The organism is Cyanobium sp. LEGE 06113 (assembly GCF_015207615.1).
This window is the reverse complement of the sequence record NZ_JADEWM010000006.1, coordinates 109,485-160,529: the sequence shown is the minus strand read 5'-3', so window position 1 is coordinate 160,529 and position 51,045 is coordinate 109,485. Positions and strand designations below refer to the sequence as shown.

Sequence of the window (51,045 nt, the reverse complement as noted above, 5' to 3'; positions counted from 1 at the left end):
TCCAGGTTCTGCTACCTCCACTCCCGTTTCCAGAAGCTCTCGGTGGCTGTCGCCTCGCAGCGACCTAAGAAACCTACAGCACCGAAGGGCCGCTCTCGCAGGCGCTCTTCCATCTCTGTAAGCCTGCTCCTCTCTGGTTCCAGCCTCGCGGCCTTCCCCTCTCAGAGCAGTCCAAAACTATAGCACCTGCTCAGCCCTCCTCTGCCGGTGCTTCAGGCTTGAGCGTCACCAGAGCGTCCGCCCACGGCATGAAGCGCTCCAGCGTTGTGCCGCGATCGGCCGCCAGCACTGGATAGTCGGCCAGGGTCTGATCGCTGCCGGGCTGGAGTTGCTCAGGCGAACGCAGCAGCCAGCGCAGCGGACAACTGAGTTCATCGAGCACCAGCCAGGCCGCCGCCAGGTCCCAGATTTTGGGCGTGGCCTCCAGGGCCGCGACGGTCTGGCCCATGGCCACACTCACCAGGTTCAGGCTCGCCACCCCGAGCAGGCGGATCTTGCCGGGGAAGCGGCGGTTGGGAAGCTTCTGCAGCACCCCGATCGAACGGCTGCAGAGGGAGGCACAGCCGGCGGGATGGGCCTGCAGCGAGGGGGGATGCAGGGGCTTGCCATTGCGCCAGGCCCCCTGGCCCCGCACCGCCACGATGCGCTGGCGCAGCGGCGGCACATCCAGCACGGCCAGCACCGGCCGCCCTGCCTCGAAACGGGCCAGCGAGATGGCCCAGTAGGGGATGCCCGCCGCGAAATTGGTCGTGCCGTCCAGGGGGTCAACCACCCAGAAGGCCTCGCTCCGGGGGACATGCTTGTCGCCCTCCTCGCTCAGCACTCCCTCCCTGGGGAAGAGCTCACCCAGCCCCTGCACCAGGGTGGCGTCGCTCCAGCGATCACAGGCCGTGATCAGGCTGCCGTCGGCCTTCAGATCCGACACGGCATGACCGAAATCCGCGCGCTGCCGCTCGGCCACCCGATCGAGCAGGGCTGCAAGCCTTGGATCCAGAGCAGGGCGGGTGGGTGTTGTGGTCATCCAATCTCGAGGGCCAGGACCTTGCTGAGACTTCTGCCCGTATCCTCCCTGAACTGGCGCAGGTTGACGCGGCTCAGCGCCACCAGGGCCGCCAGCGCCACCAGGGCCTCGACGCCAAGCACCAGGGCGAAGGGGGGCAAAGGACCTGGGGACAGTCCGCTGATCTCCTGAAGCCAACGCCCCAGGTCGAGCAGGCCGCCGCCGATCACCTTGCCCAGGGCCCTGGACATGGCCTGGGCCAGACCCCAGACCCCGACGAAAGTGCCGGCCGCCTGGGGAAGGGTGAGATCCAGCATGAGCACCAGGGCGCTGTTGGTGCCGATGCCGGCCGACAGCCCGAACAGCACCATCACAACCTGTAACACCGGAATCTGACCCAGGGCGCCCGCCGCCATCAACAACAGCAGACTCGCCAGGATCAGCTGGCAGCCGAGCCGGGCCGTGGCCAGCTTGCCGGCCTTGGGCACGATCCAGAGGCCGGCAAGCAGCAGGCCCAGCAGGGTGCCGATTCCCCACAGGGCATTCAGCGAGGCCGTGGCCGCGATCGGCATCCCGAACACCTCAGCCCCGTAGCTCTCGAGAATCGGATCCTGCAGGAACAGGGCCAGGGTGAACAGCACCAGGAACAGGAAGAACACCAGCACCTGGCGGCTCGAAGTGATCAGGGCCCACGACTGCTTCAGGGTGATCGAATCCTGGCGGGCGCCGCCGTGCTGAGCTGCTGACCCGTCTGGGGACGTTCCATGCCCGCGGTGGCCACCAGGGTGATCAGCAGCACCACCAGCACCACCTTCACCATGAAGGCGAACAGCACCGGCTCCAGCACGGCGGGGTCCTCCACCCCATCGAGGCCGCGCAGGCCGATGGCGATGCTGATGGCGCCCGCCACGATGCCCACCGTGAGCAGGCACCAGATGATGCCCACCGCCCGGGGGCGCTCCTGCTCGTTGGTGCGGTCGATCACCAGGGCCAGGTAGGGCGTGGAGGCGGTGGAAATAGCCAGCCCGTAGGCGGCGAACAGGCCGCAGAGGGCTAGCACCCCCGCCGTGATGGTGTGGGCCTCACCGGCCTGCAGCAGGCGGGCCACGTGGAAGATCAGGGGAATCGAGAGCACGGCCAGAGCGCAGAAGGCCGCCGTGCCCATCCAGATGTAGGGGAGCCGGTGACGACCGCCCAGGGGATGGGCATCGGACACCTGACCCACCAGCACCCGGGCCGGCGAGACGAACTGCTCAAAGGCCAGGGCCACCCCCACCAGCAGGGCAGGGATGTTGAGCTCGCTGATCATCACCCGGTTGAGCAGGCCCGCGAAGATCACCGCCAGGCAGCCGAGGCAGCCCTGGAAGAGGCCGAGGCGCAGGGTGCGCGCCAGGCCAAGGCCCGGGGCCTGGGTCTGCATCGGAGCCTCGGCCGTGGCCACCGATCAGGCCGGCCCCGGCACAGCGGCCTGGCAGGCCGGCAGCAGAGGGGTGGGCTCAACGGGAATGTCGGCGGCTGGCTCAGGCTTGATCGGCGAGAGGCTGCGGGCCGGACAGGTGGTGATCTGATCGAGACCGGTGCGGCGCCGCAGCTCGGCCAGGTTCACGTTGTATTCGGTGATGGCTTCGGCGTAGCGCACCTCGGCCTGGGTGAGGTCCCGCTGAGTGTCCACCACCTCCCGCTGGGTGGTGACGCCGGCCTGGAAGCGCAACCGCGCCAGCCGCAGGGATTCCCGGGCGGAGATCACCTCGCGGGCCGTGGTGGTGATGTTGCGGTTGTTTTTATCGAGGTTGTAGAAGCTCTCCTCCACCTCCTCGCGAATCGAGTCGCGGCGGTCGGCGAACTCAAAGCGGTTCTGCTGGGCCCGCTGGCGGCCCTGGCGAGCCCGGGCCGCCGACGCCCCGCCATCAAACAGGCTCCAACTGAAATTGAGCCCCACGCGGGTGTCGAAGCTTCTGGAGGAATCAACAGTGATGTCACCCAAGTCCTGACCGCCGTTGACGAAATCGGAGCCGAGTTCCGCGAAGACGTTCAGGAAGGGCTGGCTGGCGGCCTGGGCGGCGTTGGCGTTGCTGTTGGAGATGGAGATGTCCAGCAGGATCTGGTCGAGCTCCTCGCGGAAGGCGTAGGCCGCCACGATGCTCTCCTGGATCGAGGGCTGCCACACTCCCAGCACCCGGGATGGATCGGCCGCCGTGGCGGTGACGTTCTGGGGCAGGTCGAGCAGGGCGGCCAGGCGGCGGCGGGAAATCGACTGCTCCGCCAGGGCCGTGGTGAGCAGCTGCTGGTCGCGGGCCAGCTGGGTTTCGGCCTCAAGCACCTCCAGCTTGGTGGCCACGCCGGCCTGGAAGCGAGCCCGGGAATCCCTGAGGCTCACCAGGGAGGCGCGCACCGACTGCTGACCGATTCTCACCTGATCGTCGCGCTGCTGCAGCGTGAAATAGAGCTGGGCGGCCTGCAGACGCAGATCCCGCAGGGCGATCACGTACTGGTATTTAGCCCTCTCGAACTCATCGCGGGCCGCCGCGATCGAGGGCGTGCGCTGCGGGTTGATCAGGGCCCACTGGGCGGTGATCGCCAGACCCGCTGCCCAGCGGTCCTGGGTACGCGTTTCCCTGTCGCCGGTGCTGAGGCTGTTGCGCTGCCTTGAGTAGCTGAAGGAAGGCAGCGCGTTGGCATTCAGGTCGATGCTGGGGTACCAGAGGGCGATCTCAGCCCGCAGGGCGCTCTGGGCCTGATCCACCTGGGAGGCGATCGCCTTGAGGCTGGGATTGTTGACCTCAGCGAGGTTCTCCACCTGGATCAGGGTCAGAGGCCGCAGTTCCTCGATCACCACCTGCTCCGGTCGTGTGGGCAGAGCCAGGGAATCAGGGGCGGGCAGGTCTTCCAGACCAGGCTGCAGTTGGGTGGCGGCCGGGGTCACAAGCGCAGGATTCAGCCGCGGTCGCTCGCCCTTGATGTCCGGGGCCAGTGGAAGGGCCTCGGTGGCCGCAGTGGCCTCGGGCGGTTCGGCCTCGCCGGCTTCCGGCAGACCGGACTCAGGAGACTCCTCCTGGGCCAGGGCCGCTGCAGGCCCCAGCAGCACAGTAGTCAGGGGCAGGCCCAGGACGCCCAGCAAGGCCAGGCGGGATGCGAGTCGGGACACGCCGGAGTCCTTACGGTTCTGCCGGAGTTTAAGGATCCAGCCCGTCACTGCCGATACAGCAGGCCACAAGATCGGCCGCACTCCCCACCAGCAGCACGGGAACGGGCAGGGCCGAACGCAGTTGCTCCAGGGTCATGTCGTCGAGGAACACCGGCTCCCCCTGGCGGAGCATCACGCTCGGCAGCAGCAGCGCATCGCCGAGGTCGGCGTCCCGCAAGCCCTCCAGCAGGTCGGAGCCGGTGAGCAGCCCGGTCACCACCTGCTGCTGCCCCCAGTAGGGACTCTCCAGCCCGTGCAGCACCAGCTCCAGGCCCTCCACGGCATTGAGGCGATCCACCACGGGCTGCAGGGCCTCGGCCACCAGCCGGCCCACCACCCAGCTGCGGCGGCGGGGGCGATCCAGGCGGCGGGGCAGGGCGGCGGTGGCCGCATCGAGGGCCTCGAGGAAGGCGCGGATGCTGCCCACACCGTTCTCCTGCTGCGGCAGGTCCTCGTAGGCGCGCCGCGGGGGCAGCAGCAGGCCGGCGAGCAGATACCACTCGTCGGAGAGCCAGGCGAAGCGGCTGCCCAGGGCCGGCTCGAACTCGGCCTGGAGCGCCTCCACCTGGGCCACCACCTGGCGGGCACAGGCCCGGTCCACCGGCCGCAGGGCATCGTCCTTGGGGCGGAAGCGGGTCAGCCCCACTGGCACCACGGCCGCCGAGAGCACCGCCGGCCAGTCGCCGCCGCCGAAACCGGCCAGATCCCGCAGGGTGCGCTCCAGGGCAGGGCCATCGTTGAGGCCGGGGCACACCACCACCTGAGCATGGATCTGCAGATCGCGGGCCGCGAACCAGCGCAGCTGCTCCAGCAGCAGCCCGGCCCGCGGGTTCACCAGCAGGCGGCTGCGCAGCTCCGGATCGGTGGCATGCACAGACACGAACAGGGGCGAGAGGCGCTGCTGCTCGATCCGCTGCCAGTCGGCTGGGGTGAGGTTGGTGAGGGTGAGGTAGGAGCCGTAGAGGAAGCTCAGCCGGTAGTCGTCGTCCTTGAGGTAAAGGCTGCGGCGGCGCCCGGGGGGCTGCTGGTCGATGAAGCAGAAGGCACAGGCGTTGTTGCACTGCCGCAGGCCATCGAACAGGGCCTCGGTGAACACCAGCCCCAGGCCCACGTCGAGATCCTTCTCCAGCTCCACGGTGTGGAGCGTGCCGCCTGGATCCTGGATCTCCAGCACGAGCTCCTCCTCCCCCACCAGCATCTGCAGGTCGATCAGATCACGGGGACGGCGGCCATTGATGCTGAGCAGGCGGTCGCCGGGCTCAACGCCCAGCTCGGCCCCGATCGACTCGGGCTCCACGCTGGCCACCACCGCCGGCTGGGGCAGGCTGAGGGGCTCGCCGGACGGCCCGGCCAGAGCGATCCCGGCGGAAGGTTCATTCCACATGGTCGCTGCTGTTCAGAAGTCCGCGTTCACGGCCCCACTGTGGCGCGCAGGCCCAGCAGGATGACCAGGCCGAACAGCAGGCGATAGCCCACGAACAGCCAGGTGCTGTGGCGTTGCAGATAGCGCAGCAGCCAGGCGATGGCCGCCCAGGACACCACCGCCGCCGAGGCGATGCCCACCAGCATCGGAATCACGCCGCCTGCAGCCGGAGCCTCGAGGGCGTCCTTGAGCTGCACCAACCCGGCCAGAGTGATCGCCGGGATGCCCAGCAGAAAGGAGAAGCGGGCGGCATCGGCCCGCTGCCAGCCATCGAACAGGGCCGCGGTGAGCGTGCTGCCGGAGCGCGACACGCCGGGCACCAGAGCGAGCATCTGGGCCAGGCCCACCAGAATCCCGTCCCAGGGCCGCACAGCCACCAGCTGGCGGCGGCGGCGACCCAGGGCCTCGGCCAGGGCCAGCAGCAGCGCCATCACGATCGACACCACCGCAATGGCCGTGAGGCTGCGCAGCGGCGAATTGTCGAAGTCCGGCACCCAGAGCTTGATGGCCAGGCCCGCCAGCACGATCGGCACACTGCCCAGGCCGATCGCCACCCCCAGCCGGGCCGAGGGGTCGCTCCACTGGCCGTGGCGGCAAGCTCGCCCCATGGCCCCCAGCACCTCGCGCAGGTCACGGCGGAAGTAGGCCACCACGGCCGCGATGCTGCCGAGCTGGATCACGGCGGTCACGGCCACGCCCGGATCCCCCCAGCCGAGCATCACCGGCACCACCTTCAGGTGGGCCGTGCTGCTGATCGGCAGAAACTCGGTGAGCCCCTGAACCACTCCCAGCACCAGGGCTCGCCAACAGGCCTCCAGCAGGCCGGGCTGCAGCCCGGCCTCAGCGATCGATCCAGCTGCCTGCATCCCGGTGGGAGCGCATCGATGGCCGACCCTATGGCCAGGCGGGTGCTGCAGACCCCTTAAGGTTGCACAACTTTCTTCACAACACGGTGATCGGGGCTCCCACCAGCACACTGCCTCGACCGACCGTCTCTGACGCTCTGACCCCTCGCCTGGTGGGAGCCGGCCCGGCCAGACCCCAGGCCTCATCGACTGAGACGCTGCTGCAGCCCCGCCTCGGCCTGGTGGTCATCAGCGTGGTGCTGGTGGCCCTGCCGGTGTTCCTGCAGGCCCCCTGGGTGCGGTTCGCCCCCGCCAGCTCAGTGCTGTTCACCGCTGTTCTGTTGGCGATCGGCCTGGGTCTGGAGCGCCGCAGCGAGCCCCGGCTACGCCATCTCGGACTGCTGCTGGTGGGCTTCTCCGGCAGCTGGCTGGCCGGTTCGCTGTTCTGGGGCTGGGCCCGTCTGCATCCCCTCTGGCACCTGCCGATCGAAGCCTTTGCCCTGCCCCTGGCCCTGGCGGGCCTGGGCAGCCGCTGGCGCCTGGCCTGCGGCTTCTACCTGGGTTCCCTGATCGGCACGGCCAGCACCGACGCGGCCATCGCCGCCACCGGCCTGATGCCCCTCTGGCCCGAGGCCCTCGCCGCCCCAGGCGGCGAGGCGATGCTGGTGCTGCACGCCGCAGGGCTGCAGGTGCTGCAGCCGGCCTGCCTGGCCCTGGTGGCCGGCTTTGCCGCCCTGCTGCTCGCGGCCAGCCGATGGCTGTGGCAGCGAGGCGAGCTGGGTCAGGTGGTGGGCGCCACCCTGATCACCACCCTGGCCGTGGACGGCCTGTTTCTGCTGCTGGCTCTGCTGGCTCCGGGCCTCACCGGCCTGATCTGAAGATCTGCAAATGCCTGAAGGGCTGGGGGGATTTCAGACGATTCTCTTCTGTACGGTTAGCGGTCGGTGGTCCGGCCACCGCCTGTTCCTGTCCTTCTCCGGAGAGTTCTCGTGATGAAAAGGCTGGCTGCCTGGCTGATGAGTGGTCTTGTGCTGGCCGGATTGCTGGTCACCCTGGTGCTGCCTCCGGCAGCGGTGGCGGCTGAGCGTCGCAACACCGCCGACGACAAGATCGCTGAACGCGGCGGCAAGGTGGACCTCAACAACAGTTCCGTGCGCCGCTTCCAGGACTACCCCGGCATGTACCCCACCCTGGCCGGCAAGATCGTGCTGGGCGGCCCCTACGACAGCGTCGATGACGTGCTGAACCTCGACCTCACCGAGCGCCAGAAGGAGCTGTTCAACAAGTACAAGGACAACTTCACCGTGACCCCGGCGTCCATTGCCCTGAACGAGGGCTTCGATCGCATCAACGACGGGCAGTACCGCTGAAGCCAGCCCCTAGGCTTCCTGCACCGTTGAACGCCGTCGGGGCTTTCCGGCGGCTTTTTTCATGCCGGCGGCAGCCCCGAGCCCGCAGCACCCATGGCGCAGTGTGACTGGGATGTGGTGGTGGTGGGAGGCGGCGCCGCCGGGCTGATGAGCTGCCTGGAGCTGCCCGCCGGTCTGCGGGTGCTGCTGCTGAGCAAGGAGCGCAAACCCCGCTCCGCCAGCCGCTGGGCCCAGGGCGGCATTGCTGCCGTGACCAGCGCCACCGACAGCTTTGCCAGCCACCGCGACGACACCCTCAAAGCCGGCGCCGGCCTCTGCGACCTCGAGGCCGTGGAACTGCTGGTGCATGAGGCCCCCGGCTGCGTGCAACGCCTGCTGGAGCTCGGCATGGCCTTCGACCGCCACGGCACCGCCCTCAGCACCACCCTGGAGGCCGCCCACAGCCACCGGCGCGTGCTGCACGCCCAGGACCGCACCGGCGGCGCCCTCGTGGATGCCCTGGAGCGGGAGGTGCGTCGCCGCCCCGGCCTGGAGCAGCGCCAGGGGGTGGTGGCCCTGCAGCTGCTGGTGGAGGCGGGGCGCTGCTGCGGGCTGCAGCTTCTGGAGGGAGATCAGATCCACTGGCTGCGGGCCCGGGCCGTGGTGCTGGCCACCGGCGGCGGCGGCCATCTGTTCGCCCATACCACCAACCCGACCCATTCCAGTGGCGATGGCCTGGCGATGGCCTGGCAGGCCGGCGCCGAGGTGCGCGACCTGGAGTTCGTGCAGTTCCACCCCACGGCCCTGATGCTGCCCGGGGCCCCCCATTTCCTGATCTCCGAGGCGGTGCGCGGCGAAGGGGCCCGGTTGCTGGACGGGAGCGGAGCCAGCCCGGTGGCGGAGCTGGAGGGGGGGGATCTGGCCCCGAGGGACCAGGTGAGCCGGGCCCTGGCACGGCGGATGCGGCAGCAGGGTGTAGACCATCTCTGGCTCGACCTCAGGCCGATTGGCCAGGAGCACCTGAGCCGCCAGTTCCCCACCATCCTGGGGCGCTGCCGGGAGCTGGGACTGGAGCCCACAGCAGAGCCGTTGCCTGTGGCACCAGCGGCCCACTACTGGATGGGCGGTGTCCGCACCGACCTGGCCGCTGCCACCACCCTGCCTGGCTCTACGCCGTGGGAGAACTGGCCTGCAGCGGCGTGCACGGGGCCAACCGACTGGCCAGCAACTCCCTGATGGAGTGCCTGGTGTTCGCCCGGCAGCTGCGCCAGATCGCGCTCGGGCCCTCAGCCGCCCCAGAGGGGCTCGCCGAGGTGGCCGGGGTGCTCGCCGCACCGAGGCTGGGGTCGTCAGCGCTGAAGGACCAGATCCAGGAGCTCAGACAGCTGTGTTGGCAGGTGGCGGGGGTGGAACGCCAGGGCCAGGCCCTGGCGAAGAGTCTGACCACGATTCGACGCCAACGCCGCAGCCTGGAACACGACCCCAGCTGGCAAAGGGTTCAAGAGCTGAGCGTGAGTCAGCGGCTCCAGCTGGCGCCGGCGTCTCGGCAGAGCTGGCCCTTGCACCAGGAGCTGCACCAGCGTCTGGTGCTGGCGGAGCTGCTGATGGAGGCCGCCCTGTTCCGCCAGGAGAGCCGCGGTGGCCACTTCCGCACCGACACGCCCAGCAGCCAGCCCTTCTGGCGGGTGCACAGCTGCCAGGGCCGCGGCAGGCCGATCAGCACGGCCGCCGTGAAGCAGGGGCCCACTGGCCATCGGCACAGCGAGGCCTGAAGCCGGTCAGTTTTGGGGCTGGAAACCACTCACCTGGGCCAGGCGCTCCAGGGGCTTGACACCGGAATCGAGCTGGCCATTGATCTCCCAGGTGGGGAAGCCCTGCACGCCCTTGCTGTCACAGAGGGCCTTCTGGCTGCCCACACCATCCTCGGCACACTCGATCACCTTGAGCTTCTTGCTGGCCTCCTGGCCGAACATCTCCTTCTGATCCTGGCAGTGGGGGCACCAGTAGGCGGAGTACATCACGGCTCCAGTCTCAGTGAGGTGTTCGGCCAGGGCCAGGGTCAGGGGGGTGCTCTCGCTCTCCACCACTGGCGGAGTCCCAGGCAGCGTCTCGACCACGGGGCGGTCCACGGCCGTGGCCCAACCGAGGCCGATCAGCCCCACCGCCAGGGCCACCAGCACGCCGCGAAACAGCAGCTGGCCGCGATCGTCCCAGCTGCCGCCCAGCAGGGTGAACACCAGCAGCGACACGCTGACCACAGCCGAGAGCACGCAGAAGAAGCAGAAGGCCTGGATCTTCAGCACCATCACGCCCATCAGCAGCAGGCTGAACACCGCCATGCCGATGCTGGTGAGCAACATGCCCCACCAGCTCAGGGAGCCCAGGCGATCGCGCAGGTCGCCCTTGAGCACCAGAGGCACCACCGCCATCAGCAGCATGGCCAGGTAGGCCAGGAAGCCGAACAGGGACAGGGGCTGGCCCAGCACGCTGCCCCAGGCGCTGTTCAACACCTTGTCGCAGCCCTCAGCGCCACCCGGACAGGCCAGCTGGCCGAACAGGCCCCAGCGCTGCAGGGTGATCGTGCCCGTGTCGATCACGCCCACCGTGGCCAGAACGGACAACACCACCCGCACCCAGCGCCTGCCGGGATCGCCCCGGCGGCGGGAATTGTTGAGGCGATCGCTGAGTCGGCTGGAGGTCATCGACAGCAGGAGGTGGGCAGTCCGCGGATTCTCGCAGCCGCCTCAACGGCATGGTCGCCGCAGCAGGACACTCGGGCCAGCGCAATCCCCTCCCCCATAGGGTGGTGGATCGGCCAACCCCTGCCCATGAGTTCCGCGCGCCCCAACGGCTCCTCCCCGGCCACCATCGCCTTCGCCCACCTGGGCTGCGAGAAGAACCGGGTGGACACCGAGCACATGCTCGGGCTGCTGGCTGAGGCGGGCTACGGCGTGAGCGCCGATGAGAGCGAGGCCAGCGTGGTGGTGGTGAACACCTGCAGCTTCATCCAGGACGCCCGCGAGGAATCGGTGCGCACCCTGGTGGAGCTGGCTGAACAGGGCAAGGAGCTGATCATCGCCGGCTGCCTGGCCCAGCACTTTCAGGAGGAGTTGCTCGAAAGCCTGCCGGAGGCCAGGGCGATCGTGGGCACCGGCGACTATCAGCACATCGTGAGCGTGCTGGAGCGGGTGGAGGCCGGCGAGCGGGTCAACCAGGTGAGCGCCACCCCCACCTTCGTGGCCGACGAGCACCTGCCCCGCTACCGCACCACCTCCGAGGCCGTGGCCTACCTCAAGGTGGCTGAGGGCTGCGACTACCGCTGCGCCTTCTGCATCATCCCCAAGCTGCGCGGCGACCAGCGCTCCCGGCCGATCGAATCGATCGTGGCCGAAGCCCACAGCCTGGCGGCCCAGGGGGTGAAGGAACTGGTGTTGATCAGCCAGATCAGCACCAACTACGGCCTCGACCTCTACGGCAGGCCCCACCTGGCCGAGCTGCTGCGGGCCCTCGGAGAGGTGGACATCCCCTGGATCCGCGTGCACTACGCCTATCCCACCGGGCTCACGGCCGAGGTGCTGGCGGCCTACCGGGACGTGGCCAATGTGCTGCCCTACCTGGATCTGCCGCTGCAGCACAGCCATCCGGACGTGCTGCGGGCCATGAACCGCCCCTGGCAGGCCAACGTGCGCGGCGACCTGCTGCAGCGGATCCGCGAGCAGCTTCCCGATGCCGTGCTGCGCACCACCTTCATTGTGGGCTTCCCGGGTGAAACCGAGGAGCACTTCCAGCACCTGCTGAACTTCGTGGCCGAGCAGCGCTTCGACCACGTGGGCGTGTTCACGTTCTCACCCGAGGACGGCACCGCGGCCGTGGACCTGCCGAACCCCGTGCCGGCGGCCGTGGCCCAGCAGCGCAGGGATCGGCTGATGGCCCTGCAGCAACCGATCGCCGCCGAGCGGAACGCCGCCTGGGTGGGCAGGATCGTGGACGTGCTGGTTGAGCAGGAGAACCCTTCCAGCGGCGAGATGCTGGGCCGCTGTGCCCGTTTCGCGCCGGATGTGGACGGGGATGTGAGGGTGCTGCCGGGCGTCGGCGGCCTCTGTGCGGCGCCGGGAACGATGGTGCCGGTGCGGATCACCGCAGCGGACACCTACGACCTCGTGGGCGAGGTGGTGGGCGCCGCAGCCATGGTGGGCGATGCCGTGGCCGCCAGCCGGCTCAGATCAGCTTGATCCTGCGCAACAGCACTGAGCCCAGGAACGCGGCGACCAGGCCGCCCCCGACCAGACCCAGGTAGATCGCTACACCCATCGTGGCCTCTGCTGCAAAGTCGTGTGCCCATTACAGCAGAGGCCCGGCTCGCCAGGCACCGGCCCGGCCTTCTGCCTAAGGTGCGCCCACAATTGGTCCGGAGGCCCACCCAGGCGGCCCAACCGGCCAAGCCGCTCTCCTGAAGCCGATCGAACCGCCGCTTCAGACCCTTTCCGTCAGCTCCCTTCACCTCAGCACCCCTCAGCTCAGCAACGTTCCGACGGCCACCTGTGTTGGCCCCGTTGTTCCGGCCACGTCGAGACCCCCCATGCGCACCCTGCTGATCTATCCGGAATTTCCCAAGACGTTCTGGAGCTACGAAAAGATCCTGGAGCTGGTGAACCGCAAGGTGCTCCTGCCTCCGCTGGGCATGGTCACCGTGGCGGCACTGCTGCCCCAGGAGTGGCCCATGAAGCTCGTGGACCGCAACGTGCGCGAGGTGACCGAGGCGGAGTGGGACTGGGCCGAGCTGGTGGTGATCTCCGGCATGATCGTGCAGAAGGGCGACATGGCGGCCCAGATCGCCAGGGCCAAGCAGCGGGGTTTGCCCGTGGCCGTGGGCGGACCCTTCGCCAGCTCCACCCCTGATGCTCCAGAGCTCGATCTGGCCGACTTCAAGGTGCTCGATGAGGGTGAAATCACCCTGCCGATGTTCATCGAGGCCCTGGAGCGTGGTGATCAGCAGGGGCGCTTCAATTCCGGCGGTGAAAAGCCCGATGTCACCGGCACCCCGATCCCCCGGTTCGACCTCCTGGAAATGGAGGCCTACTCGGAAATGTCGGTGCAGTTCTCCAGGGGCTGCCCGTTCCAGTGCGAGTTCTGCGACATCATCGTGCTGTATGGGCGCAAGCCTCGTACCAAAGAACCGGAGCAGCTGGTTGCCGAACTGCAGCGGCTCTACGACCTCGGTTGGCGCCGCTCGGTCTTTTTGGTGGATGACAATTTCATCGGCAACAAGCGCAATGTGAAGCGCCTGCTACCGGTGTTGAAACAGTGGCAGATCGATCATCGCTATCCGTTCAGCTTCGCCACCGAGGCCTCGGTGGATCTGGCGGCCGACGATGAGTTGATGCAGATGATGGTGGAGTGTCGCTTCGAGAGCCTCTTCCTCGGCATCGAGACTCCGGATGAAGCCAGTCTGGAGGTGGCGGGCAAGCTCCAGAACACCCGTAGTTCCCTGGACGATTCCGTCAACAAGATCACATCCTATGGGATGCGGGTGATGGCGGGCTTCATCATCGGCTTCGACGGTGAAAAGCAGGGAGCTGGCGATCGCATCGTCGACTTTGTGACCCGCACCGGCATCCCCCACGCGATGATGGGCATGCTCCAGGCGCTTCCCAACACGGCCCTCTGGCATCGTCTCGAGCGGGAAGGGCGTCTGATTCAGGATTCGTCCGCCGCGAAGGGCGTGAACCAGACCAACCTGCTCAATTTTGTACCCACTAGGCCGCTTCGTGACATCGCCAATGAATATGTGGATGCCTTCTCCAAGCTCTATGAGCCCCACGCCTACATTGATCGCGTCTACAACTACTTTCTGAAGCTGCCCCCCCAGAAATACAAAGAGTTCCTCACTCCAGAGCCCGAAGGCACCCCGAAGAAGCCCGTGAGCTGGATTGATCTTCGCGCTCTGGCGATCATCATCTGGCGTCAGGGAATCCGCCGCAGCACCCGCTTCCGCTTCTGGAAGGCCCTCTACGGCATGGCCCGCCATAACCCGAAGCGCTTCAAGGGCTTCATCGCCATCCTGGCCCACAACGAGCACTTCCTCGAATACAGGGCGATTGTGCGCAACGAAATCGAAGCCCAGCTGGCCCAGATTCCACCGGAGCCTCCCGAGCCCACTGCCGCACCAGTGCCGGAGCTGATTTCGGCCTGATCGCTTGGTTCAGTCCTGGATGTAGGTGACACCCTGCTCCAGGCACCACTCGGCCTTCTGGAGTTCCCTGCCCAGGTACAAGGCGTGGTCGAGGCGGCTGAGCGGCGAGGGGCCCTCTCCCTCAGTGAGCACCACCCCCAGCTGTTTGGCCGTGCGTCCGCGGTAGATCGCCAGCGGCTGCCTCGGGCCTGCGCCGCGGCAGCTCAGCACTTCGCCGGTGTCGGGATCAGTGGCAAGACCTCGCTCATCGATGCCGTTGCCGTAGTGCTCCACCACCAGTTCACCCGCCTCAGGATCAACGCTGATCAGGAAATAGCCGGCCGGGTCGAGGGCGATGAACCGCCGCGACAGCTCGTCATCCAGCTGCCGGCTGGTCTGGGCAGGCTGGCGGGTTGTGAGGGGGGGGGAGGGTGCCTGGGACATGGGGTGGATCGTAGTCAGCCGTGAACGGCAGCTCGGCGTTGATGGCAGCGATCTCCCGCAGCATCTCCGCATTGGCCCCCGGCAGCCAGTCCCGCAGGATCGCGTCGAAGCGTGGATCGCTCCAGCGGTGCAGGCTCACCCGGGGCTGGGCCACAAAGCCCCGCCGCCGCTTGTGGCTGCCGCCCGCCCCCGGATCGAAATGGCGGATGCCGGCCTCAATTGCCCAGGCGATCGGCGCGTAGTAGCAGACCTCGAAGTGGAGGCAGTCGATTGCCACCTCACTGCCCCAGTAGCGCCCCCAGAGGTGATCACCACCGCGCACACACAGCGACATCGCCACGGGGTCACCTGGATCTCCCCGGTGGGCACTGAACAGCACCAGAGCCCGGCGCAGGGCGGGATCGGCACCCACGGCCGCGAAAAATGGCTCAGTGAGGTATTTGCTGCCCCAGGGCCCCCACCGCTCGCAATGCTGGGCGTAGAAGTCATGCATCCGCTCCACCATGGCGGGCGGAATCGCCTCGCCCACCAGGGGGGTCACCTGCAGCCCGGCGGCGCCCACCGCCTTGCGCTCGCGCTTGATGTTGCGGCGTTGGTTGGCATTGAAGCTGGCCAGGTAGTCATCGAAGTGACGGTGGCCGGGGTTGCTCCACTGGCTCTGCTGGTTCACCCAGGCGGCGCAGCCGGCGGCCTCGGCCAGGGGCTGCCACTGGGGATCCACGTAGAGAAAATTGCAGCTCAGCAGGCCCTGGTCGCGGCAGAATCGATCGATCAGCTCCAGCATCAAGGCCGTGAGGCCGGCGGCATCTTCCCCGGGGGCGATCAGGAAGCGGTAGCCCTGCACCGGGCTCACCGGGCTCATGCCCACGAGCTTGGGGTAATAGCGCAGCCCCAGCTGGCCGGCAAGCTGGGCAAAGCTCTGGTCGAAGATAAATTCGGCGTAGCTGTGGCCCTTGAGGTAAAGCGGTGCCACCGCCAGCAGGGTGTCGCCGCGCCACAGGCCCAGGTGGCAGCCCTGCCAGCCCTGGCGCGGCACGACGCTGCCGCTGGTCTCCAGCTGCCGCAGCCAGCGCCAGCGGTAGAAGGGTAGGTCGTCGGCCAGCAGCCCATCCCAGGCCGGCTCTGGAATCTCCGCCAGCGATTGGTGCCAGCGGGCGCGCAGCTCAGCCACGGCAAGGGGGCTCCGGGGCCGGCAAGCTAACCGGAAGCATCGGCCGGGGCGAGGGCATCGGGGCCGATCAGGCGGCCGTAGCGCAGCAGGCACTCGCCCCCTGGCAGCCGGCGGCAGTCCTGCAACTGCCAGGCCCCCTGCTGCAGGGCAGGGGACAGAGCAGGCAGGCCTGCATCGGCCGGCAGCCACAGATGGGCGCCCCCCAGCAGCCGGGGGCAGAAGGTGAGCTGCAGCTCATCGACGAGATCAGCCGCCAGCAGGGAGGCCGCCAGGGAGGCGCCACCAAGCAGCACCAGCCGCTGCAGGCCCTGCTGAGCCAGCTCCGCCAGCAGCTGCGGCCAGGGGGCCAACGGCAGATGGCGCTGGAAGCCAGGGGCCACGGCCGAGGCCTGGGGGGCCAGCAGCCAGCGCTGCAGCGGCTGCGACCAGAAGGGGAGGCTGGCCGGCAGCTGGGCCGTGCGGCTCACCACCAAGGCCACCGGTTGGGGCGCAAGGCCCCTGACGCGGCGGCGGGCCAGCAGATCGGCGTCTCGGATCAGGCAGGTGCTGCCGTGCAACCTCAGGGTGCGCGCTCCGATCAGGCCACCATCCGCCCAGGTGAGGGCCTCCTCCAGCACGCGGCGATCCCCCGGGCCGCCGAGCTGGGCCGCGCCCCCCTGGGGCGGCGCCAGACGGCCGTCGAGGCTCACCGCCAGCACCAGGCGCAGTCTGGGGCGCTCCGGGGTGGGCACCCAGGTGGGCTCAGCGGGCCACCAGGGCCTCGAGGGCGGCAGGCACCATCTCGAGCTGGGGGGTTTCGGCGAACACCTCGGCGGCGTTGTTGGGGCTCTCCTGCAGGCGCACCTTGTGCAGCCTGGCGCCGGTGGCCGCGATCGGGCTGGCCAGCAGGTCGGCGATGTGGAGGGCGATGTTCTCGGCGGTGGGCACGCAGCTGGCGAAGTGCTCCACGTCCTTGTTCAGGAAGGTGTGGTCAAAGGGCTCCACCACCAGGTCTTCCACCAGCTGCTGCAGGGCGGAGAGGTCGCACACCATGCCGGTGCGCGGATCGATGCCGCCGCGCACGGTGACATCGAGCAGGTAGTTGTGGCCGTGACCGTGGGGGCGGGCACACTTGCCGTAGATGGACTCGTTCTCGGCCTGGCTGAGCTCCGGACGGGCCAGGCGGTGGGCCGCGGCGAAGTGGGTGCGGATCGAGAGGAAGGCTTCCATGGGGAGCGGGGCGGCGGAGGGGTCGGCGCAGTCAGGAGCGGAGTCGGTGGGGCTGTCAGTGGCGGCAGCTGCGGCGGCGGGGAGCAGGTCGACCCACAGATCAGGCTGTTCGTAGAGCCGCAGACCGGCCAGGGGCAGCAGCGGCCCCAGCCGGGCCCAGATGGCGCGGCAGAGGGCTTCGGTGGTGGGCAGGCAGCCCTCAGGCCGGGAGAGGTCGAACTCCGGCCACACGTCGTTGAGGAAGCGGAAGTCGAGCTGAGCGGTCACGGCGGAGCGAATGGCGTGCTTCACCTCGGAGAGGTTGAGCACCATGCCGTCGCCGTCGAGGGGCCCGGCCATGGCCACGATCAGCTCGTAGTTGTGGCCATGGCCGGGGGCCAGGCTGCAGCGACCAAAGCGTTCGGCATTCTCCTGCTCCGAGCATTCGGGCAGCCAGTAACGGTGACTGGCGCAGAAGGTGGCCCGGCGGGTGATCAGGCAGGGCCGTCCGCGGCCATGGCCGGAGGCGGCGCCAGGGGGGCAGGGGGCTGCGATCCCTGGGGCGGGCCTGAGACTGGCGCTGGCCGTCATAGGGCTCGTTCGGTGGGCTTCATCCTAGAAACAGGCTCTGTTGAAGCGGGGAGATGGCCGCAGCTGCGCACCTGGCCCTGGCCAAGCGCCTCCAGGGGGTGAACCTCTACCTGGTGGGAATGATGGGGGCGGGCAAGAGCGCGGTGGCCGCTCCGCTGGCGGCAGCCCTCGGCTACCGCGTTGTCGATGCCGATGCCGTGCTGGAGGCCTCCGCGGGCCGCGGCATCGCCGAGATCTTTGCCAGCGATGGGGAACAGGCCTTCCGGGACCTGGAAACAGCCGTGCTTGCCCAGATCGCTGGCTGGCATTCCCTGGTGGTGGCCACCGGCGGGGGGGTGGTCAGCCGTCACCAGAACTGGGGCCACCTGCACCAGGGGCTGGTGGTGTGGCTCGATGCTCCGGAGGCCCTGCTGCTGGAGCGGCTGCGGCAGGACCCCACCCCCCGGCCCCTGCTGGCGGACCCGGACCCCGCCGCCCGGCTCAGGGCCCTGCTGGAGGCCCGTCGCCCCCTCTACAGCCAGGCGGATCTCCGCATCAGCCAGGACGGCGAGCCCCCCGAGGTCGTGGCGCAGCGGCTGCTCGAGGCCCTGCCCAGCGTGCTGCGGGAGCCCTTGAGCCCCCCCGAACAGCCAGCGCTGCTGCGCCATCAGGACGGCGGCCTCAGCCCGTCCCTGGATGGGCTCCCGGCGGATCGATCCTGACGGCGAACCACTGGATGGCGCGGCCGGGCTCCAGCTCCAGCTCGCAGGCGGTTTCGAGCAGCCGTTCAGCCCTGTCCCGGCCGCCGGCGAGATCGGCGAGATCGTGGGGCACCTGGGCCAGGGCGGCGAGGTGGGCCTCCAGCCAGGCCACGGTTTCGGCCGCCGTGAGGATCTGATCAGCCCCGCCCGGCTCCAGCACCACGTAATGATCGAGCTCCCGCAACAGGGGGTCGGACATGGGCAACACGCTGATGGCAGCCATCCTGGCGCTGTGGTTCGCTGTCTGGCCTGCTGCCGGCAGCCCCGGCCCATCGCCCCTGGAGGCGCGGATCGCCCAGTGGCCCGCCTGGAGCTTGCCGGCCCCGCTGACGCGCCCCGGCCGCCGCGACCTGGCCTACCCGGCCTGGTTCGAAGGGGCCTGGCTGGCCAGTGACGACGATGGCAGCCAGTACCAGGTGCGCTTCCTCCGCGACGGCAAAGGGGCGGTGGTGGGGGACCGGGCCTTCAACGCCGGCGCCATCGGCAACGCCCTGCTGGGGGACGCCCTGCTGGGCGTGGAGAACGATCCGGCCGACCCGAACCGGCAGATCGCCAGGCTGCGGGGGCCAGAGGGCACCCCCTTCCAGCTCGAATCCAGTGTGATCGGTCGCCGCAGCGACCAGCCGGCCACCGGCGCGTTCCTGGCCGATGAGCTGGCCCTGCAGGTGCTGCATGGCCCGGGCCAACCCCGGTTGAGCCGGGTGGAAACGCTCAGCCGCTTCCAGCTGCGCAGCGACGGCAGCATCGAGGCCCGGCAGTGGCAGGCCACCTACCCGTCACCCACTGCCGGCCTGGCGGCCCAGGCGAGCAGCAGCCGGGGCATCAGTCTGAAGCTGGTGCCGCTCCGACCCGACCCAGCTGGGCCAGGATCCCATCGCGCCAGCTGAACAGCGGCTGCAGCAGCGGATGGTCAGCCAGGCCGCTGATGCCGTGCCCGGCCAGGGGTGCCCCGGCGCTGGCCGGGAACAGCAGCAGCGAGAGCTGGGCCACCACGGCCAGATCCGCCAGGGAGAGCTGGTCGCCCACCAGATAGGCGCGGCCGCCCGTGAGGGTGGCGAGCTGCTCCAGGTTGGTCTGCAGCTGGCGGCGCTCCTGGGTGCCGATCAGGCCGGTCACCGCATCGCCCATGCCGTGCATCACGGCGCCGGGCAGGCTGGAGAGCAGCTGGCGCACGGGCCCGGGGGTGGCCTCCGGCAGCAGGCCGGCCCTGAGCACGGGGTCACCGGCCAGGGCCTGCAGCAGGGCGGCTCGCACTCCGGCCGCCAGGGCGGTGTCGGCCCAGTCCTCCAGCAGCAGCACCCGAGCCCGTTGCTCAGGCTCTGCCGGCAACAGCGCCGGCAGGGGATGGAGCGCCTCCAGGTACTGGGCGATGGCGGTGGAGTCGGCGATCACCTCCGAACCATCCACCAGCACCGGAACCTGGCGTTGGCCCGAGAGCCGGAACAGCTCCAGCTGCCCCACCCCAGGCGTCACTTCCACCACGCTGTAGTCGAGCGCCTTGGCAGCGAGCACAAGCCGCACCTTCTCGCAGAAGGCGGAGTGGCGGAACTGGTGCAGCTGCATGCGTCAAGCCCGAAGCCAAGGCGGCAGAGTAGCCAGCAGGCACCGCTATGAGTGTTTCCGGGGGCAATGAAGGACTTCCTGCTGAACGTGACGCGCTATCCGCGTTACCTGATCGCCTTCGGGCTGGGGGTGGCCAACTCCGTCCTGGAGCCCCTGGCGGCCCGGGGCCGCAATCCCGTCACCGCGGTGGCCCTGATCGGCGCTGCCGTCAGCGGCCTGCTCAGCCTCGGGCTGATCCTGCAGGCGATGCTGAACGCCACTCCGGTGGCTTAGCCATGGCACAGGGGCGACGGGTGGAGCGGGTGGCCTCCCTGATCCGGCGGGAGCTGAGCGAGCTTCTGGTGGCCGGCATCAAGGATGAGCGGGTCAGCCAGGGCATGGTGAGCGTGACCCATGTGGAGGTGGCCGGCGACCTCCAGCACTGCAAGATCTTCGTGAGCGTCTACGGCAGCGACGCCGAGCGCGATGAGGCCATCGCCGGTCTGCGCTCGGCCGCGCCCTACGTGAAGGGTGAACTGGGCCGGCGGCTGAAGATGCGGCGCACGCCGGAAGTGGTGTTCCTGCTGGATCGGGGCCTGGAGCGCGGCACCACGGTGCTGGGGCTGCTCAACCGGCTGGAGGAGGAACGGCTCGAGAAAGGGGACCCTGGCGACCCGGACGCCAGCGCTGAGCCCGCTGCCAACGAGACCGACAACGCCCTTGGCTAGGCCACTGGAACCGGAGCTGCAGCGGCTGGCCGCCGAACTGCTGGTGGTGAGGGCCAGCGGCCATCTGGCCGATCACCAGCGCCGCTACCCCCGCTGGGAGCTGGCCAATGCGGAGCTGCAGGCGCTGCTGGAGCTGGGCGTGGGCGGCGTGATCCTGCTGGGGGCGGGGGCGGCCGAGCTGGCCCTGCGCTGCCGCCAGCTACGGGACTGGGCTGGGCAGCCCCTGTTGCTCTGCGCCGATGTGGAGGAGGGCGTGGGCCAGCGTTTCGAGGGCGCCAGCTGGCTGGTGCCGCCCCTGGGGCTGGGCCGACTGCACGGCCGCGATCCCCAGCTGGCCCTGGATCTGGCCGAAAGCTACGGGCGCTGCACGGGCCGGGATGCCGCCCGAGCCGGACTGAACTGGGTGCTGGCACCGGTGTGTGATGTCAACAACAACCCCGCCAACCCGGTGATCAACGTGCGCGCCTGGGGGGAAGAGCCTGCGGTGGTGGCGGAGTTGACGGCCGCCTTCTGCCGGGGCCTGCAGGGTGCGGGCGTGCTGGGCTGCGCCAAGCACTTTCCCGGCCATGGCGACACCAGCAGCGACTCCCACCTGGAGCTGCCGGTGCTGCCCCACCGCCGCGAGCGGCTGGAAGCGATCGAGCTGCCCCCCTTTCGCGCCGCCATCGCGGCCGGGGTGGCCGCCGTGATGACGGCCCATCTGCTGCTGCCCGTCCTCGATCCCGAGCGCCCGGCCACCCTCTCAAGCGCCGTGCTCAGCCAGCTGCTGCGGCGCGATCTGGGCTTCCGGGGGCTGGTGGTGACTGATGCCCTGGTGATGGAGGCGATCAGCCGCCACCACGGCGCCGGCGAAGCGACGGTGCTGGCCCTGGAGGCCGGCGCCGATCTGGTGCTGATGCCCGCCGATGCACACCAGGCCATCGAGGCGATTGTCGCCGCCCTTGCCAGTGGGCGGCTGTCACGGCAACAGCTGGAGGCCAGTGCTGAGCGGCGGCGCGCCGCTCTGGAGCAGGTGCGGACCGGCCGTGGTGATCCAGGCCTCAAAGGCGATCCCCTCACGGCCGCCCAACCCGATCGGCCCCTGGAGCAGGAGCTGGTGGAGCGCACCCTGGAGCAACGGGGCGGCAGCTGGGCCAGCGCCAAAGCCAGCGCAGACCCTGCCATCCTGGGCCCCGGGGTGAACCTGCTGCGCCTCGACTCCGCCCTGCAGGCGCCCTTCCTGCCCCCCACCGCGCCGGCCCTCACACTGCCCGCCGCGGCGGGCCTGCGCCCCTGCCTGCTCGACAACCTGCACCCCAGCCTCTGGCGCCCCGATCCCCAGGCCCCCCTGAACCTGGATCAGCTCGGCGAGGGCCCCGTGCTGCTGCAGCTGTTCCTGCGCGGCAACCCCTTCCGGGGCAGCGCCGGCGGCGATGAGCCCTGGCCCGCGGCCGTCGCCCAACTGCTGCGGCATGGCCGGCTGGCAGGCCTGGCGATCTACGGCAGCCCCTACCTGTGGGAGGCCCTGCAGCCCCTGCTGCCGGAGCCGTTGCCGGCGGCCTACAGCCCCGGCCAGATGCCCCGGGCTCAGGCCTGGCTGCTGGGCCGCCTGGGGCTCGCCGACCGCAGCGCCGGCCAGGCCTTCACCGACTGAACCGCCCGAGACCCCATGCCGAAGCTGAGCCTGTCGATGGTGGTGCGCAACGAAGCGGAACGGCTGGAGGGCTGCCTGGCCTCGGTGGCCGGCTTCGTGGATGAGATGGTGCTGCTCGACACCGGCTCCAGCGATGGCACCGTGGCCCTGGCCGAGCGGCTTGGTGCCGTGGTGCATGCCCTGCCCTGGCCTGGCGACTTCGCGCCGGCCCGCAACGAGGCCCTGCGCCACGTGTCCGGCGACTGGGTGCTCGTGCTCGACGCCGACGAGCAGCTGCTGGAGCCGGCCAGGGCGCCCCTGCGCCACCTGCTGGAGCAGCCCGACCTGCTGCTGGTCAACCTGCTGCGCCAGGAGCGCGGTGCCAGGCAGTCGCCCTACTCCAGCGTCAGCCGTCTGTTTCGACGCCACCCCGCCCTCCACTGGAGCGGCGCCTATCACGCCCAGGTGGATGACAGCGTGCTGGCCCTGCAGCGGCAGCAGCCGCACTGGCGCATCGCCGACTGCGATACCCCCGCCCTGGTGCACGACGGCTACGCCCCCGCCCTGCTGGAGCGGGGCAACAAGGCCGGGCGGCTGCGCCAGGCGATGGAACAGGAGCTGCGGCTCCAGCCCCACGATCCCTACGCCTGCGCCAAGCTCGGGAGCCTGGAGGTGAGCGAAGGCCGCCTGCGGCAGGGCATCCGCCTGCTGCGGCGCGGGCTGCGGCACTGCCCCCCCGAGGCGGTTCCGGAGCGCTACGAACTGCTGCTGCATCTGGCCATCGCCCTGGCGAGTGAGGACAAGGCCGCCGCCGCCGACCTCTACCGCCAGGCCCTGGAGCTGCCCCTGCCGGGCCGGGTGAGCCTGGGCGCCCGGCTCAACCTGGCCGCCCTGCTGTGCGAGCAGGGGGCCCTGGCCGAGGCGGCCGAGCTCTGCGGCCAGGCCTGTGCCATCGCCCCTGAGGTGGGGCTTGCCTGGTACAACCAGGGCCTGATCGAACGCCGGCGCGGCCACCTGCCCCAGGCGATCACGGCCTACCGCCGCGCCCTGGAACTGGACCCGCAGCACGCCGAAGCGCAGCAGAACCTCGGGGCGGCCCTGCTGCTCAGCGGCGACATCGCCGCAGCCCGGGGCGCCTTTCGCCAGGCCCTGGAGCTGCTGCGGAGTCAGAACCGCCAGGGCGAGGCCGAGGCGCTGCGGCAACGGGCCTCTGCCCTGGTCAAGCTGGAGGACTGAACCCTTGTCTGAAGCCTCCATGTCTGAGCCCTGCCTGGCCGGCAGAACCATCGCCGTGACCAGGGCCGAAACCCAGATCGGCGCCGCCCGGCGGCTGTTCGAGGCGGCCGGGGCCCAGGTGGTGGACCTGCCCGCCCTGGTGGTGACGCCGCCGGAGTCCTGGGGTCCCCTCGATGACGCCCTCGATGAGCTCGAGGACTTCCACTGGCTGGTGTTCTCCAGCGGCAATGGCGTGGAGGCTGTGGAGAAGCGGCTGGGGTTGCGGGGTCGCAGCCTGGCCCACCGGCCCCGCAGCCTCAGGATCGCCGCCGTGGGCCGCAAGACCGCCGCCCAGCTGGAGGCGATCGGCGCCCCCGCCGACTTCGTGCCGCCCAGCTTCGTGGCGGACAGCCTGCTGGAGCACTTTCCGGCTTCGGGCTGGGGTCTGCGGCTGCTGCTGCCGCGGGTGGAGAGCGGCGGCCGCACCGTGCTGGCCGAGGCCTTCGCCGCAGGCGGGGCCAGAGTTGTGGAGGTGGCCGCCTACGAGACCCGCTGCCCGGCCGGCCTGCCCTCCGCCGCCGTGGCAGCCCTGGAGCGGGGGGCACTCGACGCCATCACCTTCAGCAGCGCCAAGACAGTGAGCCACACCGTTCAGCTGCTGCAGGCGGGCTTCGGCGAGGCCTGGCCCCACTGTCTGCGGGATGTGGCGGTGGTGTCGATCGGCCCCCAGACCAGCCAGCGCTGTGAGCGGGAGCTCGGCCGGGTGGACGCCGAGGCCGATCCCCACGACCTCGAGGGCCTGGTGCAGGCCTGCGTGGAAGCGCTCAGAGCTCAGCCGACACGGTCTGACGCCCCTGACGCAGGGTGAGCAGACCACGGTCGGCGTTGATCGCGGCCACCGTCCAGCCCGGCGGCAACAGGTCGGTGCTGCTGCCGCCCCGGTCACCCACACTCAGGGCCCCACTGGTGGCGCCATAGTCCACGATCGCCTTGGATCTTCCGGCAGAGCTGATCACGCCGGTGAAGCGGAACGACGGCGGCAGGCTGAGCCGCACCGGGGCTGGCTGGCTGCCAGGCGTGGCTGAAACGCTCGGCGCCATGGGGGCAAAGGGATCGTCGCGGCCCGATGGGATCGATGCCAACACCTGGTTGGGTGTAGGCAGGGGGGTGAGGCCCGTGAGCACCGGCGGCTGGGCGGCTGCCGCAGGGCTGGCCGGGGCAGGGCCGGGTGGGGGCTGGCTGGCCTCGGGAGCCGTCCCTTCGCCGCCACAGCCCGTGAGCAACAGGGCCAGCAGGGCAGCGGGGAGGCAGCGCTCAGCTCGCGATGGTCTCGATCGAACGTTCTTCGACCAGATCTCGAAAACGGTCAAGGTTGGCCTGAAGTTCCTTTGTGACGATGCCACCCAGAATGGTGGGTTCCATCAACGGTGCCAAGATCCCAGGAAGTTCGTAGCTCACGCTGAGCTTCACGGCGGTGCTGCCGTCGGGCTGGGGATAGAAGCGAACGCCCCCTTTGGTGGGTAGCCCTCCCACCGATTCCCAGTGCAGCTGCTGGGCCTCCACCCGCTGCGTGATCCGGGCCTTCCAGTGGAAGCGGAATCCCTGGGCGGCCAGGGTCCAGTCGGTGAGGTCTGGGTTGCCAGGCTCAGTGACCACCGACTCAATCCAGCGCATCCAGCGGGGCATGGCCTCCAGGTCGCTCCAGACCTCCCAGACGCGCTCCACGGGCGCGGCGATCTCTGTGGTGACGCTGTGCTCGAGCCAACGGCCCATCGGGTTACTCGTGAGTGGGGCGGTGAGGGCGGCGACCGGGTTCGGCGCCAGGTCGGTCATCGCCGGGGGGAGGCGGTGAGGGGCTGGAGGGGGCCGGAGCCCTGGGCAGCCAGTTGGACGGGGCGATCCAGGATCGCCGCCGCCGCAAGACGGCCGCTCATCGTGGCACCTTCCATCGAATCGATGTAGTCCTGACGGGTGTAGCTTCCCGCCAGGAAGAAATTGGCCACGGGCGTGCGCTGGCTGGGCCGATAGGGCTCCATGCCCGGCGCCTCGCGGTAGAGCGACTGGGCCAGTTTCACCACATTGCTCCACACCAGATTCAAGGACTGGGCTGAGGGGAAGAGGCGGCGCACCTGGCGTCGGTGGCGGCCACGATGTCGTCGCTCTTGCGGGGGATCCAGGGATCGCCGGGGGTGAGCACGCACTGCAGCAGCGAGCCGAGCCCCTCCTTGCGGTAGTCCTCGGGGCTGGCGAGGGCCAGATCGGCGAAACAACTGAAATCCGCATCCGCCGTGTAGAGGAGATTGTCGAGGCCCGCCGGATGGTCGAGGTCAGCGCGGGCGTCGTTGTTCGCCGGGCTGTCCCCGAGCTCGGTGATCCAGCCGTCGTAGCGGAGTTGCACCGTGGCCACTGGCACCGCCTCCAGCTTGTAGATGTTGTCGAACTGGGAAAAGCGGCGCCAGGGCTGCGGCAGCATGCGCTGAATGCCCGGCACATCACAGGCGGCCAGGTAGGCGTCAGCCTGCACCCGCCGCTCGCCCTCCGGTGTCCCAAGGGTGATGCCGCTCACCCGGATCACTGGCGACCCGCTGGAGCCAGGTGCGTCTGGGTCGGGGGACTCCTCGTAGTGCAGCTCGGTGACGCGGTGTCGGAGGTGCAGGCGTCCTCCGCGACTGGTGATGTAGTCGAGGATCGGGCCGGTGAGCCAGCGGTGGGGCGAGCCCTTCAGCAGGTTGAGCTTGGAGGCCTCCGTCTTGGAGGCAAACATCATGAAGATGGTGAGCATGCAGCGCGCCGAGATCGCCTCGCAGTCGATGAACCCGAGGGCATAGGCAATCGGGTTCCACATGCGCTCGATGCTGCGGCGGCTGCCGCCATGGCCCAGAAACCACTGCTCGAAGCTGATGCGATCCAGATCGCGGATCACCCCCATCGCCCCGTCGTAGTCCACGAGGCCTCGCACGATCGGACTGGTGCCCAGGGCCAGGGCATTGCGCAGTTTGTCGATCCAGTCGAGCTGGGGCGTGGTGAAGAAGGCCTTGAGGCCGTTGAAGGGGGCGCCCAGGGCAAAGCGGAAATCCAGCTCGCGCAGATCGCCGCCGGCATTCACGAACAGGTGGGTGTGCTGCTTGGGCAGGAGGTTGTCGATCGCCCCCACCTTGCGCATCAGGGCGAACAGGTTGGCGTAATTGAAGAAGAACACATGCAGCCCCATCTCGATGTGGTTGCCACCCTCATCCACCCAGCTGCCCACCTTGCCGCCCATGAAGGGCCTGGCCTCGTAGAGATCCACCTGATGGCCGGCATCCACGAGATCCACCGCCGCCGCCAGACCCGCCAGACCCGCTCCCACAATGGCGACCTGCACCGGCAACGCTCCCGTCGTACTGGCAGAGACTCTATGGATCCGACAGGTGCGGGTGCAGTTCCATAGAGTTGGCCGAAGCCCCTGGCCGAAGTGATGAGCACCGAAACCGCCGCCAGCCCCGTTGCCCAGAGCCCGGCCGCGCCGAGCCCCGTGGCCACCTTCACGGCCCGGGACGGCAAGGGCATCCTGGTGACCGAGCCCGCCATGAAGCAGCTGGGCAGCCTGATCAGCCAGCAGGGCGAGGGCAGGGCGCTGCGGGTGGGGGTGCGCTCAGGCGGCTGCAGCGGCATGAGCTACACCATGGATTTCATCGGCCCCGACGCCATCAGCCCCGACGACGAGATCTACACCTACGAGCCCGCAGGAGCCCCCAGCTTCCAGGTGGTCTGCGACCCCAAAAGCCTGCTGTACATCTACGGCATGCAGCTCGACTTCTCCAGCGCCCTGATCGGCGGCGGCTTCAACTTCACCAACCCGAACGCCAGTCAGACCTGCGGCTGTGGCAGCTCCTTCGCGGTCTGAGCCAGGGCCTCTGGCCTGCCGCATGGGAATCTGAACAGCTGTGACCCTGCCCTGCAGCCATGTCGGCCAGTTCCGCCGAGAGCAGCCCAGCCACCTCGCAGTTCGACGCCGCCATCGCCCGGTACAGCGCCGGCACCGATCCGGCCGAACTGCTCGACGCCTTTGAGGCGATCACCGCTCAGGCCCCCCGCCAGTCGGCGGGATTCACCTGCCTGGCCTGGCTGCAGCTGCTCACAGACCAGCCGGAGCCGGCCCTGCGCACGGCCCGCACGGCGGTGCGGCTCAACCCCCAGGATCCCCAGGCCCGCATCAACCTGAGCCTGGCCATGCTCGAAACCGGCACCAAGGGGGTGCGGGAGCACATCGGCATGGTGCAGCGGCTGATGGCCATGGCACCGGAGCTGGCCGCCGAGCTGCAGGAGTCGATGGCCGACGGCCTCAAACGCAAGCCCGGCTGGGCCGCCATGCTGAAGGTGCAGGCCTGGTTGAACGGTTGATCGCGCCCCTCGCCTCCTGAAGCCCGTGGCTCGCGTGCTGCTGCTCAGCAATGGCCATGGCGAAGATCTCAGTGGTGCCCTCGTGGGGGCGGCCCTGATGGCCAGAGGCGTGGCGGTGGAGGCGTTGCCCCTGGTGGGGCATGGCAGCGCCTACCGCCAGCGGGGCATCGCCGTGCTGGGGCCCACGCGGGAGTTCCGCACCGGGGGGCTGGGCTTCACCAGCTTCCATGGCCAGCTCAGCGAACTGCTCGGTGGCCAGGTGGCCCACGTGGTGGCCAGCCTGCTGCGGCTGATGCGGCGGCGGGGCCGTTATCAGCTGGTGGTCGCCGTCGGCGACCTGGTGGCGGTGCTGGGGGCCTGGCTGGGCGGCTGTCGCTGCGCCGTGTACCTGGTGGCCTACTCCAGTCACTACGAGGGAAAGCTGCGGCTTCCCTGGCCCTGCGGCTGGCTGCTGCGGCGTCGCCGTGTCAGCCGGATCTGGAGCCGCGATGCGCTCACCGCCAGCGACCTCAGCCAGCAGCTGCGGCGGCCGGTGGACTTTCTGGGCAATCCCTTTCTCGATGCCGCCGTCGAGCCCGCGCTGGCGAGGACCACCGCCCCACGGCAGCTCTGCATGGCCCTGCTGCCGGGCAGCCGGATGCCTGAAGCCGGCGCGAACCTGGAGCTGATGCTGCGCCTGCTGGCCCTGCTGCCCCAGGCCCTGCACCAACCGGGCAGCCTGCAGCTACGGGCCGTGCTGGTGAAGTCCCTCGATGCCGCCACGGTGCGGCAGCGGGCCGCCGCCCATGGCTGGCGCGCACGGGCCCACGACCGCCTGGAGCGCGGCGGTCTGGAGCTGGAACTCAGCTGGTCGGGGGCCGGGGCCGCCCTGGCCCGGGCCGATCTGGTGCTGGCCATGGCGGGCACGGCCACCGAACAGGCGGTGGGGCTGGGCAAGCCGGTGCTGCAGCTGGTGGGGCAAGGCCCCCAGTTCACCGACGGTTTCGCAGAAGCCCAGCGGCGGCTGCTCGGGGCTGGGGTGCATTGCGCCAGCGGCGAGCCTGGCACGAGCATGACCCTGGAGGCCACAGCCCGCCTCGCCTGGGCCCTGCTGGCCGAACTGGCCGATCCGGCAACGGGGCCGGAACTGCGGGGCCGGCTGGCCCGCACGGCCCAGGAGCGGATCGGCGCTCCGGGGGGCACCGAACGGCTGGCGGCAGCGATCATGGAGCTGTTGCCCCCAGTCGATGTCAGATCAGCCACCCAGGAGCCTGTCCAGCCCAGGGGTTGAGGCAGGCCCCGCCGCAGCCCGCGGGACTGCCTCAACCAAGGGAACCGCCAAAGCGCAGCCGTCTGCGCAGGCGCGATCGCTTCCGCAACGCCTCAAAGGGGTGATGGACACCGTGCTGGTGGCGGATGTGTTCGTGGTGATCTGTGGCGCTCTGTGGTTCGGCGTGGCGGTGCTGTGCCACAGCCAGAAGGTGGAAGCCCCCCTGGAGCTGTTTCAGCGGCTCTGGGAGCCGCTGTTCACCCCGGCGATCGGACTGCTGATGGGAGCCGCCGTGCTCAGTGGGGTGCTGAGCTGGTGGCAGCAGCAAGCGCAGCGTCGAGCTCGGGGTACTGGAAGGTGAAGCCCTCGGCCTGGAGCCGCTCGGGCGCCACCTGCTGACCCTCCAGCACCACCTGGGCCCCATCCCCCAGCAGCAGCTGCAGGATCGGCCCCGGCACCGGCAGCAGGCTGGGGCGCCCCAGCACCTTGCCCAGGGCGGAGGCGAACGCCGCCATGCGCACCGGCTGGGGCGCCACGGCGTTGTACGTACCCCGCCAGCGATCGTCTTCCAGGGCGGTGGCCACCAGCCGACACAGGTCGTGGCGGTGGATCCAGCTCATCCACTGGCGGCCGCTGCCCACGGGCCCGCCGAAGCCCATGCGGAAGACGGGCAGCATCTTGGCCAGGGCACCCCCATCGGCACCGAGCACGATGCCGATCCGCAGAATCACCAGGCGAGAGGCGGCCGGACAGCGGGCCGCCGCCGTCTCCCAACGGCTGCAGATCTCGGCCAGGTAATCGCTGCCGGCCGGGCTCTCCTCCGTGAAGCGCTGCTCGAGGCTGCTGCCGTAGTACCCCACCGCGGAGGCATTCACCAGCACCCGCGGCGGCGTCTGCAGCGCTGCCATCGCCTGCACCAGCAGCTCGGTGGTGCGGCTGCGGCTGCGCATCAGCAGGCTGCGATGGGCCGGAGTCCAGCGCTTCTCGGCAATGGGCTCCCCAGCGAGATTCACCACGCCCTCGGCGCCGGCCAGGGCCTCAAGCAGGGCCGGGCTCTGCCAGCTGGCAGGGTCGGCTGGATCGAGCTGCAGGCTGCACAGCCGATCACTGGCCAGGGCATGGAAGGGGTCGCTGCGGCGACTCACCAGGGTGAGCGTGTGACCCAGTTCCAGCAGGTAGGGCACCAACTCCAGCCCCACGAATCCGGAGCAACCCAGTAACAGGAGACGCACCCGCTCGATTCCCTCAGCGCCTCAGGAGGCTAGGGCCAAGCTCTACGCCGGGGGGCCTTAACCTGGCTTTGATCCCTCAGGCTCGTCATGGCCGACACGCCCTCCACCGCCCAGCCCCCCCTGAAGAAGGGCAGCCTGGTGCGGGTGAACAGCGAGGCCTATGGCCGCAGTGCCGAGGCCGCCGCCAGTGCCCCCCAGCCCCCCGCCTACATCCTCAAAGGGCCTGGCGAAGTGCTGGTGGTGAAGGGGGACTATGCCCAACTGCGCTGGCATCGTCCCGTTCCGGATGTGTGGCTGCCCCTCGCCGTCCTGGAGGCGTTCCCAGGCTGATCTCAGGCCATCAGCTGCAGCCGGTCCTGCTTCAGCTGGCGCCGACGTGCGCCGGCCTTGCGGAGCAGTTCACGGCCATCGCGCAGGTAGGAATCCACATACCCCATCGTGTAGCGCTCCAGGTCCACCAGGGCGTCCTTCACCAGGCTGAGGCAGTGGTAGAGGTCCAGGCAGAAGCCCTGCAGAACCTGAGGGCAGGCCTGCGAGCGGTACAGGCTCTCGACCTTGGCCAGGCGCGCCTGACTCAGCTCCAGGAAGGAGCAGAAGGCCTCCATCAGGCGGTCGTCGTAGGGGTCAGCAGCCAGGGCCCGCAGCTGGGCTGGAAACGGGTTGATCACCTGACCCAGCAGACGGTCGATGGGCCCGTACACCTGCTGCAACCAGCGTCGCACCCCAGCCTCATGGTCTGCTGCCCTGGGAGAGGCTCCTGGCCTTGGGGTTGCGGGAGAGGGTGAGGCGCCCCCGCTGCCGCCACGGTTGGACTGCCGGCGGCCATGGAGGCGGTCATGGCGGCGGCGGCGCTCGCGATCGCCCAGCACCTCCCAGGCGGCGTTGATGGCCAGGATCGTGGTGGCATCCCCGCCAGCATCGGGGTGATACCGCTTGACCAGGGCGCGGTAGGCCGCCTTGATCTCAGCGCCACTGGCCTGGGGGGACACACCCAGCACCGCATAGGGATCAGCCTGAGGCAGGAGACACCTCCTTCCGCACCAGCTCACGTCCCGGGCAACCTAGGAGGCCAGGCTCCGTGGATCGGGCCAAAAAAAACCCCGGCCAAAGGCCGGGGAGAGCAGAGGAACAACGGTGTGAAGAGTGGTTCCTGAAGGGAAGAGGACGAAGGGCCTGGAAAGGTGTGAGGAGCCAGGCCCGATTCCGATCAGACGATCAGAACTTGAAGGTGGTCTTGACCAGACCGCCGTAGGTGTCGCTGGCGCCGCTGTTCTCAATCCAGAAGAAGGCGGGGGTCACGCTGATGTTGTCGGTGACCTGGAACTTGTACCACAGCTCGTAAGCCAGGGTGTCCTGCCCGTCGTCGAGCCACAGACCACCGGTGCAGAGTGCACCCGTGCCGCACTTGCCGCCGCCCACCTGTCCGGCACTGCCGATGGCCATGCCCAGGGCGTTGCCCTTCACGAACATGTCGGTCCACTGCAGACCCACCATCCAGCTCCACACGTCCTGATTGCCGAGTCCGGCGACGTTGGCATCGGTGTAGCCGAAGCCGGTGCTGATACCGGGCACCCAACCAGAGTCAGCGGGCTGCCAGTACGCACTCAGCCCGATGGCATTCCAATCTTCGACAACGTTGAAGGGACTACCGCCGAGGCCATCGCCGTAGGTGTAGGCAAAGGCCGCACCCCAGTTCTCGCCGGCATAGCCGAGCTGGACTGTGGCGGTGTAGTCCTCACCGACACCAAGGGTGGAGTCTTCAGCAGAGTTCTCGTTGGACACGAAGTTGGCGCTGATGCTGAAGCCGTCCTTCTGGTACCAGAGGCCAACACCAGCCCCGAGGTTCAGGCTGTAGGTCGCCCGGGCACCGGCATAGGTGAACAGGTCGAGGATGGTGTCAGCGGGATAGGCGCTGGGCCACATGGCCAGCATGTCGTCCTGACGGACCTTGGCACCAGCGGTAACGGTGACGGACTCGCCGACGGGGAACTGGTAGAAGAGGCGGTTGATGCCGACGGAGTCAGCACCGCTCTCTTCCTGGAAAGCCACTTCCAGAGCCGTGTTGCCGTTGCCGAACACGGAGTCACCGAAGTTGCCGGCGCGCAGGGTGGTGCGCAGCAGGTCCTTGCCGGTGAAGCTGGTGTCGAAATTCAGGCGAACGTCGTAGTTCGCGGTGACGTTGTCGCCGAAGCCGGTTTCGCCAGCGCCGCCGAGGGTCATCGTGGCGATACCCGTCAGCTTGGTGGTGGTTGAGAACTGGTTGGCCTCCAGCTCACCCACCTTGGCCTCGAGGCCGTCGACGCGACCCTTGAGGATGGCGAGTTCCTTCTCGAACTCGGCCATCAGGCGCTTGAGCTCGTCGGTCACTTCGGTGACGCGGTCGAGGCAGGCGTTCAGCAGCGCAGCGGCTTCAAAACGGGTCATGGCCCGCTGGCCGCGGTAGGTGCCGTCGGGGTAGCCGGCGACGCAGCCGTAGCGCTCGATCAGGTTGGAGAGAGCCTGGTAGGCCCAGTCCGTGGGTTGCACGTCCGAGAACTGGGAGATGCTGGTGACTTGCTCCTGGGAGGCGTACTGGTCGACGCCGTCGAAGTTGAGCTCAGAAGCAGTGGCGGCCACAGGGGCCAGCAGTCCGAGTGCCGCGGGGGCAACCAGCAGTTGCTGGAAAAGTTTCATGGGATCCTCACACAAGATGGGCGCAACGCGCCGCACACTAATCTTTACAGCCGCATCGGGATTGACGGCCATGCCTCTGTGACAGTCAACACAATGGCCCCGCAACGGCCGCATCCTGGGGCTGAATCCAATTAGCAAAAAAGTGCCCCAGCTGAAGGCCGGGGCACAAGGGAGGAACAGATACGAGCAGTGATGTGAGAAGAGGACGAAGGGCCTGGAAAACGCGTGAGGAGCCAGGCCCGGTTCAGATCAGACGATCAGAACTTGAAGGTGGTCTTGACCAGACCGCCGTAGGTGTCGCTGGCGCCGCTGTTCTCAATCCAGAAGAAGGCGGGGGTCACGCTGATGTTGTCGGTGACCTGGAACTTGTACCACAGCTCGTAAGCCAGGGTCTCTTCTCCACCATCGGCCCAGATGCCGCCGGTGCAAGCAGCGGTGGTACCGCACTTACCATCGCCGATCTGGCCGGCGCTACCAACGGCCATGCCGAGGGCGTTGCCCTTGATGAACATGTCGGTCCACTGGAGACCAACCATCCAGCTCCAGGAGTCGCTGCTGCTATCGCCGAAGGTATCAGTGCTGGGGGCATCAGACCAACCGCCACCGACGCTGATCGAAGGCACCCAACCGGAATCGGAGGGAGACCAGTAGGCACTCAGACCAACATTGCTGTTGCTGAAGCTGTTGAAGTCAGCGTAGGTGTAGGCCAGGGCTGCGCCCCAGTTGTCGCGCGTGTAGCCAAGCTGGGCTGTAACGGTGTAGTCCTCACCGATGCCGATGGCGGAGTTTTCAGCAGCGTTCTCGTTGGAGACGAAGTTGGCGCTGATGCTGAAGCCATCCTTCTGCCACCAGGCACCGACACCGGCGCCGAGGTTCAGGTTGTAGGTCGCCCGGGCACCGGCATAGGTGAACAGGTCGAGGATGGTGTCAGCGGGGTAGGCGCTGGGCCACACAGCCAGCATGTCATCCTGACGGACCTTGGCACCAGCGGTGACGGTGAACGACTCGCCGACGGGGAACTGGTAGAAGAGGCGGTTGATGCCGACGGAATCAGCACCACTCTCTTCCTGGAAGGCCACTTCCAGAGCCGTGTTGCCATTGCCGAACACGGAGTCACCGAAGTTGCCGGCGCGCAGGGTGGTGCGCAGCAGGTCCTTACCGGTGAAGCTGGTGTCGAACATCAGGCGAACGTCGTAGTTCGCGGTGACGTTGTCGCCGAAGCCGGTTTCGCCAGCGCCGCCGAGGGTCATCGTGGCGATGCCCTTCAGTTTGGTGGTGGTGGAGAACTGGTTGGCCTCCAGCTCACCCACCTTGGCCTCGAGGCCGTCGACGCGGCCCTTGAGGATGGCGAGTTCCTTCTCGAACTCGGCCATCAGGCGCTTGAGCTCGTCGGTCACTTCGGTGACGCGGTCGAGGCAGGCGTTCAGAAGCGCGGCGGCCTCAAAACGGGTCATGGCCCGCTGGCCGCGGTAGGTGCCGTCGGGGTAGCCGGCGACGCAGCCGTAGCGCTCGATCAGGTTGGAGAGAGCCTGGTAGGCCCAGTCCGTGGGTTGCACGTCCGAGAACTGGGAGATGCTGGTGACTTGCTCCTGGGAGGCGTACTGGTCGACGCCGTCGAAGTTGAGCTCAGAAGCAGTGGCGGCCACAGGGGCCAGCAGTCCGAGTGCCGCGGGGGCAACCAGCAGTTGCTGGAAAAGTTTCATGGGATCCTCACACAAGATGGGCGCAATGCGCCGCAACGCCATGGTGACCACCCCCCAGGCCCCAGGCACCTCCCTATGTGCCAGCGGTCACAATGGCCCCACCAGGAACGGCTCCAAAACGATGCCCCCACAGCCCAGGCAAACCTGGACGGTGGGGGCTCTCGCCGGGTCCGCGGCTGCGGAACCGTTTGATCAGGGTTGATGCGCCGTAATCAGGCGGCGTTCTCCGCGATCAGCAGACCCTTGGTGAAACAACTGGAACTCACGGGCACCTCCTCCTTTGGGGGATGACGCCAGCCGGCGACGTGTTCGGCCCCCCGTCCAAAGACCGGCGGCCACGGCACTGCTGACAGAACGGTCAAACCATAGCGAGGACGAGGGCTCAGCCCCCTGCCATGGCTGCGGAATCGGCCTGACCGCTCAGGCAGCCGCCGATAGGGTGCCCAGCAGGCAGATGCGGCAGCAGGACGATCGGGTGCGACAGACGAGCCCAGGGAACACACGACCGGCTCAACGCGGAGCGGCAGCCCCTGGGCCAAGGCCCTGGACCCATTGGCGCCGGCGCCAATGGACCTTCCCGGCGCGCTCCCGCAAAGCGCGGCTGCGGCGCGGCCTGCATGACGCCCTCGAACGCCTGGTGAGCTGGGCCTCCATCCATGGCGACGTGCCGGTGTTCGATGCCGGCCGCTTCGCCTGGATCGACACCGTGGAGGGGCAGTGGCTGGGCGTGCGGCAGGAGCTGGAGCAGGTGATGCACCACCGCGAGGCGATGCCCAACTTCCAGCAGATCCTGCCCCAGGTGGGCAAGATCCAGAAAGACGACCAGTGGAAGACCTTCTTTCTCAAGGGCGTGGGCATGGATTGCCGCGACAACGCCCGTCGCTGCCCCCAGACCATGGCCCTGCTGGAGCAGATCCCCCACTGCAGCACCGCCTTCTTTTCAATCCTCTCGCCGCACAAGCAGATCCCCCCCCACCGCGGCGCCTGGGCGGGAGTGCTGCGGCTGCATCTGGCCCTGATCGTGCCCGAGCCCAGGGAGCGCTGCCGCATCCGCATCGCCGATCAGCTGCATCTCTGGGAGGAGGGCCGCTGCCTGGTGTTTGACGACACCTACAACCATCAGGTGTGGAATGACACCGAGGGCTACCGGGTTGTGCTGTTCGTGGACTTCGCCAGGCCGTTGCGCTGGCCCGTGAGCCTGTTCAACCACTGGTTGCTGAGCCTGGCGGCCCTGGCGCCGTTTCTGCGCGAAGCCAACCAGAACCAGCAGGCCGCCGAGCAGAGCTTTCGCCGCTCCCTGGGAGACCGCGCTGGCACTCGCGATCCTGGCCGTTAACAGTTGCCCATGAAAAAAGCGCCCCCGAAGGGACGCTGCTGGAACGGCAGAGGCCGAACCAGGATCAAAGAGCGTTACCGCGGGGCAGAACTTCCTCAGGGAAGACGAAGTTTTCATGCGGCTGGTCAGCCGGCGCCATCCAGGCGCGGATGCCTTCATTCAGAAGAATGTTCTTCGTGTAGAAGTCTCGAACTCGGGGTCCTCAGCGGCGCGGATCTCCTGCGACACAAAGTCGTAGGCCCGCAGGTTCAGCGCCAGGCCGATGATGCCGATGCTGCTGGTCCACAGACCCATCACCGGCACGAACAGCATGAAGAAGTGCAGCCAGCGCTTGTTGGAGAAGGCGATCCCGAAGATCTGGCTCCAGAAGCGGTTGGCCGTCACCATCGAGTAGGTCTCCTCTTCCTGGGTGGGTTCGAACGCCTTGAAGGTGTTCGACTGCTCCCCGTCTTCAAACAGGGTGTTCTCCACCGTGGCGCCGTGGATGGCGCAGAGCAGGGCACCGCCCAGGATCCCTGCCACACCCATCATGTGGAAGGGGTTGAGGGTCCAGTTGTGGAAGCCCTGCAGGAACAGCAGGAAGCGGAAGATGGCGGCCACGCCGAAGCTGGGCGCAAAGAACCAGCTGCTCTGGCCCAGGGGGTACATCAGGAAGACACTGACGAACACCGCGATCGGGCCCGAGAAGGCGATGGCGTTGTAGGGGCGGATGCCCACCAGGCGGGCGATCTCGAACTGACGCAGCATGAAGCCGATCAGGGAGAAGGCACCGTGCAGGGCCACGAACGGCCAGAGGCCGCCGAGCTGCACCCAGCGCACGAAGTCGCCCTGGGCCTCAGGGCCCCAGAGCAGCAGCAGGCTGTGGCCCATGGCGTCAGCGGGGGTGCTGACGGCGGCGGTGAGGAAGTTGCAGCCCTCGAGATAGGAGCTGGCAATCCCGTGGGTGTACCAGGAGGTGGCGAAGGTGGTGCCGGTGAGCCAGCCGCCCAGAGCCAGGTAGGCCGTGGGGAACAGGAGCAGACCAGACCACCCAACAAAGACAAAGCGGTCGCGCTTGAGCCAGTCATCGAGGACGTCGAACCATCCCCGCTGCGGCAAGCGTCCTGCAGCGATCGTCATGAGAAGCGCACTTCATGAAGCGTTACACCCCAATCGTAAGGGGCGGGGACCCGAACTGCGCCTCGTAGGGGCACGATTTGGGTACAACCACTCAGCTCCCCGCCCATCAGGCGCTGGCTTCTGCCGCGGCCCCCTCCGCCAGAGGCCAGAGTGGGCACCAGTCCCCCATCAGCCATGTACGTCGTCGAGCTCTCCATCAAGCTCAGCCCCATGCCCGTTGCGGTGCAGCGCAAGGACCTCGCCGATGCCCAGAGCCTCTACGACACGGTGCGCCAGAGCCTTGAAGGCCATGGACCCAGGATTCTGGAGCTCACCTGCGAGAAGGAACCTGACAAGAAGGTGAGCCTGCTGACCAGCGAGGTGGTGGCGGTTCAGGTCTATGAGAAGTCGGCCAGCGCCAGCAGCGGCAAGCGTCCGGGCTTCAGCTTCGAGGGCTGAACAGAGCGCCATGCTCGCTTGCCTGCCCCAGGGCTGCCATGTCTGAAGCCCTGCTTTCAGCCCAGGCGCCGCCGCTCACGGTGGAGCGCCTCAGCTTTTCCTGGCCCAATGGCCAGGCCGCGCTGCGGCACTGCGCCCTGCAGATCCCCAGGCCCGGCCTGTGGATGCTGGTGGGTAGCAACGGCAGTGGCAAGAGCACCCTGCTGCGCCTGATCGCCGGCCTGCTCGAACCGCGTTCCGGGGCCATCACCAGCCTGGCGCGTCCAGCCTGGTGTTCCAGAACCCCGATCACCAGCTGCTGCTGCCCAGCTGTGGCAGTGAGCTGCTGCTGTCGATCGATCCAGGGCTGCAGCGCTCCGAGCGGGAGGCCAGGCTCCAGCAGGTGCTTGGGGCCGTGGGGCTGCCCGGCCTGGCGGCGCGGCCGATTCACACCCTCAGTGGCGGCCAGAAGCAGCGCCTGGCGATCGCGGCGGCCCTGGCCAGCGGCGCCAACCTGCTGCTGCTCGATGAGCCCACCGCCCTGCTCGATCCCGACAGCCAGCAGGAGGTGCTGGGGCTGATCCGCCGACTCACCGAGGACGCCCGGCGCGGCCTGACGGCCCTGTGGATCACCCATCGGCTTGAGGAACTGCGCTACTGCGACGGCGCCGCCTTGATGGAGGGCGGCCACGCAGGCCCCTGGCAGCCAGGCAACGAGCTGGCGCAGCGGCTGGGCAGCCCCTTGCAGGGCGGCAAGCCCGAGGGGTAAGGTCTCTGGGCCGGTGACGCCGGCCGAACCCTGGTGGTTCGCCTTCCTCGGTAGCTCAGTGGTAGAGCGGTCGGCTGTTAACCGATTGGTCGCAGGTTCGAATCCCGCCCGGGGAGCTTGACTCAGCCAACTGGGGTGGCCGCTCGCCCACGCGTGAACGACTCGCCTGTTGTCGAGCCGTGAGCCGCTGTGGAGACCGCCGTTTCGCCCTGCATGCCAGAAAACTGCCGGGGTTACAACGAAGATTTCCTAAGAAATCCTGAAGAAAGCGATCCTGACTGGGCCCAATCGTGGCCCAGAACCCAGGCCTGCACTGGAAACGACCCAGATAGCCCCGGCGGGAAGGGTGGGGCCGCCAGCGGCTGATTGCCCCATCCACGAATCCAGCGGGGACAATGAAGCCGCCGCCGACCTGTTCTGAGCCGCCAGGCCCGGGCCCAAAGGCGATCACCGCTCCCGTTGTCCCCTGCTTCGCCCTTCATCAGCCATGAAGCCCTGCATCCTGCTGATCGAGGACGACGGCGACATGCGCGACCTGGTAGCCGGACACCTTGAGCACGGCGGCTTCGATGTGCAGAAGGCCGAAGACGGCATCAAGGGCCAGGCCCTGGCCCTGCAGTACGCCCCGGATCTGGTGCTGCTCGACCTGATGCTGCCCAAGGTGGATGGCCTCACCCTGTGCCAGCGGCTGCGCCGTGACGAGCGCACGGCCCGTATCCCGATCCTGATGCTCACCGCCCTGGCGGACACCAAGGACAAGGTGAGCGGCTTCAACTCCGGCGCCGACGACTACCTCACCAAGCCCTTCGATCTCGAGGAGCTCACCGTGCGGGTGAAGGCGCTGCTGCGCCGCAGCGAGAACGCGCCCCTCTCCACCAAGCACAACGAGATCCTCAGCTACGGCCCCATCACCCTGGTGCCGGAGCGGTTCGAGGCCATCTGGTTTGACCAGGCCGTGCGCCTGACCCATCTGGAGTTCGAGCTGCTGCACTGCCTGCTGCAGCGGCACGGCCAGACGGTGTCGCCCTCCCTGATTCTCAAGGAGGTGTGGGGCTATGAGCCCGACGACGACATCGAGACCATCCGTGTGCACGTGCGCCACCTGCGCACCAAGCTGGAACCCGACCCCCGCAAGCCGCGCTTCATCAAGACGGTGTACGGGGCCGGATACTGCCTGGAGCTGCCCAACGACGACCAGCTGGCCCAGCTCACGCCCCTGGTCGAGCAGTCGCGGGCGGCCGTCCAGGCCAGCTAGGCCCCCAGGCCCTCACCCAGCGTCCGCCAGCTCGAGCAGGGCCACTTCCCAGGCCAGGCGGGGCTGCACATGGCCCACCAGCTGCCGTCTCAGCTGTTCCAGGCGCTGCACAGGCCAGGACTGATGCCGCTGGCGCCACAACAGCAGCTGCCACCACTGCAGCAGCCAGAGTTGCTGGTCAGTGTCGAGGGCCTCGCTCAGATCCCTGGCCAGCCCCAGGGCTTCGAGCGGATCGGCGCGGTGGGGCAGGGCCGCCAGGCGTTCCGTCAGCCCCGGCGGCAGGGCCTGCCACTGCAGCCGGTGGGCCAGCAGGGCCCCCGGCGATCCGGCCGCCAGCTCCAGCAGTTCCGCCGAGTCGGGTCTTGGGGGCTCGGGTTCAGCCGCCAGCACCCTGGCCAGGCCCGCTGCATCCAGGCGAGCGAAGCGGATCTGCTGGCAGCGCGAGCGGATCGTGCTGAGCAGCTGCTCCGGCGCGGCACTGAGCAGCACCAGCCGGCCCCGGCCCGGTTCCTCCAGGGTCTTGAGCAGGGCATTGGCCGCGGCCTCGGCCATCGCCTCGGCACAGCTGAGCACCACCATGCAGCCCGGGGCCTCCACGGGAGAGCGGGCCAGGAAGCGGGAGAGGTCCCTGATCTGCTCCAGGCGCAGCTGGGGCGGCTGGCGGCGGCTGACGCCCCGCTCCAGGGCCTGGGACGCCGGCACCAGCTGGCCCTTGTCGAGGTAAGTGGGCTCCACCCAGAGCAGGTCGGGATGATTGCCGGCCTCCAGGCGGCGGCGCACGCCGGCGGACCCTTCGGGCCCGGCGATCATGCCCTCCAGAAAGCGCCGCGCCACCAGGCCCCTGCCCACCCCTTCGGGCCCACTGAACAGGTAGGCCGGCGCCAGATGGCCACGGCCCAGGGCGGCCTCCAGCAGGGCCACCGCCCGCTCCTGGCCCTGCACATCGGCGAACAGGCTGGTCTTGGTGGTGGCGGTCGAGTGGTTCATGGCGGGGTGGCCAGCTCCCCCAGGGCCTGGCAGCAGGCCTCGGTGACCAGCTGGGGCGGGGCCGTGGCATCGATGCGCCGCCAGCCCGGCTGACGCGCCTGCTCGGCAAAGCCCCGGGCCACCCGCTCCAGGAACAGGGGACCCTCCGCCTCGATCCGATCGGCAGGCCGTGGCCCCCGGCGCCGCAGCGACTCCGCCATGGGCAGATCGAGCCAGAGGGTGAGATCGGGCCGCAGGCCGCCGGTGGCCACCCGCTCCAGCGCCGTGATCAGGGCCAGGTCCAGACCGCGGCCATGGCCCTGGTAGGCGGCCGTGGAAGCGCTGAAACGATCGCTGAGCACCCAGTCGCCAGCGGCCAGGGCCGGTCTGATCGTCTGCTCCACGTGCTGGGCCCGATCGGCCGCGTAGAGCAGCAGCTCCGCCGTGCTCACCGGAGCCGCCTCACCGGGGGGATGCAGCAGCAGCTGGCGCAGGGCCTGACCCAGGGGCGTGCCGCCGGGTTCGCGGGTGACCTGCAGGCTGCGGCCCTCGGGCAGACAACCGCGCCCCTCCCCCTCCAGCCAGCCCGCCAGGGCCTGCAGCTGGGTGCTCTTGCCGCAGCCATCGATGCCCTCCAGCACCACGAAGCGGCCTGGGCCGCTCATGGGGTCGATGGGGCCGGACGCTCCAGCTGCGGCCCCGGTACGGCCACGGCCTCAGGGCCAGCAGCCTCGGAGGGGAGGCCTGGGGGAGCACAGGCCTGCAGTCGGAGGGCATTCAGCCCCAGGGCATTCAGCACCACCGTGATCGAGCTCAGGGCCATCAGCAGGGCCGCCAGGGGAGGGTTCAGCAGCAGCCCCCGGCTCGGCAACAGCACACCGGCGGCGATCGGCAGTGCAATCAAGTTGTAGCCAAAGGCCCAGCAGAGGTTCTGGCGCACCTTGGCCATGGTGCGTTCGGCCAGCTCCAGGGCCTGCGGTATGCCATCGAGCCGCTCCCCCAGCAGCACCAGGGCCGCCGTGTCCTGAGCCACGCTGGTGCCTGTGCCCACGGCCACCCCCAGGTCGGCGGACGCCAGGGCCGGGGCGTCATTGATGCCATCCCCCACCATCGCCACCGGGCCGCCGCTGGCCTGCAGGGCCTCGATGGCGGCCAGTTTCTGTTCAGGGGTCTGCTGCCAGGCCAGCTCCTGAGGGGCCAGGCCGAGGCTGGCGCCCAGGCGTCGCACCGGTTCGGCCCGATCCCCGCTCAACAGGCCCAGGCGCAGGCCTCGCTGCCGCAGGGCCGCCAGCACCGAGGCGGCCTCCGGCCGGCAGGGGTCCTCAACCGCGATCAATCCCAGCAGGCTCTGACCACTGGCCAGGGCCAGCACGCTGGCCCCCTGCCGCTCTAGCTGGTCGCGGCGCTGGCTGGCCTCGGCCAGGGTGGGCTGGCTGGCTCCTGGCAGCACCCAGTCAAGCCGCCCGAGCCGGAAGCGCACGCCTGCGATCACCCCCTCCACGCCGGAGCCAGCACAGGTGGCTGCGCTCTGCAGCGGAAGCAGGGGCAACTGGCGCCTCTCGGCCTGCTGCAGCAGCGCAAAGGCGAGGGGGTGACGGGTGCTGGCCTCGAGGCTGGCCGCCCACTGCAGCAGCTGGTCTGCCGCGGCCAGCGGCGTATCGGACCCGGCCTGGAGCCCGGGCGCGGGGAGCTCCGGAGCCAGCGCCAGCACAGCACTCACCAAGGGGCGACCGCGGGTGAGGGTGCCGGTCTTGTCGAAGAGAACCGTGCGCAGCCGCGAGGCGGTTTCGATCGCATCGCCACCACGGAAAAGCAGGCCCCGCCGGGCAGCCACCCCCGTGCCCACGGCGATGGCCGTGGGGGTGGCCAGGCCCAGAGCGCAGGGACAAGCCACCACCAGCACGGCGATGGCGAGCTCCAGGGCCAGCGAAAAGGGTGTGCTGGCCCCCGCGCCCAGCAGGCCGTGGGGACCGTGGACAGCGTGGATGGCGCCCTGCGCGCCGGCGGGCTGCAGCACCTGGGGCCAGAGCTCGGTGCCCCACTGCCACCAGAACAGGAACGTGGCCAGGGCCAGGGCCAGCACCACCAGGGTGAAGCGGCCCGCCACCCGATCGGCCAGCGCCTGGATCGGAGCCTTGCGGGCCATCGCCCGCTCCACCAGCTGAACGATCCGGGCCACGGCGCTCTCGGATCCCGGGCGGCGCACCTCCAGCAGCAGTGGACCCTGCAGGTTCAGGCAGCCAGCCCCCAGCTCGGCCCCTGGCTGCACCATCTGGGGGAGGGGCTCGCCCGTGAGCCCGGACACATCCAGGGACGACTCGCCCTCGAGCACCGTGGCATCGACGGGCAGCCGATCCCCCGGCAGCAGGCGGATGCGGTCGCCGGGGCGCAGGCCCCCGACACGGACCTGTCGCGCCGGACCGTCATCGATCACCAGCAGGGCCGTATCGGGCTGAAGCGCCGCCAGTTGCTGGAGGGCCTCACCGGTGCGGTAGCGGGCCCGCTCCTCCAGAAAGCGGCCGAGCAGCACAAAGCCCAGCAGCATCACGGGCTCGTTGAAGAAGCAGGGCAGGCCAGTGGACGGCCAGAGCAGGCCCACCAGGCTGGCCAGGTAGGCACTGATCACGCCGAGGCCCACGAGGGTGTCCATCGAGGGCAGCCCGGCCAGGGCGGAGCGGGCTCCGGCGATGAGGATGCCGCGGCCTGGTCCGGCCAGAGCCAGGCTGGCCACCACGGCATGGGGCCAATAGGAGCCGGGCTGGGGAGCCAGATGGCCGAGTGCTGACAGCAGCAGCAGCCCCAGGGCCGCCAGCAGCTGCCGCCAGCGGCTCCACCAGCCCTGCTGCTGCCTGCGGCCGGCCAGCGAGAGGTCCTGGCCAGAACCCTCCCGTAGCCGGGCCTCGAAACCCAGGGCCGCCAGGGCCTCCTGCAGCCCGGACACGCTGGCCTGGGGGCCGCGGGCGCTGGCCGGGCTGGGCTCGAGATCCACCCAGGCGGTGCGGGTGAGCAGGCTGACGCTGGCGTGACGCACCTCGGGCTGGGCCAGCAGACGCCGTTCCACCGCCCGCACGCAGCCGCCGCACTTCATGCCTTCGATCTCCAGCAAGAGGGGCTCGGGCGACAGTGGAGGCAGGGGCGCAGCCAGACCCGGTGCAGACAACTGGGATCAGGCTAGGCCGCACGATCGGGCCTGGCCGATCCGCCGCCGCCAGATCGGCCAGGATGGAGCCACTCGAAGCTCGCTGACCCGCCGGTGCCCCGCTCCCAACGCAACGACAACTTCATCGACAAGAGCTTCACGGTGATGGCCGACCTGATCCTCAAGGTGCTGCCCACGAACCGCCGCGCCAAGGAGGCCTTCGCGTACTACCGCGACGGCATGAGCGCCCAGGCCGATGGGGAGTACGCCGAGGCCCTCGAGAACTACGAGGAGGCCCTCAGCCTGGAGGACGACCCCAACGACAAGGCCTTCATCCTCTACAACATGGCCCTCGTGTTCGCCTCCAACGGTGAGCACCAGAAGGCGCTCGACTTCTACGGCCAGGCGCTGGACCTCAACAGCAAGATGCCCCAGGTGCTCAACAACATGGCGGTGATCCACCACCACCTGGCTCGATCGCCGAGGAGAAGGGCGATGCGGATGAGTCAGACCGCTGCTACGACCTGGCCGCCGAGTGCTGGGCCAAGGCGATCCGCATGGCCCCCAACAACTACATCGAGGCCCAGAACTGGTTGAAAACCAGTGGCCGCGGCAGCGTGGACGTCTACTTCTGAGGTTCGCCGCGAGGGCCTGCCCCTGCTTTCAACCGGGCTCGACCTCCTCCAGGCTGACCCCCAGGGCCGCCACCAGGGCCTCCGCCACGGTGCCCGCCTCCAGCACCTGCAGCCCCGCCACCCGGCCCGATCCGGCCAGGCCGCTGGCCCGGGGCACCACGGCCCGGGCAAACCCCAGCCGCTCCGCCTCCTGCAACCGCAGCTCCAGCTGGCCCACGGGCCGCAGCTGCCCCCCCAGCCCCAGCTCGCCCACCAGCACCGTGCCCGGCGGCAGCACCAGATCGCGGTAGCTGGCCACCACCGCCGCCGCCACGCCCAGATCCGCGGCGGGCTCCTCCACCTCCAGCCCTCCGGCCACGGCCAGGTAGCAGTCGAAGCGCGACAGAGGCAGGCCCAGATGCTTCTCCAGCACCGCCAGGATCTGGTGCAGGCGGTTCACGGCGATGCCCGTGGCACTGCGGCGGGGGCTGGCGTAGCTGGTGCCGCTCACCAGCGCCTGCAGCTCCACCAGCAGGGGCCTGGTGCCCTCACAGGCCACGATCGTGGCGCTGCCGCTGCTGGGCTCCGCCCCCCCCAGGAACAGCTCACTGGGATTGCTCACCTCCGCCAGCCCCTGATCGCGCATCTCGAACACGCCGAGCTCGTGGGTGGCCCCGAAGCGGTTCTTCACGGCCCGCAGCAGCCGATGGCTGGCGAAGCGGTCGCCCTCGAAGGTGAGCACCGCATCCACCAGGTGCTCGAGCACCTTGGGCCCGGCCAGCATGCCCTCCTTGGTCACGTGGCCCACCAGCAGCACGGCCGTGTCCTGGCGCTTGGCGATGCGGGCCAGGGCAGCGGCGCACTCGCGCACCTGGGCCACCGAACCCGGAGCACTGGCGAGCTGGGCGTCGTGCAGGGCCTGGATGCTGTCGATGATCGCCACGGCAGGACGCAGGGCCTCCAGCTCCTGCAGCACCAGTTCGAGATCGGTCTCGGCGAGCAGCTGCACATCGGCCTCAGCGGCCTGCGCCGGCGCAGCCAGGCGGCGCCAGCGCAGCTTCACCTGCTGGGCCGACTCCTCGGCGCTCACGTAGAGCACTGAGGCCTGCTCGGCCATCGCGCGGGCGCTCTGCAGCAGCAGCGTGCTCTTGCCGATGCCGGGATCCCCGCCCAGCAGCACCAGGGAGCCCGGCACCAGGCCACCGCCCAGCACCCGGTCCAGCTCGCCATAGCCGCTGGCCAGCCGCTGCAGCGGCTGATCGCCGGCGGCCTGGATCGACTGGGACCGCCGCGGGCGTACCGCGGAGGCGGCCCCGGGGGCACCGGGGGTGGCCCTCAGGCGGCGGTTGTCGCTGGAGCCGGCCTGCTCCACCAGGGTGTTCCAGCTGCCACAGGCGTTGCAGCGCCCGAAGAACTGGCGCGCCTGGGCCCCACAGCTGCTGCAGACGTAGATGGAGAGAGGCTTGGCCACGGGCTGGCGGGCGGGGACTATGAAGAAAGGTGGCTTTGCATGAAATAAGAGCCCCTCTGGCCTTTTCAGTAGGGCGATCTGATGTACAGGCCGAACGGAGGAGATGACGGCGTCACCCACCAGTCCAGTTCGAGAGAAAGAGACGATCCTGGTCGTCGATGACGAGGCCAGTATCCGCCGGATCCTCGAGACCCGGCTGTCGATGATCGGCTACGAGGTGGTGACCGCCGCCGACGGGCTGGAGGCCCTTGAGCGCTTCCGGGAGCAGCCCCCCGACCTGGTGGTGCTCGACGTGATGATGCCTCGGCTGGATGGCTACGGGGTGTGCCAGGAGCTGCGCAAGGAATCCGACGTGCCGATCGTGATGCTCACCGCCCTCGGCGACGTGGCCGACCGGATCACAGGCCTGGAACTGGGCGCCGACGACTACGTGGTGAAGCCCTTCAGCCCCAAGGAGCTGGAGGCCCGCATCCGCTGCGTGCTGCGCCGGGTGGAGAAGGAACAGGTGGCCGGCATCCCCAACTCGGGGGTGATCGGCGTGGGCGACCTGCGCATCGACACCAACAAGCGCCAGGTGTACCGCGGCGATGAACGGATCCGCCTCACCGGCATGGAGTTCAGCCTGCTGGAACTGCTGGTGAGCCGCAGCGGCGAGCCCTTCAGCCGCGGCGAGATTCTCAAGGAGGTATGGGGTTACACCCCTGAGCGTCACGTGGACACCAGGGTGGTGGATGTCCACATCTCCCGGCTGCGCTCCAAACTGGAGGATGATCCGGCCAACCCCGAGCTGATCCTCACGGCGCGGGGCACCGGCTACCTGTTCCAACGCATCGTCGATCCCGTTGCCTCCGAAGGAGCCTGAAAAGCGCACCAAACAGCGGCGGGCGATCCGCCGCCTGGTGATCTGGTATCGCCGCAATGCCGCTGTGACCTCCCTGGTCGGCACCGCCAGCACAGCCGCCAGCACGGCGGTGTCCGGGGCGGGCAGCGTGGCCGGCGTGGCCAGCAGTGCCGCCAACACCGTGCTGCAACCGCTGGTGGTGGACCCGCTGCGTCGCCTGCAACGGGGTCTGGGCGGGCCCGATGAGGACGTGCCCATCAACGACGCCGACCGGCTCTGGGTGGCCGTGGACGGCATGGGCGGCGACCACGCCCCGGGGCCGATCCTGGAGGGCTGCCTGCAGGCGGTGGAGCGCCTGCCGCTGCGCGTTCGCTTCGTGGCGGAAACCGCCCTGCTGCAGGCGGCTGCAGCCGAGCTCGGACTGCACGACCGCCTCCAGGAGGCCATCAGCGCCGGGCTGATCGAGCTGGTGCCCAGTGGCCCCTCGGTGGGCATGCACGAGGAGGCCACCGTGGTGCGCCGCAAGCGCGATGCCAGCATCAACATGGCCATGGACCTGGTGAAGCAGGGCCAGGCCACAGCGGTGTACTCGGCCGGCAACTCGGGCGCCGTGATGGCCGCCGCGATCTTTCGGCTGGGCCGGCTCAAGGGCATCGACAGGCCCGCCATCGGCGCCCTGTTCCCCACCAAGGACCCCGAGCAGCAGGTGCTGGTGCTGGATGTGGGCGCCAACATGGACTGCAAACCCGAGTGGCTGCTGCAGTTCGCCCTGCTCGGCAACATCTACAGCCGGGACGTGCTGCAGGTGGCCCATCCGCGCATCGGCCTGGTGAACATCGGCGAGGAGTCGTGCAAGGGCAATGAGCTCTGTCTGCGCAGCCACGGGCTGCTGAGTTCCGAACCCCGCTTCCGCTTTGCCGGAAACTGCGAAGGCCGCGACATTCTCTCCGGCGCCTTCGATGTGGTGGTGTGCGATGGCTTCACCGGCAACGTGCTGCTCAAGTTTCTGGAGAGCGTCGGCAGCGTGCTGCTGGACGTGATCAAGGTGGAGCTGCCCCGAGGGCGCCGCGGCAAGGTGGGCTCGGCCTTCCTGATCAACAACCTGCGCCGCATCAAGAAGCGCCTCGACCACGCCGAACACGGCGGCGCTCTGCTCCTCGGCGTGGACGGCGTGTGCGTGATCGGCCATGGCAGCAGCAAGGCCCTCTCGGTGCTGAGTGCCCTGCGGCTGGCCCACTCGGCCGCCAACCACGGCGTGATGGAGAATCTGCACGCCCTCAGCCAGGAAAGCGGCGCTGTGGCCTGTGGTTGACTGAGCCCACTTGTGGGTCGCCCGCCCTTGGCTCTCGGCGTTTCGCTCTCCCAGGCAGAAACCCAGGGCAGGGCCGCCACCGGCATGGCCCTGGTGGGCTGCGGCAGTGGGGTTCCCAGTGCCAGCGTCAGCAACGAGGATCTGAGCCGGCGCGTCGACACCAGCGATGGTTGGATCCGCTCCCGCACCGGCATCGGAGCCCGCCGGGTGTCGGGACCAGGCGAGCCGCTCACAGCCCTGGCGACCCAGGCCGCCGCGGCCGCCCTGGCCCATGCCGGCTGGCGGGCTGAGGATCTCGATCTGATCCTGCTGGCCACCTCCAGCCCCGACGACCTGTTCGGCACGGCCCCCCTGGTGCAGGGGCAACTGGGCGCGGTGAACGCGGTGGCTTTCGATCTGACGGCGGCCTGCAGCGGCTTTCTGTTCGCCCTGATCACGGCGGGGCAGTACATCGCCGCCGGGTCCGTGCGCCGGGCCCTGGTGATCGGCGCCGACCAGCTGAGTCGCTGGGTGGACTGGGACGATCGGGGCACCTGCGTGCTGTTCGGCGACGGCGCCGGCGCCGTGGCTGTGGAAGCCTGTGCGCCTGAAGCCACGGGTCTGCTGGGCTTCCGGATGCGCTCCGACGGCTCCCGCAACGCCTGCCTCACCCTGGCCCAGACCGACGAGCAACAGCCCCTGCTGGACGGGCTCACCAGCCAGCGGGGCGGGTTCGCCGCCATCCAGATGAACGGCCAGGAGGTCTACAAGTTCGCCGTGCGGGAAGTGCCCGCGATCCTCGCCGAGCTGCTGGAGAGCACGGGCACGGCGCCGGCCGAGCTGGACTGGCTGCTGCTGCACCAGGCCAACCAGCGCATCCTCGATGCCGTGGCAGAGCGCTTCGCCGTGCCGCGGGAGCGGGTGCTGAGCAATCTCGCCGCCTATGGCAACACCTCGGCCGCCACCATCCCGCTGATGCTGGATGAAGCGGTGCGCGATGGCCGGGTGCAACCGGGCCAGCTGCTGGGCAGCAGTGGCTTCGGAGCGGGCCTGAGCTGGGGAGCCGCCCTGCTGCGCTGGTCTGGTCCCGGGGCCGCCACCAGCCCGGAGGCCTGAGGCTGTCGGTGGGGTCTGGCCGTAGCCTCTGGCGTTGTGATCAGGGGCAGCGGGATGGGAATTGCCTGGGTGTTTCCCGGCCAGGGTTCGCAGAAGCTGGGCATGGCCGCAGGCCTGCTGGAGCTGCCCGGGGCGCGGCAGCGTTTCGACCAGGCCTCGGCGCTGCTGGGCCGCGACCTGCTGGCCATCTGCGCCGGTGAGGCCGAGGGCGAGCTCTGCGACCTCAACGACACGCGCAACACCCAGCCGGCCCTGTTCGTGGTGGAGAGCCTGCTGGTGGATGGCCTGCGGGCCCAGGGCCGGCAGGCCGATCTGGTGGCAGGGCACAGCCTCGGTGAGCTGGTGGCGCTCTACGCCGCCGGAGTGTTCGACGTGACCACCGGCCTGGAGCTGATGCGCAGCCGCAGCAGCCTGATGGCCGCAGGCGGCGGTGGGGCCATGACGGCGGTGATGGGATTCGAGCGCGCGCTGCTGGAGGAGCTGGTGGCCGCCAACCCGGAGGTGGTGATCGCCAACGACAACAGCAGCGCCCAGGTGGTGCTGTCGGGAACGCCCGAGGCCGTGGCGCAGGTGAGCGAGGCGCTGCACTGCCGGCGCGCCGTGCCCCTGGCGGTGAGCGGAGCCTTCCACTCACCGTTCATGGCCGAGGCCGCCGAGGCCTTTGCCCGCCAGCTCGAGAACGTGCCCTTCGCCGATGCCAGCGTGCCCGTGCTCAGCAACACGGACCCCACCCCTGAAACCCGCGCTGAAGCGCTCAAAGCCAGGCTGGGGCAGCAGATGACCACGGGCGTGCGCTGGCGCGAGACCATGGCCCAGTGTGAGGCGGCCGGCATCACCACGGCCGTGGAGATCGGCCCAGGGGCGGTGCTCAGTGGCCTGCTGAAGCGCAGCTGCCCCGGCATCAGCACCGCCCAGATCGCCGGCCCTGCCGACCTGGGTCTGTGAGCCGCTCCGGACTGCGCCCGGGCAGCCGGTCGGTCAACGCCGTGAAGCGGGTGCTGCGACGCCGCAAGCGCAGCGAACCACCGGCCCTGATCCGCACCCCCAGACCCAGCCTGGTGTATCGGCTGATCAGCTATCTGCTGGTGTTTCCGATCTACCGCCTGCTGTTCCGGGGGCGCACCGCGGGCAACGGCCATGTGCCCAACGAGGGGGCTCTGGTGGTGGTGGCCAACCACGGCTCCCACCTCGATCCGCCCCTGCTGGGCCATGCCCTCGGCCGGCCCGTGGCCTTCATGGCCAAGGCCGAGCTGTTCCAGGTACCACTGCTGGGGCCGATCATCCGGGCCTGCGGGGCCTATCCCGTGGCCCGGGGCGCCAGCGACCGCGAGGCGATCCGCACCGCCACCGACCGCCTTGAGGAGGGCTGGGCCACCGGCGTGTTTCTCGATGGCACCCGCCAGAGCGACGGCCGGGTCAACAACCCCCTGGCGGGGGCTGCCCTGCTGGCCGCCCGCAGCGGCGCAGCCCTGCTGCCGGTGGCGATCCTCAACAGCCACCGCGCCCTGGGCCCTGGCGGCTCCGGCATCCGGCTGGTGCCGATCCACATCCGCATCGGCACGCCGATTCCCCCGCCCGGCTCCCGCCGCCGGCCCGATCTGGACGCCGCCACCCGCGCCTGCCAGGAGCAGATCAATGCCCTGCTCGACCAGGGGCTGATCGGCCGGAACCGCCTCAGCGGAGCTCCAGACTCAGCCGCTCTGCCGCCCAGCTCCTGAGATCGCGGCCGCTGATCACCCACAGCGCCGCCCGCAGGCCATCACCCCAGATCTTCTGGCGGCTCTCGGGGCTGCAGAGGTCGGCGCAGTCCACCGGTTCAGGCGTGAGGTGGATGCCCCTGCTGCCAGCCACGATGCGACCCACGAGCAGAGCGCGATCCATGTGGTCCTGGCTGGTCACCAGCAGGGCATGGCGGATGCGGGCCCGGCGCAGGTCGTCCACCAGGGAGGTGAAGTTGGTGAGGGTGTCGTTGGCGCGGTAGTCGAGCTTCACCTGGCCGGGCTGCAGACCCTGCCGCTCCTCGAACAGCCAGTGAGCGAATTCGGGATTGCTGCCGCCGCTCACCACCACGGGAAGCCCCTGCTCAGCAGCGATCTCGGCCGCATGGCGCTCCCGTTCCACATCACCGCCGAGCACCAGGATCATCTGGGCCGGTGGCGGCGTCGGCCACCACCAGCCCCGGGAGAGCACCGCCAGCGCGGCTGCCAGGGCCAGCAGCAGCCAACGCTTGCCGCCACGGCGATGGCGCCGGGGCCGCTGCTGCCGGC

General features: G+C 69.3%; 49 protein-coding genes, 1 tRNA gene and 5 pseudogenes (1 of these 55 cut by a window edge). 29 read left to right on the top strand and 26 right to left on the bottom strand.

Annotated elements, in window-relative coordinates; genetic code table 11:
* Nucleotides 1-190 precede the first annotated feature (190 nt).
* The 6 genes from IQ220_RS11670 to IQ220_RS11650 are packed head-to-tail and all read right to left on the bottom strand — an operon-like array spanning nucleotide 191 to nucleotide 6,473.
* The gene (locus tag IQ220_RS11670) at nucleotides 191-1,021 is read right to left on the bottom strand and encodes an inositol monophosphatase family protein (protein WP_186698483.1); all 831 of its coding nucleotides are present in this window, start codon (nucleotides 1,019-1,021) and stop codon (nucleotides 191-193) included.
* A complete protein-coding gene (locus IQ220_RS16125; RefSeq protein WP_370566448.1) occupies nucleotides 1,018-1,665 on the bottom strand; it encodes a PucC family protein in 648 nt (215 codons plus the stop codon). Before IQ220_RS16125 ends, IQ220_RS11670 begins: the two co-directional genes overlap by 4 nt.
* Before the next feature lie 35 nt (nucleotides 1,666-1,700).
* A complete protein-coding gene (locus IQ220_RS16120; protein ID WP_370566447.1) occupies nucleotides 1,701-2,441 on the bottom strand; it encodes a PucC family protein in 741 nt (246 codons plus the stop codon).
* A gap of 3 nt (nucleotides 2,442-2,444) precedes the next feature.
* Nucleotides 2,445-4,145 carry a TolC family protein gene (locus tag IQ220_RS11660; protein ID WP_193915127.1) on the bottom strand — a complete coding sequence of 567 codons (1,701 nt, stop codon included), beginning with the start codon at nucleotides 4,143-4,145 and terminating at the stop codon, nucleotides 2,445-2,447.
* Between the two features lie 28 nt (nucleotides 4,146-4,173).
* Nucleotides 4,174-5,568, bottom strand: a complete 1,395-nt coding sequence (locus IQ220_RS11655; RefSeq protein WP_193915125.1) for a TIGR03279 family radical SAM protein — start codon at nucleotides 5,566-5,568, stop codon at nucleotides 4,174-4,176.
* Between the two features lie 26 nt (nucleotides 5,569-5,594).
* Nucleotides 5,595-6,473 (bottom strand): undecaprenyl-diphosphate phosphatase, encoded by an 879-nt coding sequence (locus IQ220_RS11650; RefSeq protein ID WP_193915123.1) that lies wholly within the window; start codon nucleotides 6,471-6,473, stop codon nucleotides 5,595-5,597.
* A 152-nt stretch (nucleotides 6,474-6,625) separates the two neighbouring features.
* Here IQ220_RS11650 and IQ220_RS11645 point away from each other — a divergent pair, with 152 nt between their 5' ends.
* The 3 genes and pseudogenes from IQ220_RS11645 to nadB all read left to right on the top strand — a co-directional run bounded on the left by IQ220_RS11645 (nucleotide 6,626) and on the right by nadB (nucleotide 9,573).
* Nucleotides 6,626-7,330, top strand: coding sequence for a DUF3120 domain-containing protein (locus tag IQ220_RS11645; RefSeq protein ID WP_225875753.1), 705 nt, complete (start codon nucleotides 6,626-6,628; stop codon nucleotides 7,328-7,330).
* 114 nt (nucleotides 7,331-7,444) lie between these two features.
* Nucleotides 7,445-7,822, top strand: a complete 378-nt coding sequence (gene psbU, locus IQ220_RS11640; protein ID WP_186698476.1) for a photosystem II complex extrinsic protein PsbU — start codon at nucleotides 7,445-7,447, stop codon at nucleotides 7,820-7,822.
* 93 nt (nucleotides 7,823-7,915) lie between these two features.
* A pseudogene (nadB, locus tag IQ220_RS11635) lies at nucleotides 7,916-9,573 on the top strand (L-aspartate oxidase).
* A gap of 6 nt (nucleotides 9,574-9,579) precedes the next feature.
* Here the strand turns inward: nadB and IQ220_RS11630 are convergent.
* Nucleotides 9,580-10,503, bottom strand: coding sequence for a vitamin K epoxide reductase family protein (locus tag IQ220_RS11630; RefSeq protein ID WP_193915121.1), 924 nt, complete (start codon nucleotides 10,501-10,503; stop codon nucleotides 9,580-9,582).
* 126 nt (nucleotides 10,504-10,629) lie between these two features.
* Between IQ220_RS11630 and rimO the strand changes: the two genes are divergently transcribed.
* The gene (gene rimO / locus IQ220_RS11625; RefSeq protein WP_193915119.1) at nucleotides 10,630-12,033 is read left to right on the top strand and encodes a 30S ribosomal protein S12 methylthiotransferase RimO; all 1,404 of its coding nucleotides are present in this window, start codon (nucleotides 10,630-10,632) and stop codon (nucleotides 12,031-12,033) included.
* A 347-nt stretch (nucleotides 12,034-12,380) separates the two neighbouring features.
* The gene (locus IQ220_RS11620) at nucleotides 12,381-13,994 is read left to right on the top strand and encodes a B12-binding domain-containing radical SAM protein (RefSeq protein ID WP_193814582.1); all 1,614 of its coding nucleotides are present in this window, start codon (nucleotides 12,381-12,383) and stop codon (nucleotides 13,992-13,994) included.
* A gap of 9 nt (nucleotides 13,995-14,003) precedes the next feature.
* Here IQ220_RS11620 and IQ220_RS11615 read toward each other — a convergent pair whose 3' ends face one another.
* The 4 genes from IQ220_RS11615 to IQ220_RS11600 are packed head-to-tail and all read right to left on the bottom strand — an operon-like array spanning nucleotide 14,004 to nucleotide 17,367.
* The gene (locus IQ220_RS11615; RefSeq protein ID WP_193915117.1) at nucleotides 14,004-14,417 is read right to left on the bottom strand and encodes a DUF4346 domain-containing protein; all 414 of its coding nucleotides are present in this window, start codon (nucleotides 14,415-14,417) and stop codon (nucleotides 14,004-14,006) included.
* Complete coding sequence (locus tag IQ220_RS11610) at nucleotides 14,350-15,588, bottom strand: GNAT family N-acetyltransferase (protein WP_193915115.1); 1,239 nt, start codon at nucleotides 15,586-15,588, stop codon at nucleotides 14,350-14,352. Before IQ220_RS11610 ends, IQ220_RS11615 begins: the two co-directional genes overlap by 68 nt.
* Nucleotides 15,589-15,614: 26 nt before the next feature.
* Nucleotides 15,615-16,319, bottom strand: coding sequence for a dihydrofolate reductase family protein (locus tag IQ220_RS11605; protein ID WP_193915113.1), 705 nt, complete (start codon nucleotides 16,317-16,319; stop codon nucleotides 15,615-15,617).
* 10 nt (nucleotides 16,320-16,329) lie between these two features.
* Nucleotides 16,330-17,367 carry a 6-carboxytetrahydropterin synthase gene (locus IQ220_RS11600; RefSeq protein WP_193915111.1) on the bottom strand — a complete coding sequence of 346 codons (1,038 nt, stop codon included), beginning with the start codon at nucleotides 17,365-17,367 and terminating at the stop codon, nucleotides 16,330-16,332.
* A gap of 53 nt (nucleotides 17,368-17,420) precedes the next feature.
* Between IQ220_RS11600 and IQ220_RS11595 the strand changes: the two genes are divergently transcribed.
* Complete coding sequence (locus tag IQ220_RS11595; RefSeq protein WP_193915109.1) at nucleotides 17,421-18,068, top strand: shikimate kinase; 648 nt, start codon at nucleotides 17,421-17,423, stop codon at nucleotides 18,066-18,068.
* Here IQ220_RS11595 and IQ220_RS11590 read toward each other — a convergent pair.
* The gene (locus IQ220_RS11590) at nucleotides 18,028-18,306 is read right to left on the bottom strand and encodes a chlororespiratory reduction protein 7 (RefSeq protein ID WP_193915107.1); all 279 of its coding nucleotides are present in this window, start codon (nucleotides 18,304-18,306) and stop codon (nucleotides 18,028-18,030) included. The two genes, IQ220_RS11595 and IQ220_RS11590, sit on opposite strands and share 41 nt — an antisense overlap.
* Here IQ220_RS11590 and IQ220_RS11585 point away from each other — a divergent pair.
* On the top strand, nucleotides 18,305-18,994 hold the full coding sequence (locus IQ220_RS11585) for a DUF6816 family protein (RefSeq protein ID WP_193915105.1): 690 nt from the start codon (nucleotides 18,305-18,307) through the stop codon (nucleotides 18,992-18,994). The genes IQ220_RS11590 and IQ220_RS11585 overlap by 2 nt on opposite strands.
* On the opposite strand, the gene IQ220_RS11580 is transcribed toward IQ220_RS11585, so the two are convergent.
* Nucleotides 18,930-19,670 carry a glutathione S-transferase family protein gene (locus IQ220_RS11580; protein WP_186698453.1) on the bottom strand — a complete coding sequence of 247 codons (741 nt, stop codon included), beginning with the start codon at nucleotides 19,668-19,670 and terminating at the stop codon, nucleotides 18,930-18,932. The genes IQ220_RS11585 and IQ220_RS11580 overlap by 65 nt on opposite strands.
* 66 nt (nucleotides 19,671-19,736) lie before the next feature.
* Here IQ220_RS11580 and IQ220_RS11575 point away from each other — a divergent pair, with 66 nt between their 5' ends.
* Genes IQ220_RS11575 through IQ220_RS11555 form a run of 5 tightly spaced genes read left to right on the top strand, consistent with a single transcriptional unit; the run spans nucleotide 19,737 to nucleotide 24,072 of the window.
* Nucleotides 19,737-19,943, top strand: coding sequence for a DUF751 family protein (locus IQ220_RS11575; protein ID WP_186698451.1), 207 nt, complete (start codon nucleotides 19,737-19,739; stop codon nucleotides 19,941-19,943).
* A gap of 2 nt (nucleotides 19,944-19,945) precedes the next feature.
* Nucleotides 19,946-20,377 (top strand): 30S ribosome-binding factor RbfA, encoded by a 432-nt coding sequence (rbfA, locus tag IQ220_RS11570; protein WP_193815230.1) that lies wholly within the window; start codon nucleotides 19,946-19,948, stop codon nucleotides 20,375-20,377.
* Complete coding sequence (locus IQ220_RS11565) at nucleotides 20,370-22,010, top strand: glycoside hydrolase family 3 N-terminal domain-containing protein (RefSeq protein WP_228009149.1); 1,641 nt, start codon at nucleotides 20,370-20,372, stop codon at nucleotides 22,008-22,010. The genes rbfA and IQ220_RS11565 overlap by 8 nt, the downstream gene beginning before the upstream one ends.
* 15 nt (nucleotides 22,011-22,025) lie before the next feature.
* Nucleotides 22,026-23,225 (top strand): glycosyltransferase, encoded by a 1,200-nt coding sequence (locus IQ220_RS11560; RefSeq protein ID WP_228009148.1) that lies wholly within the window; start codon nucleotides 22,026-22,028, stop codon nucleotides 23,223-23,225.
* A 19-nt stretch (nucleotides 23,226-23,244) separates the two neighbouring features.
* On the top strand, nucleotides 23,245-24,072 hold the full coding sequence (locus tag IQ220_RS11555; protein ID WP_193815819.1) for a uroporphyrinogen-III synthase: 828 nt from the start codon (nucleotides 23,245-23,247) through the stop codon (nucleotides 24,070-24,072).
* Here IQ220_RS11555 and IQ220_RS11550 read toward each other — a convergent pair.
* From IQ220_RS11550 to zds, 3 genes and pseudogenes are all read right to left on the bottom strand, one after another.
* A complete protein-coding gene (locus IQ220_RS11550) occupies nucleotides 24,029-24,574 on the bottom strand; it encodes a hypothetical protein (protein WP_193915104.1) in 546 nt (181 codons plus the stop codon). The genes IQ220_RS11555 and IQ220_RS11550 overlap by 44 nt on opposite strands.
* Entirely contained in the window at nucleotides 24,519-24,977 is a 459-nt protein-coding gene (locus IQ220_RS11545; protein WP_193915178.1) for an SRPBCC family protein, read from the bottom strand. Before IQ220_RS11545 ends, IQ220_RS11550 begins: the two co-directional genes overlap by 56 nt.
* Nucleotides 24,978-25,033: 56 nt before the next feature.
* Nucleotides 25,034-26,568: pseudogene (gene zds / locus IQ220_RS11540) on the bottom strand (9,9'-di-cis-zeta-carotene desaturase).
* 93 nt (nucleotides 26,569-26,661) lie between these two features.
* Between zds and IQ220_RS11535 the strand changes: the two are divergent.
* The 4 genes from IQ220_RS11535 to IQ220_RS11520 all read left to right on the top strand — a co-directional run bounded on the left by IQ220_RS11535 (nucleotide 26,662) and on the right by IQ220_RS11520 (nucleotide 29,197).
* Entirely contained in the window at nucleotides 26,662-27,090 is a 429-nt protein-coding gene (locus tag IQ220_RS11535) for an iron-sulfur cluster assembly accessory protein (RefSeq protein ID WP_193915102.1), read from the top strand.
* A gap of 59 nt (nucleotides 27,091-27,149) precedes the next feature.
* A complete protein-coding gene (locus IQ220_RS11530) occupies nucleotides 27,150-27,587 on the top strand; it encodes a M48 family metallopeptidase (protein ID WP_193915100.1) in 438 nt (145 codons plus the stop codon).
* Nucleotides 27,588-27,612: 25 nt separating this feature from the next.
* Nucleotides 27,613-28,857, top strand: a complete 1,245-nt coding sequence (locus IQ220_RS11525) for a lipid-A-disaccharide synthase-related protein (protein WP_193915098.1) — start codon at nucleotides 27,613-27,615, stop codon at nucleotides 28,855-28,857.
* Between the two features lie 103 nt (nucleotides 28,858-28,960).
* A complete protein-coding gene (locus tag IQ220_RS11520; protein WP_186698435.1) occupies nucleotides 28,961-29,197 on the top strand; it encodes a hypothetical protein in 237 nt (78 codons plus the stop codon).
* Here IQ220_RS11520 and IQ220_RS11515 read toward each other — a convergent pair.
* A complete protein-coding gene (locus IQ220_RS11515; RefSeq protein WP_193915096.1) occupies nucleotides 29,133-30,068 on the bottom strand; it encodes a TIGR01777 family oxidoreductase in 936 nt (311 codons plus the stop codon). The genes IQ220_RS11520 and IQ220_RS11515 overlap by 65 nt on opposite strands.
* A gap of 87 nt (nucleotides 30,069-30,155) precedes the next feature.
* Here IQ220_RS11515 and ndhO point away from each other — a divergent pair, with 87 nt between their 5' ends.
* Nucleotides 30,156-30,398, top strand: a complete 243-nt coding sequence (ndhO, locus tag IQ220_RS11510; RefSeq protein WP_186698431.1) for an NAD(P)H-quinone oxidoreductase subunit O — start codon at nucleotides 30,156-30,158, stop codon at nucleotides 30,396-30,398.
* Between the two features lie 2 nt (nucleotides 30,399-30,400).
* On the opposite strand, the gene IQ220_RS11505 is transcribed toward ndhO, so the two are convergent.
* From IQ220_RS11505 to IQ220_RS11495, 3 genes are all read right to left on the bottom strand, one after another.
* Nucleotides 30,401-31,066 carry a DnaJ domain-containing protein gene (locus IQ220_RS11505; protein ID WP_370566446.1) on the bottom strand — a complete coding sequence of 222 codons (666 nt, stop codon included), beginning with the start codon at nucleotides 31,064-31,066 and terminating at the stop codon, nucleotides 30,401-30,403.
* Nucleotides 31,067-31,283: 217 nt separating this feature from the next.
* Entirely contained in the window at nucleotides 31,284-32,741 is a 1,458-nt protein-coding gene (locus IQ220_RS11500; RefSeq protein ID WP_193915094.1) for an iron uptake porin, read from the bottom strand.
* 257 nt (nucleotides 32,742-32,998) lie between these two features.
* Nucleotides 32,999-34,444 (bottom strand): iron uptake porin, encoded by a 1,446-nt coding sequence (locus tag IQ220_RS11495; protein WP_193915092.1) that lies wholly within the window; start codon nucleotides 34,442-34,444, stop codon nucleotides 32,999-33,001.
* A 439-nt stretch (nucleotides 34,445-34,883) separates the two neighbouring features.
* On the opposite strand from IQ220_RS11495, the gene IQ220_RS11490 reads away from it, so the two are divergent.
* A complete protein-coding gene (locus IQ220_RS11490) occupies nucleotides 34,884-35,780 on the top strand; it encodes an aspartyl/asparaginyl beta-hydroxylase domain-containing protein (protein ID WP_370566445.1) in 897 nt (298 codons plus the stop codon).
* Between the two features lie 64 nt (nucleotides 35,781-35,844).
* Here IQ220_RS11490 and psbD read toward each other — a convergent pair.
* Nucleotides 35,845-36,899: pseudogene (gene psbD, locus IQ220_RS11485) on the bottom strand (photosystem II D2 protein (photosystem q(a) protein)).
* A gap of 174 nt (nucleotides 36,900-37,073) precedes the next feature.
* Here psbD and IQ220_RS11480 point away from each other — a divergent pair.
* The 5 genes and pseudogenes from IQ220_RS11480 (at nucleotide 37,074) to IQ220_RS11465 (ending at nucleotide 39,340) form a co-directional block, all read left to right on the top strand.
* Nucleotides 37,074-37,337 (top strand): hypothetical protein, encoded by a 264-nt coding sequence (locus IQ220_RS11480; protein ID WP_186698426.1) that lies wholly within the window; start codon nucleotides 37,074-37,076, stop codon nucleotides 37,335-37,337.
* 38 nt (nucleotides 37,338-37,375) lie between these two features.
* Nucleotides 37,376-37,531, top strand: a pseudogene (locus IQ220_RS16585) (ABC transporter ATP-binding protein); the annotation flags it as partial.
* Between the two features lie 77 nt (nucleotides 37,532-37,608).
* Nucleotides 37,609-38,085, top strand: coding sequence for an ATP-binding cassette domain-containing protein (locus IQ220_RS11475; RefSeq protein ID WP_370566444.1), 477 nt, complete (start codon nucleotides 37,609-37,611; stop codon nucleotides 38,083-38,085).
* A gap of 44 nt (nucleotides 38,086-38,129) precedes the next feature.
* Nucleotides 38,130-38,201: transfer RNA gene (locus IQ220_RS11470), tRNA-Asn, on the top strand.
* Nucleotides 38,202-38,572: 371 nt separating this feature from the next.
* Nucleotides 38,573-39,340, top strand: coding sequence for a response regulator transcription factor (locus IQ220_RS11465; RefSeq protein WP_193915090.1), 768 nt, complete (start codon nucleotides 38,573-38,575; stop codon nucleotides 39,338-39,340).
* A 12-nt stretch (nucleotides 39,341-39,352) separates the two neighbouring features.
* On the opposite strand, the gene IQ220_RS11460 is transcribed toward IQ220_RS11465, so the two are convergent.
* The 3 genes from IQ220_RS11460 to IQ220_RS11450 are packed head-to-tail and all read right to left on the bottom strand — an operon-like array spanning nucleotide 39,353 to nucleotide 43,466.
* Complete coding sequence (locus IQ220_RS11460) at nucleotides 39,353-40,327, bottom strand: DNA polymerase III subunit delta' (protein ID WP_193915088.1); 975 nt, start codon at nucleotides 40,325-40,327, stop codon at nucleotides 39,353-39,355.
* Nucleotides 40,324-40,971 (bottom strand): dTMP kinase, encoded by a 648-nt coding sequence (gene tmk / locus IQ220_RS11455; protein WP_193915086.1) that lies wholly within the window; start codon nucleotides 40,969-40,971, stop codon nucleotides 40,324-40,326. The genes IQ220_RS11460 and tmk overlap by 4 nt, the downstream gene beginning before the upstream one ends.
* Entirely contained in the window at nucleotides 40,968-43,466 is a 2,499-nt protein-coding gene (locus IQ220_RS11450) for a heavy metal translocating P-type ATPase (protein ID WP_370566443.1), read from the bottom strand. The genes tmk and IQ220_RS11450 overlap by 4 nt, the downstream gene beginning before the upstream one ends.
* Nucleotides 43,467-43,559: 93 nt before the next feature.
* Between IQ220_RS11450 and IQ220_RS11445 the strand changes: the two are divergent.
* Nucleotides 43,560-44,080: pseudogene (locus IQ220_RS11445) on the top strand (photosystem I assembly protein Ycf3).
* 28 nt (nucleotides 44,081-44,108) lie between these two features.
* On the opposite strand, the gene radA reads toward IQ220_RS11445, so the two are convergent.
* Nucleotides 44,109-45,530: a DNA repair protein RadA gene (gene radA, locus IQ220_RS11440; protein WP_193915084.1), complete on the bottom strand. Its 1,422-nt coding sequence runs from the start codon at nucleotides 45,528-45,530 to the stop codon at nucleotides 44,109-44,111.
* A 103-nt stretch (nucleotides 45,531-45,633) separates the two neighbouring features.
* Here radA and rpaB point away from each other — a divergent pair, with 103 nt between their 5' ends.
* The 5 genes from rpaB to IQ220_RS11415 all read left to right on the top strand — a co-directional run bounded on the left by rpaB (nucleotide 45,634) and on the right by IQ220_RS11415 (nucleotide 50,496).
* On the top strand, nucleotides 45,634-46,392 hold the full coding sequence (gene rpaB / locus IQ220_RS11435) for a response regulator transcription factor RpaB (protein WP_186698413.1): 759 nt from the start codon (nucleotides 45,634-45,636) through the stop codon (nucleotides 46,390-46,392).
* Nucleotides 46,373-47,683, top strand: coding sequence for a phosphate acyltransferase PlsX (gene plsX, locus IQ220_RS11430; protein ID WP_193915082.1), 1,311 nt, complete (start codon nucleotides 46,373-46,375; stop codon nucleotides 47,681-47,683). Before rpaB ends, plsX begins: the two co-directional genes overlap by 20 nt.
* A gap of 84 nt (nucleotides 47,684-47,767) precedes the next feature.
* Nucleotides 47,768-48,778, top strand: a complete 1,011-nt coding sequence (locus IQ220_RS11425) for a beta-ketoacyl-ACP synthase III (RefSeq protein ID WP_193915168.1) — start codon at nucleotides 47,768-47,770, stop codon at nucleotides 48,776-48,778.
* A gap of 54 nt (nucleotides 48,779-48,832) precedes the next feature.
* Nucleotides 48,833-49,723 (top strand): ACP S-malonyltransferase, encoded by an 891-nt coding sequence (fabD, locus tag IQ220_RS11420; protein WP_193915080.1) that lies wholly within the window; start codon nucleotides 48,833-48,835, stop codon nucleotides 49,721-49,723.
* Nucleotides 49,724-49,776: 53 nt separating this feature from the next.
* A complete protein-coding gene (locus IQ220_RS11415) occupies nucleotides 49,777-50,496 on the top strand; it encodes a 1-acyl-sn-glycerol-3-phosphate acyltransferase (protein WP_193915166.1) in 720 nt (239 codons plus the stop codon).
* Here the strand turns inward: IQ220_RS11415 and IQ220_RS11410 are convergent.
* Nucleotides 50,453-51,045: the 3' portion of a YdcF family protein gene (locus IQ220_RS11410; RefSeq protein WP_193915078.1), read on the bottom strand. The gene runs 16 nt beyond the window's last position; the window shows 593 of its 609 coding nt (coding positions 17-609); its start codon lies off the right edge, out of view; it ends in the stop codon at nucleotides 50,453-50,455. The genes IQ220_RS11415 and IQ220_RS11410 overlap by 44 nt on opposite strands.

What these genes read in the sequence shown, in the direction of transcription:
- rbfA (WP_193815230.1), top strand. Translation starts at nt 19,946, where the DNA reads ATGGCACAGGGGCGACGGGTGGAGCGGGTGGCCTCCCTGATCCGGCGG.
- IQ220_RS11500 (WP_193915094.1), bottom strand. Translation starts at nt 32,741, where the DNA reads ATGAAACTTTTCCAGCAACTGCTGGTTGCCCCCGCGGCACTCGGACTG.
- IQ220_RS11650 (WP_193915123.1), bottom strand. Translation starts at nt 6,473, where the DNA reads ATGCAGGCAGCTGGATCGATCGCTGAGGCCGGGCTGCAGCCCGGCCTG.
- tmk (WP_193915086.1), bottom strand. Translation starts at nt 40,971, where the DNA reads ATGAGCGGCCCAGGCCGCTTCGTGGTGCTGGAGGGCATCGATGGCTGC.
- IQ220_RS11575 (WP_186698451.1), top strand. Translation starts at nt 19,737, where the DNA reads ATGAAGGACTTCCTGCTGAACGTGACGCGCTATCCGCGTTACCTGATC.
- IQ220_RS11595 (WP_193915109.1), top strand. Translation starts at nt 17,421, where the DNA reads ATGGCCGCAGCTGCGCACCTGGCCCTGGCCAAGCGCCTCCAGGGGGTG.
- IQ220_RS11585 (WP_193915105.1), top strand. Translation starts at nt 18,305, where the DNA reads ATGGGCAACACGCTGATGGCAGCCATCCTGGCGCTGTGGTTCGCTGTC.
- IQ220_RS11590 (WP_193915107.1), bottom strand. Translation starts at nt 18,306, where the DNA reads ATGTCCGACCCCCTGTTGCGGGAGCTCGATCATTACGTGGTGCTGGAG.
- psbU (WP_186698476.1), top strand. Translation starts at nt 7,445, where the DNA reads ATGAAAAGGCTGGCTGCCTGGCTGATGAGTGGTCTTGTGCTGGCCGGA.
- IQ220_RS11460 (WP_193915088.1), bottom strand. Translation starts at nt 40,327, where the DNA reads ATGAACCACTCGACCGCCACCACCAAGACCAGCCTGTTCGCCGATGTG.
- ndhO (WP_186698431.1), top strand. Translation starts at nt 30,156, where the DNA reads ATGGCCGACACGCCCTCCACCGCCCAGCCCCCCCTGAAGAAGGGCAGC.
- IQ220_RS11620 (WP_193814582.1), top strand. Translation starts at nt 12,381, where the DNA reads ATGCGCACCCTGCTGATCTATCCGGAATTTCCCAAGACGTTCTGGAGC.
- rpaB (WP_186698413.1), top strand. Translation starts at nt 45,634, where the DNA reads ATGACGGCGTCACCCACCAGTCCAGTTCGAGAGAAAGAGACGATCCTG.
- IQ220_RS11655 (WP_193915125.1), bottom strand. Translation starts at nt 5,568, where the DNA reads ATGTGGAATGAACCTTCCGCCGGGATCGCTCTGGCCGGGCCGTCCGGC.
- IQ220_RS11555 (WP_193815819.1), top strand. Translation starts at nt 23,245, where the DNA reads ATGTCTGAGCCCTGCCTGGCCGGCAGAACCATCGCCGTGACCAGGGCC.
- IQ220_RS11560 (WP_228009148.1), top strand. Translation starts at nt 22,026, where the DNA reads ATGCCGAAGCTGAGCCTGTCGATGGTGGTGCGCAACGAAGCGGAACGG.
- IQ220_RS11480 (WP_186698426.1), top strand. Translation starts at nt 37,074, where the DNA reads ATGTACGTCGTCGAGCTCTCCATCAAGCTCAGCCCCATGCCCGTTGCG.
- rimO (WP_193915119.1), top strand. Translation starts at nt 10,630, where the DNA reads ATGAGTTCCGCGCGCCCCAACGGCTCCTCCCCGGCCACCATCGCCTTC.
- IQ220_RS11615 (WP_193915117.1), bottom strand. Translation starts at nt 14,417, where the DNA reads ATGTCCCAGGCACCCTCCCCCCCCCTCACAACCCGCCAGCCTGCCCAG.
- IQ220_RS11495 (WP_193915092.1), bottom strand. Translation starts at nt 34,444, where the DNA reads ATGAAACTTTTCCAGCAACTGCTGGTTGCCCCCGCGGCACTCGGACTG.
- IQ220_RS11600 (WP_193915111.1), bottom strand. Translation starts at nt 17,367, where the DNA reads ATGACGGCCAGCGCCAGTCTCAGGCCCGCCCCAGGGATCGCAGCCCCC.
- IQ220_RS11580 (WP_186698453.1), bottom strand. Translation starts at nt 19,670, where the DNA reads ATGCAGCTGCACCAGTTCCGCCACTCCGCCTTCTGCGAGAAGGTGCGG.
- IQ220_RS11630 (WP_193915121.1), bottom strand. Translation starts at nt 10,503, where the DNA reads ATGACCTCCAGCCGACTCAGCGATCGCCTCAACAATTCCCGCCGCCGG.
- IQ220_RS11530 (WP_193915100.1), top strand. Translation starts at nt 27,150, where the DNA reads ATGTCGGCCAGTTCCGCCGAGAGCAGCCCAGCCACCTCGCAGTTCGAC.
- IQ220_RS11520 (WP_186698435.1), top strand. Translation starts at nt 28,961, where the DNA reads ATGGACACCGTGCTGGTGGCGGATGTGTTCGTGGTGATCTGTGGCGCT.
- IQ220_RS11670 (WP_186698483.1), bottom strand. Translation starts at nt 1,021, where the DNA reads ATGACCACAACACCCACCCGCCCTGCTCTGGATCCAAGGCTTGCAGCC.
- fabD (WP_193915080.1), top strand. Translation starts at nt 48,833, where the DNA reads ATGGGAATTGCCTGGGTGTTTCCCGGCCAGGGTTCGCAGAAGCTGGGC.
- IQ220_RS11425 (WP_193915168.1), top strand. Translation starts at nt 47,768, where the DNA reads ATGGCCCTGGTGGGCTGCGGCAGTGGGGTTCCCAGTGCCAGCGTCAGC.
- IQ220_RS11465 (WP_193915090.1), top strand. Translation starts at nt 38,573, where the DNA reads ATGAAGCCCTGCATCCTGCTGATCGAGGACGACGGCGACATGCGCGAC.
- IQ220_RS11545 (WP_193915178.1), bottom strand. Translation starts at nt 24,977, where the DNA reads ATGGGCCGTTGGCTCGAGCACAGCGTCACCACAGAGATCGCCGCGCCC.
- IQ220_RS11535 (WP_193915102.1), top strand. Translation starts at nt 26,662, where the DNA reads ATGAGCACCGAAACCGCCGCCAGCCCCGTTGCCCAGAGCCCGGCCGCG.